Genomic DNA, 57323 nt, shown 5'->3' with positions numbered 1-57323 from the left:
TTCGCGCACGGAATGGGGCGCAGAGTGGGCCTCGTAACGTGGGGGTGTGTGTTGTGGGGCCTGCTTTGCGTGCTTCGCGCTCGAAATAGGTCGCAGAGTAGGCCTGGCAACGCGAACGCCCGACGGCGGTAGTCGCCGTCGGGCGTTCATCCCCCGTAAGGTGCGGCTACGTGAGCCGGGCCGCCAGGTCCTCTCCGACGGCGAAAGCCCGCGTGATCGCGGAGCCCAACGTGGCACCGCCGCCGGGGTAGTTGTTTCGGAAAACGCCGGCCGAGACGTTGCCTGCCGCGTAGAGTCCCGGGATTGGCGATTGGCGATGGTCAAGCACTCGCCCGTGGAAGTCCGTGGCCAAGCCACCTGACGTCCCCAGCACCCCCGCGTGGATGGGGACGGCGTAGAACGGAGCAGCGAGCAGGGGCGCCAAACAAGGGTTGGGTGTATTGCCGGCGTCGCCCAGGAAGCGGTCTTGCGGGGTGGCGCCGCGTCCGAACTCGGTGTCCACTCCAAGGGCAGCGTCTGCGTTGAACCGGGCAACCGTTGCCTCGAGCGCGGCGGGGTTGATGCCCAGATCCAGTGCCAACAATTCAAGGCTCGGCGCAGACACCATCCACTCGGATGCCGAGCCCGGAGTGGAGCCCGCCACGGGGTATTTGGCCTGGTAGGTCGAGTCGAGCACCAGCCATGCGGGGTTGTTCTGCTGCCGTCCGGTGTGCGGGTTGATGGACGCGAAAACCCGGCTGGCATCGTGATAGTTGAGGGCTTCGTTGACGAAACGCTTGCCGTCGCTGTTCACGGTGATGGACCCCGGGAGTGTCATCTCGACGTTCCCCATCCGGCCGGAACGCTGCCCATCGTACTGATGTGCCGACGTCGATATGACCGGAACGCCCCACACAGCGGACATGTCCTCCACAGCCGCTCCGGCCTTAAGCCCCAGCTCCAGACCGTCGCCCTCGTTGGATGGTGCACTGATAGGCGTCACCGGATACGGCAGGAAGGCGCTGCGGAGCCGAGGGTTCCATTCGAACCCTCCGGAGGCGAGTACGACGGCGGTCGCGGCCACGTGCGCTCCGGCGCCGCCGAGACGCACGTTCCATCCGGTGCCGGACGGCGACAGGTCCTCCACAGGACTGGAGGCAACGATGTGAACTCCACGATCCACAGCGCTCGCAAGCAGACTGCCCACCAGCGCACCGCCCATGGTCCGGATCCCTGTGGAGGCCCGGCGTTCCAACAGCAACGGATCGGCGGCGCGGCCATTGAGTTCGTCGCGCTCGGTCATGGTGAGGAGCGGGAAGTAGGACGAGGGCCGGATCAGTTCCGAAAGGCCTGGGTAATCCTGGGGATCGAACGCGTTGTTGTCCAGCCCGCGGCCGCCGTCCGCGGATCCTTTCCACTCCATGTGGTAGTCCGGGCGGGCGATGGGCACCATGGATACTTTGGTGGTGGCGTTGAGGAATTCGACGGCTCTGGGCGCCGTGGAGACGTACCATTCGATCTCCTCGGCCGTCATCACATGGCCGGCCGCCTCGGTAAGGTAAGCGACGCCGTCGGCATGGCTGTCCTGGTACCCGGCAGCCTTGGCGAGGTGGTTGTTTGGCGCCCACATCACACCACCCCCAGCCGCGGTGGTGCCTCCCAGCAGGGCAGCCTTTTCCACAACCAGGACGCTGAGACCGGCGTCGGCCGAGCGGACGGCAGCCACCAGCCCGGCTGCGCCACTGCCCATGATGACGACGTCGTAGCTCGCGTTGAGTTGCTCGGGTGCGGTGAGGATGGGGGTGCTCATGCGGTGGTTCCTGCCGGCATCTGGATGAGGATCTTGCCGATTTTCTCCGTGCGTCCCTGCATCAGGCGGTAGGCCTGGGGCAAGTCCGCGAAGGCGAAGCGGTGGGTCATGAGGGCCCTGGCTTGCTCCGGGTGTCTGGCCAGGAGGGCGAGGCCGTCCGGGATGAGGTTGAGGCTCATGCGGCTTCCCATGATGTCCAGTTCCTTGTAAGGGATGTCCTTCATGGAGACGTTGGCCTGCCTGGGCGAGATGCCTACTTGGACGATCCTCCCGGCGCTGGCCACAAGCCTGATGCCGTTCTCCAAAGACGAAGGGACGCCTGTGGCCTCGATGACCAGCTGGGGCCCGTAGCCATCGGTGAGTGCATCCAACCGAGGTCCTTGATGTGTGTCCGGGAAGTCTGTACCAGGGGTGACCAGCAGGGTCTCAGTGGCGCCGAACTCGACGGCGAGGTCCAAGCGGTGCTGCTCGGTATCAGCGCAGACCACGGTGACTCCCAGCTCTGTCAGATACAAGGTTGCCAACAAACCGATGGGACCGCTGCCCAGCACCAGCGCGGTTTCCCCGGCCTGGGGCCGGCCGCGGTTGACTGCCTGCATGGCGATGGACGCGGGTTCTCCCATGGCAGCGACATCCAACGGAAGCTCGTCCGGCACCGGGCAGAGCTTATCCAGTGGGACGCTGATCAGTTCAGTGAGCGCTCCGTCCGAGTAGCATCCCAGGCAGCCCACGTTTTGGCACACGTTATAGCGGCCCGTCAGGCACGGGCGGCACTGGCCGCAATTGATGATGGGATTGACGGCCACGCGATCTCCGATGTTGATGGCGGCGGTGTCGTTTGAGACCTCGCCGGGCGTTAGGGCCTCCACGATGCCGGAAAATTCATGCCCTTGGATGAGCGGCAAATCTGTGGGGTAGTCGTCCTCCCAGATGTGGAGGTCGGTGCCGCAGAGGGTGACATTGTGGACCCGGACCAGGGCGTGGCCTGGTTGAAGGGTGGGCTCCGTGGAGTCCCGGAACTCAATGGTTTCTTTGGTGACGGTGACAGCGGACAGCATTCCGGGACCTCAGACCTGGTCCGTAGCGAGGCCCGCGGGCTGAGCGTCCTGCACCACAGGGTCAGCACCGAAGAAGATGTTCCACTGGCGCACGGTGCGCTCCTGAATGAGCCCGGCGAGCTGGAATGGATCCTGGTCCATAAGGGCCTCGACGTCGGCCTTGGAATCGCCGGAAATGATCAGCAATGCGCCGGGAGTTTCCTCGGGACCGAAGGGTCCGCTCTTCAGGAGGCGACCGCCGTCGAACTGGGCTTTGAGGAACTCAACATGGGACGGACGGACCGTATCCCGGCTGGCGGATGTTGTGGGGGAGTAAGCGTAGGTGACAGCGAAAGTGGCCATGAGGGTGTCCTCTTCATTGAGTGAGTGGTGGCTTTCCTCAATGCTGGGCAAACTATTAGCTCTTGTCCAATACTTAGTTGCTCTCTCACTATGTGTGAGAACTACATAATGCTCAGGATGCCGGGGTGGGGAGCACTTCTTCGGCCAACCGCAGGGCTGCACGGATGGCCGGCGATGTTGCTGCCGGGTTCCACGCGAGACCTGAAGACAGCAGGACATCCTCCCCTGCCAAAGAGAGGAAGACGGTGCCCGCCGGCATGATTCCTTGGATGGACTCGGGCATCAGGCTGATTCCCACGCCGCCTGCTACCAAGGAAAGTGCTGTGTACGGATCGGCCACTTCCTGGCTGATACGGGGCCGGAATCCAGCGGCGGCGCAGGCTGCGAAAGTGACGTCCCGGAGTGTGGACCCTTGAGCGGCAGGCATGGTGATGAACGGGTCGCTTGCGAGTTCGGCCATCCCTACCGAGGTCTGCCCGGCCAACGGATGGTCCGCGGGAACTGTGACCCCCAGACGCTCCGTGGCAATCCGGCGGGTGGCTAACGACGGTGAGTCGATGGGGAGGCCGATGAAGGCCAGATCCAGCACGTTGTTGCCCAACTGATGGAGTGCTTCCTGGGTCAGCAGCCCGCCATGCAATGTCACCTCCAGCTGCGGGTAATGCTGGCGAAGAGCGCGCGCCAGAGGGGGAAGCGTGGTGTGGTTCAACGCCCCGGAAAAGCCAATGGCAAGCTTGCCGTAAACGGTCCCGGTTCCCGCGTTCACTGCCCGGCGGGCCAAGTCCACTTCGTCGAGAATTTTCCGGGCGTGCGGCAGCAGTGAATGCCCCGCTGCCGTTAGCGTGACAGACCTGGTGTTGCGTTCGAACAGCGCCGACCCTAAGTCCTTTTCGAGCTTTTTGATGGTTTGGCTCAGTGGTGACTGCGCCATCCGGAGCCGCTCCGCCGCGCGGCCGAAGTGAAGTTCTTCGGCCACGGCCAGGAAGGCCTCAATTTGCCGCAGTTCCACGTTGCCTCCCACATTTTCAAGGTCAAGTGCAAGGCTATATTGGGTTTCACGTCCGGGATGGCCGGGGTGGCCGGGATTCCCGGGAAGCTAACGGGAGGCATCATGGCTAACTCAGCGTCGGGGGAGTCCGTCATTGAGCGTGTTGTGAAAATCATGGATGCGTTCTCCAAAGGCCAGCCGTGGCTTCCGCTCAAGGAACTGGTCCGGATTACCGGGATGTCCAGCAGTACCGTGCATCGGCTGGCCATGGACTTGGCTTCCAGCGGACTCCTGGAACGTAATGCTTCGGGGGAGTTCGGCGTCGGCATGAAGATGTGGGAGCTGGCTTCCCGCAGCAACCCCTTAGAGGAGTTCCGTCGTCGAGGTTTGCCGTTTCTGGAAGGCGTTCATGCGGCCGTCCGCGAGCATGTGTCGTTGTCCATACCGGACGTCGAGAACAACAGCGTGCTGTACCTGGAGCGTCTGGACCGGCATGGAACGGTCATGAACCTGGCTGAGGTGGCAGGCCGACTGGACATCCACACCACATCCTCCGGGATGGCCATGATGGCGCACATGCCGGGCTGGGTGCAGGACCGATTCCTGGCCGGGAAGCTGGAGAAAACCACTCCGGCCACGGAAACAGATCCTGCAAGAGTCAGGGCCAACCTCGCGCTGATCCGGGAGCGCGGCTACGCCCGGTTGGTCGGCGTCCTTGTGGAGGAGAACACCGCCTACTCCGTTCCCGTATTCGGGCAGGGCCATGCGGTCATAGGTGCGATTTCCGTCGTCGTGCCTTCTGTTGACGAGGACGCCGGGCTGATTCTTCCGGTGCTGGTGGCCGCTGGCCGCGGCCTGTCACGGACCATGGGTGCCGAGCGTCGGCCCTACGGATCCCGCCCCTGGTTGTCTCCCACCGCCACTGACTAAGCCATGCCTGTCCCGTTCAACGGGAAGTTTCCCCTCGGCCTGTGACCTGGGTCCTACAGTCGATTCCAGAGGAACTATCGCCAGTGACCTGGACCACACATCCTGACTTCGTTATCAACGGCCACAGGATGGACTGCCCAACAAAGTGGCAGCCGGCGATTCGTGACTCATCTAATTCTTTGCCGGGCAAGGCACCATGGCGGTGCCACTTCCCGCGCACTCAATGAGGAGACAGTATGGGAAACGTGCAGCAGCACTCGCCCTCGGACGTCAACCCGGCAGCGCCGGTTGAGCACGTCAAAATGCCCAAGAAGGCGGCCCTCGCCTCCTTCCTGGGATCCACCCTGGAGTACTACGACTTCTTCATCTACGGCACCGCCGCCGCCCTGATCTTCCCCAAGATCTTCTTCCCGGGCGGCGACCCCGTAGTGGCACTCCTTGGAGCGATGGCCACGTTCGGCGTCGGGTATCTGGCCAGGCCGCTGGGTGGCCTGGTGATGAGCCACTACGGCGACAAGATCGGCCGCAAACAGGCACTGATGATCACGCTGGTGATCATGGGCGTCGCCTCGATCGGCATCGGGTTCCTGCCCACGTACGGGCAGATCGGCTACTGGGCAACGGCGCTGTTGCTGGTAGGCCGTCTGGCCCAAGGATTCTCCGCCGGCGCCGAAGCTGCAGGTGCATCAACACTCACCATGGAGCACTCACCGGAAGGCCGCCGCGCGTTCTTCACCAGCTTCGTGATGACCGGGTACGCCTCGGGAATGGTGCTGTCCACGGTGGTCTTCATTCCGCTGGCCGCGCTGCCCGAAGAGCAGCTCCTCAGTTGGGGTTGGCGTGTTCCGTTCTGGCTTTCGGTAGTGGTCCTCGCAGTCGCTTACTGGATCCGGACCCGCCTGGATGAGCCGCCCGTGTTCGAAGAGATCGTGGAGCACAACAAACCCAAGGCCATCCCCGCCGTCGCAGTTTTCAAAACGCAGTGGCGTGACGTCCTGCGCGTCGGCGTGGTGATGCTGTTCTCCGTCATGCAGACCACCTTCACCGTGTACGCCCTGGCCTATGCCACCGGACCGGCCGTGGGCATCGACCGAACCCTCATGCTCACCGTGAACGCCGTAACCATTGGCCTGTCCATGGTGACCATCCCCATCTCCGCCATGATCTCGGACCGGATCGGCCGCAAGAAGGTCCTGCTGGTGGGAGCCCTCGGCTGCGCACTGACCACCATTGGCTACTTCTGGGCCATCAGCGGGCAGAACATTCCCCTGATCTTCCTGTTCGGCTTCCTGAACATGACCGTTTTCTACTCCTGCTGGAACGGTGTGTGGACGGTCTTCTTCCCGGAGATGTTCCCGGCCGCAGTCCGATACTCGGGCATGGCGATCGGCAGCCAGATCGGCTTGATCCTGGCAGGATTCGCACCCGCCATCGCAACGCTCCTTGCACAGCCCGGCCCCAACGGTTGGTGGCCTGTAGCGGGCTTCACCATCCTTTGCCTGGCAGCCTCGGCCATCGCCATCATGACGGCCCGCGAGACCTACAACGTCCCACTCGAGGACCTCGGCAAGCCGCGCAGCGCGCAGGTCAACAGATAAAGCACGACGCCGGGCGGCGGCTCCCAGCCGCCCGGCACGCCGGCTTCGCCGCCGACCAACGCAGCATTCCCGATCCACGCACCGCGCCGCCGATCAACACAGCATTCCCGATCCACGCACCGCGCCCCTGACTCCGGCGCCCGCCATATCCGCACTCACTCCTACGACTCATGCCCTGAAAGTTGGATACCCATGACTTCGTCAGCAACCGCACCCCGTACCTTCCGCGTTGGAATCGTGGGTTGCGGTGCCATTTCCCGAAACCACCTCGAGGCTTTCCGTGCCCTCCACAACGTGCGGATCGTGGGTGTTTGCGATGTGGATGCGGACCGGGCAAGGGCCACAGCTGAAGCCTGGGGCGTACCGAATGCGTTAACAAGCGTGGAGGAACTCCTCACCCTGGGCTTGGACATTGTTTCTGTCTGCACGCCGCATCCCACGCATGAGGAAGTGGTGCTGAAAGCTGCGGCGGCGGGCGTGAACGTACTCTGCGAAAAGCCGATTGCCACCAAACTGGAGTCAGCCGAACGTATGGTGGCTGCCTGCGAGAACGCCGGGGTGCAGCTGGGGGTACTCTTCCAGCGCCGGTTCTGGCCGGCATCGCAGAAGATCCGCACCGCCATCGACGACGGCACACTGGGCCGCGCCATCATGGCCCAGTGTTCGGTCATGCTGCACCGTGCCCCGGAGTACTACAACCGCGATGCGTGGCGTGGCACGTGGGAGAGCGACGGCGGCGGGGTCCTGATGTCCCAGGCCGTCCACCAGATTGATCTTCTCCAGTGGTATTTGGGGGACGTCGCCGAGGTCTACGGCAAGGTCAACACCTACCGTCACGGCGATGACATAGAAGTAGAGGATTCCGCGACGGCGGTGATCACCTTCACCTCCGGGGCCATGGCCACGCTGCAGGCCTCCACAGCGGTGTCTCCCAACCTCGGTATCCAGCTCCGCATCACCGGCGAAACCGGGGCTTCGGCTTCCCTCACGGAGTTCCCGGAAGGCAGCGACGGCCGGATGGACCTGTGGGCCGTAGGCGAGCGAATCGTCGTCGAGCCTGTCCATCCGGAAGGCGTGGAACCGAACGTGGACTTGTCCATCATCAACGGCCAGCTGATCCCGTTCCACAAACTGCAGGTGCAGGACTTTGTCCAGGCACTGGAAAACGGGACGGAACCGGCCATTACCGGCAAGGATGCCCTCATATCCTTGCGAATACTGCTCGCCGTCTACGAGTCCTCACGCACCGGGGAGCCCGTGCGCTTCGCCCCCGCTCACCCCGCGCATGCAGCTATTCCCTCCGCCCGCGCAGCGATCAAACCGTTGCGAAGCCCCGAAAAGGTTGCAGGCTAATCATGGCTTTTTCACGCACAGCAGCATCACCCCTGACCCTGGGTCGCAATGGACGCACCCCCAAGACCCTCCGCAACCGCCTTGCTTCGGCCCCGATGGAACGCAACTACGGCACCACGGATGGCTTCATCACCGAGCAATACATCGAATACCTCGTCACCCGCGCCAAGGCCGGCCTCGGCATGGTCACCACGGAGGCCACCTACGTCCGCGCCGATGGTAAGGGGCGCACCCACCAACTCGGCCTGCACACCGATGACATGATCCCCGGTCTCCGCCGACTCACCGATGCCCTGCACGCAGAAGGTGCGCTCGCCGCCGTCGAACTCAATCACGGCGGACGCACCGCCCAAGCGGCAGTTTCGGGCTTCAAGAACCTCGCGCCGTCGCCGGTTCCATGCCCGACGGCGGGTGGTGAGGTTCCGCGGGAACTCACCGCCGCCGAGTGCTACGAACTCGTGGAGGCTTATGGGGCTGCGGCCCGCCGTGCGGTTGCCGCCGGATTCGACGTCATCAACCTGCACGGTGCCCACGGATACCTGATCCACCAGTTCATGTCGCCCATTTCGAACCACCGCACGGACGAGTTCGCGGCGCCGGAGTTCTTCATGAACCTGGTCATCGACGCCGTTCGGCAGGCCGTTCCGGACACGATCGTGGGCATGCGTGTCTCAGTAGTGGAAGGTCCGGCAGACGGCATCAGCGCTGAGCAGCAAGTGGCCATCATCGCCAAAGCCCACCTGGAGAAGCTCGACTTCCTGGACATTTCCGCGGGCAGCTACGACGCCGGCGAATGGATCGTCCAGTCAGGGGAGTGGAAGCCCGGGATCCTTGCAGACTACGCCAAGGCCTACCGCCAGTTCGGGCTCCCGCTGGGTATGGCCGGACGGCTCAACAGCCCGGAAATCATCGAGGAAGTCCTGTCCCAGGGCACCTGCGACTTCGTCAGCCTCGCGCGCGCCATCCACGCCGATCCCGCGTTCGTGGGCGGGGTGCTGCGCGGCGACCGCTACCGGCCGTGCATCGCGTGCAACGTGTGCATCGATAACCTTGGCCTCGGTCAGGTCACTTGCACCGTCAACCCGGCGGTTGGGCGGTCACGAGTCCCGGTTCCAACACCAGCCGTTCGTCCCGGAGCCAAAGTGCTGGTGGTGGGTGCAGGCCCGGCCGGCCTCACCGCCGCGCGTGAACTCGCCGAAGCCGGAGCCAACGTGACGCTGATGGACGACGGCGTCCGGCCCGGCGGGCAGTTCGCGCTCGCCGAGCGCATGAAATCGACGCCGGACTTCCACCGCTTTGCAGATTGGTCCGGCGCTGAAAACGAGCGTCTGGGCGTTGAGGTTCGCTTGGGAGTCCACGTGGACACGTCCGACGCCGGCTCGCTGGCCCGCGATTTCGGCGCGCAGGCAGTGGTCATTGCGACCGGTGGCCGCCGGCCCTCTCCAGGGTTTGCGGGCGGCGACTCTCCGCAGGTCTCCGACATCCGGGAGTGGCTCCCTGCCCACCCGGAAGTGCTCGATGTGCACCCGGAAAATCTCGACGCCGGCCTGGCCGGTCCCACGGGCAGCGCGCCGGAGGCTGTGGTCAGCGCGCCGGAGGCTGTGACAATTTGGGGTGCGGATTCCGTGGCCATGAGTGTGGCCGACACCCTTGCTGACCTTGGTACTGCTGTGCTGATCGTCGGGCCACAGGAAGCCCTGGCGCCGGAGTCCGGCCGCCGGGCCAAGATCCTCGCGGTACCCCGGCTTGAAGCCAACCCGAAGGTGCGGATCTTCCTGTCCAGCACCATCGAGGAGTTTGACGGTGCTGGGGAGTTTGGTGGCAACAGGGTCCGGATCAGTCAGGCGGGTGTTGAGGACCAATGGGTTGAAGCGCCGGGGGAGTTGCTGGTTTCCCGTTCGGTGCTGCCGCTGGATGGGCCGTTGACTGTTGAAGAACGGGAAGCAGAACTCAGCTTGGCTGCGTCCATTCCCGTCGCCGTCGCCGGGACAGTGGTGGACAAGACCCCGGCCATCGTTTCCAACGCGGTCAAGAGCGGTTACGACGCAGCCCAACGTATTGCCGCGGCTCTGGCCCGCACCCCCTCCGACACACTCCCCGCCGCCGAGATCGCGGGAACGGTGCCAGACCGCCGGAGAGTTCCGGCGAATTCGCAGCATTCCAGCGACCTCACCGACACCCAGCATGACTTCACCCTGAACGGAGCCCGAAAGTGACCACGCCAACGCGCCGGCTGGGAATTGCCCAGCTCTCCCTCGTCGGAACCGCACCGCCGGATTTGGTGAGCATCGCGGCACAGGCGGGCTTCGACTTCATCGGAGCACGCGTCCGTCCTGTCACCACCACAGAGCGGCCGTATGACCTCCAGCCTGGCTCTCCAATGCTCAAGGAGACGCTGGAACGGATGGCGGATACAGGGATCACGGTTGAAGACATCGAGTTCCTCCTGTTGGACGGCACTGGCCTGCAGAACGGTCAGGATCAGCGCGAAGCCTGGCTGCACATGATGGAGGCGGGTCAAGCGTTGGGGGCATCAAGCCTGACCGTGGCCTGCGCAGACCCGGACCTTGGCCGATTCGAAGAGCACCTCGCGCAGATGACCCAGGACGGAAAGGCATACGGAATCATGCCGACCTTGGAACCCATCGCCTACCAAACTGTCCGATCCATCCCACAAGCAGTGAAATTGGCTCAGCGGGCGGGCTGCAGGATTGTTGTTGACGCCCTCCACGTCAACCGATTCGGCGGCACTGCAGCTGAACTCGAAGCGGCTGCGGACCTGGTTCCCTTGATCCAACTCTGCGACGGTCCTGCCTCCGCGCCGGCCAACAGGGAAGCCCTGATCCTCGAGTCACGCTCGGAGCGAGGCGTCCCCGGGGAAGGCGAATTCAACCTCCAGAACTTACTGGCGGCCTTCCCGGCAGCGACCCCGGTGAGCATCGAAACGCCATCCGACCACAGGGTGGCCGAAATGGGTGAGCTCGCGTGGGCCAAACACCTCAAAGCGGCTGCCGATTCTGTCCTCAGCACCACAGCATCTAAAGACACAGCACTCACAGGGAGCAGCAAATGAACGGCAACCCCCTCCACACCGTGGACTGCGACGTCCTGGTTATCGGCTCAGGCGCCGGTGGGATGTCCGCGGCTGTCACGGCTGCATTCCACGGGATGAAAGTCATCGTGGTGGAGAAGACAGAGGTCTGCGGCGGAGCAACCTCCTGGTCCGGAGGCTGGGCTTGGGCGCCGGGCAACCCGTTGGCGAAGGCTGAAGGGGTCAATGAGGACAAGGAAACCTTCCGCACCTACCTCCGGGAGGTTCTCGGGGACGACTACCAGGCTGACAGGGTGGATGCCTTCCTTGAAGCTGCCCCGCATATGGTGGGTTTCTTCCAGAACAAGACTTCCCTGCAGTTCGTTCCCGGCAGCAAGATCAACGATATTTATGGCACGCTCCCCGGAGCAGGCACCGGCAACCGTTCCGTCGGGCCCAAGCCGCTGAACGCCCGCACCATCAAGCCAGGCCTCAGGGCAAAGATGCGACACCAGCTCTACGAAACCTCATTCCTGGGCATGGGCATTATGGCTGGCCCGGACCTCAGCAAGTTCCTGTCAGCATCGCAAGGAAACCCCAAGGGCCTGTTTCACGCGGGGTGGCGCTTCGGATTCCACCTCCTGGACCTGCTGACGCACCGCCGCAACATGCAACTGGTCAACGGCACGGCGCTGACGGCCAGGCTCATGAAATCCGCGGACGACCTCGGAGTGGACATCCGTGTCTCCACCCCGGCCACAGCGTTGCTCAAGGACGAAAATGGGAAGGTGACTGGCGCCGTCGTGCGTTCGCCTGAAGGCGAGGTGCAGATCAACGCGAGCCGCGGCGTCGTGCTGGCAACCGGCGGTTTCCCCAACGATGTGCAGCGGCGCAAGGAGCTGTTCCCCAAGACGCCCACCGGCCGGGAGCACTGGACGCTGTCCCCGGCCGAAACCACAGGTGATGGCATCAACCTGGCGCAGGCTGTGGGTGCACGCTTTACCACCGCAGTGAAGTCGCCGGCTGCCTGGTGCCCGGTGTCTTTGGTGCCGTACCGAAACGGCAGAACCGGGGTTTTCCCGCACATCATGGACCGCGCGAAACCCGGCAGCATCGGCGTCCGTGCGGATGGGAAGAGGTTCGTCAACGAAGCCAACGGCTACTACGACTATGTGGAGGCACTCCTGGCCGCCACACCCGAGGGTGAAACCGTGGAGTCGTGGCAGATTGCGGACAGTCGTTTCGTCCGCAAGTTCCCCTTGGGAATGGCCAAGCCGCTGCCCGTGCCGCTCTTTCCCTACCTGCGCTCCGGCTACCTCATCAAGGGGCGGACACTGGAGGAACTGGCGACGAAATGCGGGATCGACCCCACGGGGTTGCGGAGGACCGTGGCGCGGTTCAACGCCAATGCACGGGCCGGGGTCGACCCCGATTTCGGCCGCGGCGAAACCGCCTTCAATCGCTACGGCGGCGACGCCACCACCAAGCCGAACCCGTCACTGGGGCCCATCGAGAAGGGGCCGTTCTATGCCGTGCGAGTGGTTCCGGGGAGCTTCGGCACATTCGCTGGCGTGGACACCGACGGACGTGGGCGGGCGCTCAACAACGACGGCCATCCTGTAGAGGGACTCTATGTTGCCGGCAACGATCAAGCCAACGTCATGGGCGGGCACTACCCGGCGGGCGGCATCAACCTGGGACCGGCGCTGACGTTCGGGTACATCGCTGGAAGAGACCTCGCCGGCGTCGCTGAGTATGAGGACGACGGCGCGCATGCGGATGTGGAACTCGCCCGCTAGAGACCGTTGTGGGGCCTGCTTTGCGCGCTCTGGTCAAGAATTAGCGCGCAGAGCAGGCCCCACAACGCAGGGTGCAACGCGGGGTCAGCGCCGTGTGGGCTGCGGCGTCACGGGAACGGTGGGCGCTGGGGGTGGAGCCGGGGCCACGAAAGGCCCGCTGGGGTACAGGGACGTGGCTGTCATCATGTAGTTGGCCCACTGTGGGCCCGCAATCATGTAACCATCCAAGGACTTGTAGAACTTGCCGTTGATGGTGATGTTCTGCCCGGCCCGCTGCTGACCCGCTGACGTGTCCCCGAAGAACGACGCCGTTGCAAGACTGGTGGTGTAACCGGCCACCCAGGTGGCGCCGTTGTTGTTGGACGTGCCCGTCTTTGCCGCCACCGGAACCTGGCTCTGGACCTTGGGGCTGATGTATACGCCCGATCCCATCTTCAGCACATCCTGCAGGACAGCGTTCACGCCCCGCGCTACGGCCGGTTTCACGGCCTCCCTGCATTCGGGCGTTTGCGCTTGAAACTTGCGCCCCTGGGCATCGCTGATCCCGGTGACGGCGATCGGCTTGCAATAGGTGCCGTCGTTCGCAAAGGTGGCGTAGGCGCTCGCCAGCACCACAGGGGCCACTCCAATGGAGCCAAGAAGGTTGCCGATCTGGTGCATGTTGACCGGTGCGTTGTCCAGGCCGCTGTGCAGGCCCACGGTGTCCACCATTTTCTGGATCCCGCAGAAGTCCAACTGGGCTGCGGTGGCAAAAGTGGCCGTGTTGATGGAGTTGTACAGGCCGTAATTGATGGGCATAGGACGGTAGTAGCCGTCGTCGTTGTTTTGCAGGTCATCATCGGCACCCAGGTTCTGGGCCTTCTGGGCGGTGCTGTAACCGCCAAGGACCCTGCCGCAACTCGAGCGCCACGGGAAGCCTACGGGATAAACCCTGCGGGAAGCGTCAACAACGGCGGTGGGATTCTTGCCTTCGTTGAGCCACTCCGCGTAGATAAAGGGCTTCATGGTGGAACCAGGCTGGAAGCCGCCCGCACCATTGAGGTCATAGCCGTTCTCGTCCTTCGAATCCACATTGAAATTCAGTTGGGTATCGTACTTTCCGTCCTCGGGTACGAACACCGTGTTTTGGGCCATGGCAAGGATTTTCCCGGTGCCCGGCTGAACAGTGGTCATCGCAGCACCCCACTTATCCGGGTTGGGGCCAGCGGAAGCATCAACCTGTTCTTGCGCGGCGTTCTGAAGCCGGCTGTCCAACGTGGTGGTGATGGTCAGGCCGCCACGGTAGAGGAACCGTTCACGTTCCTCCACGGTGGAACCATAGGTCTCGTCGTTGAGGATGAGGTGGGAGACGTAATCGCAGAAATAGGTGGCAAACGAGGTACCGGCGCAGCCTTGCAGGGACGGGGTGATGTTGAGCTCAACGGGAGTGGCCACTGCCACGCCGTGATCCACCGCAGTGATCTTGCCCTGTTCCAGCATCCGGTCCAGCACCAGATTGCGCCGATTGAGTGCAGCCTGAGGGTCGACGATGGGGTCATAAATGCTGGGTCCGTTGACCAACCCAGCCAGGAGGGCCGCTTGAGGCAGGGTCAGGTCCATCGCGGAGGTGCTGAAGAAATAGCGGGATGCAGCTTCGATGCCGTAGGCGTTCCGGTTGAAGAACACGATGTTCAGATATCCCTCAAGGATCTGATCCTTGCTGAACCGCTTCTCCAGCTCCAGTGCGAGCTTAACTTCGCGCAATTTGTCACCCACGGTCTTCTGCCCGCTGAGCACCACATCCTCCGGACGCCCCTCGGACAGGCGGGACTCGTTGAGCACGTTGGTGACGTACTGCTGCGTCAGTGTGGAGGCGCCTTGCCGGGTGCCCTGGGTCAGGTTGGAACTCAGCGCCCGCATGATGCCTTGCGCGTCCACACCTGCGTGCTCGTAGAAGCGGTTATCTTCAATCGCGATGATCGCCTCACGGATGAACGGGGACATCTCCTCCAGCGGGACCTTCACGCGGTTCTCGGCATAGAAGGTGGCAATCAGCTGGCCGTCCGCAGACACCACGGTGCTGGAGAGGGAAGGGGAATCGACGTTGAGTTCGCTCGGCAGGCTTTGATAAAACCCGACCGAACCGCCCACGGTGGTGCTGGTGAAGGCAACTACGGGTGCCAGGAATCCTGTGATCAGCACCCCGCAGAGGGTGCTCACGAAGAAGAACCCGAAGACCCTCAAAAGGACCTTCCCCAGACCTGTCTTTGGACCCTTGTTCCGCGCCATTTCGTGCCAATCCGTAGGGATAACCCGGCTGAAAAGTAGCTACAGAATACGTCCGGCAAAGCCGCGCGGCTACGGGTGGGGCGCCTTAAAATGGTCCCAAATCGGACTCAATCCAGCGGCAGCGTTACCCTCACACTCGTGCCCCGCCCCACCGCGGAGTCGATGTCTACCGTTCCTCCGGCGTCGTGCACTGCAATGGACATCAGCAACAAACCGAAACCGTGCCGCCGGCCACTGGGTGCGGCGTGGATTTCAAACCCGCTGCCATCATCGGTGACGGTGAGCTGGATGCCGTGATAGACGGCGTTGAGGCGGACGGTGAGCTCGCTGGCATTCGCGTAGTTAAGGGTGTTGCTGAAGGTCTCTTGGGCCACGTGATAGAGGAGGGCGGCGGCTGTGGAGGAGATCTCGATGCCGTGATGCGGGGTGTGCCAATGGACCGTGACGCCCTCGCGCCGCAGCGGTGCTGCAAGCCGGTCGATGCATCCCGCGACACCCAGTGCGTAGAAATCCACGGGGTTCTGGTCCTGGATGATGCCCTTCACGGCCACCACCTCGGTTAGTGCTGATGCCTGTTCCATTGCTTCCCCCACGTCATGGTGTTTCATACTTGAAATTCGTTGCCAACACCCCGGTGTATGGGTGCTTCGTGCTTCCAGCGTGGCGCTGTTGTATCAAGGAAGCTTTGCGATTGGCTCAAGTTCGCATCAAGTTTGCGGGGGAAGCTTGCCAGGGGTGCACTGGGGGTGCGGGAGCGCCCGACGGCGGTCCTTGAGTACCGTCGTCGAGCGCTGTCCGCCGCCGGATCTACCGGCGGCCGCCACCACCGCCGGGGCCCTGAGCCTGGGTGTACTGGCCCGCAGTCACTGTGCCCTGTTCCTCGGCGCCGGTAATGGAGCCGGAAGTCACCCCGGACTCAGCGTCAGCACTGCCACCGGTGTACACGGTGTACGTGGCCCCGTCGGTGATGGCCGAGGACGAATACACCAAGGATGCGATGGTCTTGGTGGTCACGAACGTCGCAATCACTGCTCCGGCGGAATCAACAATATGTACCGGAGTGCCAGCTGAGACCGACGAGTCGAACGTCACCTGCACACCCGACTGCGTGGACGAGGTACCCGGAGTCACCGCCATTCCAGCACTTCCTGCCGCTGCTATGGTGCCGCCGGTCACGGTCAGTTCGCCGTTCACGTCCAGCGCTCCGTTGCCGTCGTTGGTGGGACCGTTCACCACCACGGTGCCCCCGGAGATGGTGGCGTTTCCGTTGGAGTCCAAGCCGTCACCCTCCGAGTTGATGGTGAGCGTTCCACCGGAGACCTCCACGGTGTAGTCGCCCACCGTTTCGCCGCCACCCATGCCCCCACCGCCGGGTCCGCCCATCCCGCCGGCGGCCGCACCGGCATCGGTGCTGGTGGAAGAACCGCCCGAGGCGTTCACGCCGTCGTCGTTCGCCGTGACGGAAACGTCGCCTCCGGTAATGGCGATGTGCTGCGCCTCCAACCCTTCCTCGGACTCAGTCACGTTGACTGTTCCGCCGGAAACGGTGAGGGTGTTGAAAGCCTTCACACCGTCGTCGCCCGCGTTGACCGTCAAGGAGCCGCCGCTGACCAAGAGCCAGCCGCGGCCTTCGTCGGTTTCGTTGTCAGCCTTCACTCCGTCCCCGCCGGCGGTCACTTGGTAGGCGCCGTCCAGCAGCACGGTGTAGTCCTTGCCCCGGATGCCGTCGTCCACGGCGTCCACGGTGACCTTGCCCGCGGCCATCACCAAGCCATCCTTGGACACGATGCCGTCGTTGGACTTGCCGTTGACGGTAAGGGAACCGGTCCCGGCAATGGTCAGATCTGCCATGGAATAGAGGGCCGCGTTGGGCGCGTCCTCGCCTTGGTCGGCGTAGCTGGCGGCGTCGGTCAACGTGTTGGTGCTGCCGTCTTGTAGATACACGATCGCTTCGTCCGCGCTCTGCACCACGAACGGTGAGCCGGTGGAGTTGCCCAGTTCCACGCCGTCCAGGATGATGCGCACCGTATCTTCTTCTCCCGCTGCCACCACGATCTGCCCGTCACTGAGGGAGCCGCTGAGGCGGTACGTTCCGGCGGCGCTGATGGTGACGGTGTTGCCGTCAACGGCCACCCCGATGGAGGACGACGACGTCACTTTGCTGCCGCCGTCGGCCAGGCTGATTGCCACTTCAGTTGCGGCGTCCCACGTGAGGTCGTCGCTGTCGTAGTGGGTGTCTTCCTCGATGGTGGCGGCGGTGACGGCCTGCTGGGTGGTGTTGGTGCTGTTGGACGTGGTGCCGGTGGACGTGGAACTCGTGGCGGCGGTGGAGCAGCCGGCCAAGGAGATGGCCAGGGCGATGGCGGCAACGGAAAGGGAAGTGCGGAAAGAGCGCATGGTGGATTCCTAGGTCTGTGGAGGGAAAGTCTGTGTGTGTGGGGGGGGCGGTCAGTGCAGGGGACGGTCAGTGGAGGGGACGCAGGGGCATCCTGCGCCGAAGGGTTTGGTTCCAACGGTTGGCCGGGAGCTCGGGATGGAGGGCGGCCATGCCGGTGGCGAATTTGGAGATGCGGCAGGGGCGGACACCGTGGGCCCACAAGTGCCTGTCCAGAGGACCGGGGGCGGAACCGGATTTTGTTTCCACCACCACCGCGTTGTCCAAAACCCAGGGCTTGCCATCGGGGGCTTGCCACGTGACATCGGAGTCGATGGTGGCGCGGCTGCCGGATCCGGGGAGGTACAGGGTGGTTCGGTCGTAGCGGGTGGACAGGACCGGCTCCAGCGGGCCGAACGTGACGTCGCCGATGGTGGCCGCGAGTGTCTCGTTGACGTACGCCAGCCCCTCTTGGGTCAACCGGTCGCGGTCGCACAGCTCATAGGGGATGCGCTCCTTGACGGTGGCCTCGCGGGCGCCTTCAGTCTTGACTTCCAGGAAGCTCACGGCACTGTCCACATAGGTTCGTGTGCGGACCTTGAACCTGCGGCGCCGGCCATGTGCGGCGAGCATGTAGCTGTCCAAACCGGGTGTATCGAAGTAGACGGAGTCGTAATCGAAGGTCCGCTTTCCGTCCATTTCCAAGACCCGGGCTTCGGTGCTGAACGAGCTGAGGACCTTGCGTGCCGTTGCCGATGGAACCAGATACTTCCGATCAACCCGGGTCAGCAGCGCGGCTTCCGTGGTGAGTTCTTCAAGCCCGACGGCGGGCAGCTCGCTCAGCTGCGGGATGATCGCTTGGGCGTCGATGCGGCTCATGCGACACCAGCCGAGGTGGGCACGGACTGCTGGGTTTGCTGTGGTGCAGGCTGCGACGCAGGCTGCTGGGACTGGGCCGGCAGTTCCTCCGGCGCCGGGGTCAGCGCGCCGGCCGGCTGGTTGAAGCCGAGCTGTGAGTGCCGCGGCTGGGACAGGTCCTGGTGGAGGGGGCGGACCGCATACCGGACATCCACAATGGTCTTGTCGTTGACCATGTCCAGTTCTTGGATGGTGGCCGAGTGAACAGTGCCGTTGAGGACTTCCTCCAGCCGGGCGTAGAGCTCGGGCTCGCTGTTGATGGCACGGTCCAGCACCACGATCTGGTGGCGGTAGGCCGGGAGGACCCGGGGGTTGTCGCCGACGAACATCACCAGCAGAACCAACGCCATCAGGGAAAGGGTCAGCCAGAGTGGCTCGACGCCGATGCCTGCGATCAGTCCCAGCGCCAACGCCGAGAAGTAGTAGGCAACTTCGTGCTGGGCGAGTTCCGTGGACCGGAGCCGGATGATGGAGAGAACACCGAACAAACCCAGTCCCAAGCCAACGCCTGCGGCCGAACCGGACAATGCTGTGGCGACTGCCAGGACGCCGACGTTCATGCCCAGGTAAGAAACAACCAGGTCACGGCGCCGGTGCCGGCGGAGGTAGAGGGCGAGCGTCAAAATGGTGATGGCGGCCAGGTCTGCCGCTATGAGGATGATGGTGTTCATCAGTTACTCCGGAATCTCTTGGGGGATTGATCTCCACTTTTCCCGGCGAGGCTGTGTTGAAACTGTGCCGGGACCAAGGCTGGGATATGTGTTTCGACGGCGGTGGCTTCCGTGGGCGTGGCCCGCGCCTTCCGGACGAACAAGAACCGTTGCTGCACCACGTAACTGATGCCCAGCAGGGTCAGTTCGGTGACGAGCTTGGCCGGGAGGTCCGGGACAGCCAGCGATGTGAGGGTCCACATCGCGGCGTAATTGGCGGACAACAAGACGAGCACCAATGCCGCATATCCGGTAGCGGCAGCACGGAACGAGGTGTCCCGCCCGTGGTCAAAAACCAACCGACGATTGATCATGAAATTCACCGTGGCGCTCACCAGCCGGGCCCCCACCACCGCCAGCAGAAGGGAGTCCGTCACGGCGCTCAGGAGCAGGAACATCACCAGATCCACCGCGAACGCGGACAGGGACGAGCCAAGGAACTTCAGCAGCGGTGCGTAGATCCTGATCGAGTCGGCCACGGGACGGAAGTGAGAGCCCGAGTTGTGGTCCAGATAGACGGTGGCTATTTCCACACTCTCGATGCCGTAGCCGGCCTGTTTCGCCTCCAGCAGCAGGTTGAGTTCGTACTCGTACCGCTGCCCACGGACGGTCAGCAGCCAAGGGATCATATCCGCCCGGTAACCGCGGAGGCCCGTTTGCGTGTCCGTGATCCGTTGACCGGTCGCGAGCCTGAACAGACCCCGCGTTACTGTGTTGCCGAACCTGCTCCGGGCGGGGACGTTTCCGGTGAAGTTCCGGCAGCCCAGGACCATTGCAGCCGTGACGTGACGGACGCGGTCGGCAACGGCAAGAATGTCGGCCACTCCGTGTTGGCCGTCGCTGTCAGCGCAGACCACGTCATGGCCCGGGAAGCGCTCGGTGATGAAGGCGAAACCGCTCTTCAGGGCGTGGCCCTTGCCGCCGTTCACGGCGTAACTGAGCACCTGGCACCCAAGCCGCGCGGCGTCGTCGAACGTGTCCTTATAGTCAGGCCCGGAACCGTCGTCCACCACAACTATGGTCAGCCACGGATCGGCTTCCTGAAGATTGCGGACAAGGGCCGTGAGCTGGTGGTCCGGCTCGTACGCCGGTATGAGGATGATCATGACTGGGCGATGTAGAGGATGTCCGAGGTGCCGCGCTCTTTGTTGTCGCCGAGCGGGTTGTTCACCAAAGAACCGTTGAAGTACATGGTGGAGGATCCGCCGCCGTCGATGTTGTACGCGGTGGTGGCACCCAGGTCCTTCATAATCTGGGCCAGACCGGTCATGGTGACACCGGCGCTGTAGCCGGGACTGCGGCCGTCCACCACCACGAACACCAAGTGGTTCTCATCGATCACGCCCACGGCCGTGCGGGGCTGCTCGCCCTGGACGGAGTGGTTGCCGAAGTTGGTATCAACCTCCACGTCCTCGATGCCCGAGGCGATCTGGCCGTTGTCCAGCAGCGAAGGCCCGAAGGAGAGCGTGTTCCACACGCCGTCCGCGATGAGCTGGTCGGCGGTGGTGGTGGTCTCGTCGTACACCTTGACGGTGCCGTCCTTATAGAAGGCGAGCCCTTGCCGCGCACCTTCATCCCGATACACCACACCGTTGCGGATCACGATGCCGGTGTCGCGGAAGCCGTAGTAGTCGCCGTTGATGGCGAAGATTGCGTTGTGGTCCTCGGCGATCGCGGACGTGGTCTCGGTGATGTTCTCGCCGTACGTGTCCTCGGCAAACGCCGACTTCAGCGTGGTGGCATCATCAAGCACGACGTCGGCAACGTAGTAGGTGACGGTGTCGTCACCGCTGCCGGTGGTCACGGTTGAGATGGTGACACCCGTGTCGCCCGAGGTGTACGAGGTATCGGTGACCACGGCGCTCGCCGACGTGTCAGTGGAAGTCTCGTCCGTCGTCGTGGTTGTGGTGGTTCCGGCCTGGCTTGCCTCGTACTCGGAGACGTTGGTGATCTCAGCGTGCGGGACCACGAACCGGTCGAGGGCCCAAGCTGCAGCACCACCGGCAGAAAGAGTGACCGCCAGAACGGCGGAGATCACGGCGCGCCGTGTCCGGCCGCCCTTACGGTGTTCAGTCTGTGGAGGAGTCATTCCTCATTTCTACGGAGCAAGGCTACGCCGGAGGTTTGCCCAACATATGCGGGGCCTGTGAAGGTTTAGATCTTGTTGCCAGCCGCCAACGCCGCCTGTTCAATGCGTGCCCGGTGGGCTGCCCATTCTTCCGTGGTCCGGCCGGGGATGTTCGGATCCCCGGACCTCTGTCCTATGGAGCCGTCAATGAGCTCCCTGATGATGTCTGCATGCCCTGCATGGCGGGCGGTCTCCACGCACATATGAACCAGGATTTGATGGAGCGTCACGTTCTTCTTTTCCTCGGACCACCACGGCACCACGCCCGGCGCATCCAGAGGGAGGGACTCGATGGTCTCATCGCTGTGTTTGGCGGAAAAGTGGTGAAGCTCCAGGATCTCCTCCCGGGTCTCGGAAGCAGGGACCCACATATCGGAATCCGGTTCGGCGTCGTCCGCCAGCCAAGGCAAGTCCCTGCCACTTGGCCGTCCGAAGGTCACCCCAAAATAGTCCAGCTCCACGCTTGCCACATGTTTCACCAAGCCCAGCAGACTGGTGCCCGTGGGCGTCATGGGCCGCCGGGCGTCGTACTCACTCAGCCCGTCCAGTTTCCCGAGCAGGTCCGCCCTCCGGAGCTGCAAATAGCGGTGCAACGTCGCTTTGTCATCCATGCTGAGCACTCTACCGAAGGGCCAGGGCGAAGGGACCGGGCGGCGGGGCCGCGCACCGGGCCCTGGGCACCGAGTTCGCTGGAAACGTGCCAATACCCCCGGATACCTCCAGCAAACTCGCAGCGTTCCCGCGACCTCGCACATTTTCCGCGACGTGGCACCTGTGACCACTACTGCTTTATTCCTCCCTTCCACCTGGCGTTGACTACAACGCAAGCCAGTGGAGGGCCCCGGCCAAAAGACGCCGGACCATGCCCATCCACGAGTGTTAGGAGCAACTCCTTGTCACTTCAATTTCCTCGCAGAACCTTGCTTCAGGGCGCCGGTGCCCTGTCCCTCGCAGCCGTGGTCAGCTCGATGTTTGCCCAGAACGCCTGGGCCGAAACCGCACCGGATGCCACGGAGTTCGCAGCGTTGCGCAACCGTTGGGTGGACCAACTCACCGGTCGGAATGTCATTCAATCAGGCGACGCCGACTTCGCGAAGGCGATCACCGCCCTGAACAACAAAGCCGCCGACTCCTTGGCAAAGCTCAACAGGGCACCTGGCCGCGCATCGGTGTTCACGGATCTGTCCTTCGCCAAGGACGCCGAGATGGTCACCACCTACACGCGCCTGTCCCAGCTTGCTACGGCCTGGGCCACACCCACGGCGGCTGTGTTTGGGGATGCCTCAGTACTGGCAGACATCAAAGCTGGCCTCGCTGATGCCAACACCCTCTGCTACAACCACACCAAGGAAGAAGTGGGCAATTGGTGGTCGTGGGAAATCGGTGTGCCCCGGGCTTTGGCCGATGCCATGGTCCTGCTTCACGGGGAGCTCTCCGCCGCTGAGATCCAGGCCTACTCCGCAGCCATCGACCACTTTGTCCCTGACCCGTGGCTGCAGTTCCCGCCCAAACGCGGCAAGATCACCTCGGTGGGGGCAAACCGCGTGGACCTGTGCCAGGGAATCATCATCCGGTCCTTGGCCGGCGAGGACACACCCAAGCTCCAGCACGCCATCGCCGGCCTCAGCCAAGTGTGGCAGTACGTCACCAGCGGCGACGGAATTTTCCGGGACGGCTCATTCATCCAACACAGCACCACGCCGTACACCGGCTCCTATGGGGTTGTGCTGCTGAACGGCCTGTCCAAGCTGTTTGCACTGCTGGGCGGCACAGGCTTCGAGGTCTCCGACCCATCCCGCAGCATCTTCTTCGACGCCGTAGAAGGATCGTTTGCGCCGCTCATCATCAACGGAGCCATGGCCGATTCGGTGCGCGGCCGGAGTATCAGCCGCGAGGCCAACACCGGATATGACCTCGCCGCAACAAGCATCGAAGCCATTCTGCTCCTGGCCCGAGCCATGGACAGCGCCACGGCAACCCGCTGGCGGGGCCTCTGCGCGGGCTGGATCACGCGCAACACTTACCGCCCCATCCTGACAGGGGCGAGCGTTCCCCGGACAGCTTTGGTCAAAGAACTGCTGGCGGCCGGCGTTGCGCCTGTGCCGGAGTCCCCGGGCCACCGCCTCTTCCCGGCCATGGACCGCACCATTCACCGGGGGAGCGGCTGGGCTTTGTCCTTGTCCATGGCCAGCAACCGCATCGCCTGGTACGAATGCGGCAACGGCGAGAACAACCGCGGGTATCACACAGGTTCAGGCATGACCTACTTCCACACCGCGGACCTCGGCCAGTACGACGACGCCTTTTGGGCCACCGTCAACTACAACCGACTCCCCGGCACCACGGTGGACACCACGCCTTTGCCGGACAAGGTGGAAGGTGAATGGGGCGCTGCCGTCCCGGCCAACGAGTGGACCGGCTCTGCCGCGCTCGGTGAGGTTGCCGCCGTCGGGCAGCACCTGGTGGGTCCCGGCCGAACCGGCCTGTCGGTTCGGAAGTCCTGGTTCGTCAGCGGCCACGTCACCGTCTGCCTCGGTGCGGACATCACCACTGCTTCCGGAGCCAGGGTGGAAACAATCGTTGACCACCGCAATCTCCACCAAGGCACCAATGCACTCACGACGGCGTCGGGCACCATCGCGGAAACGGCCGGTAACGCTGTTGTGCTGAGCGAGGATCGCTGGGTCCATCTGGAAGGATTTGGTGGCTACGCCGTACTGGATTCCTCCCCATTGACGGTGCTCCGGGAGAGCCGTTCCGGAAGCTGGTCGGGAGTGAACATCAACGGCAGTACCACCGTGCAGCAACGGAACTTCGCCACCATCTACGTGGATCACGGTGCGGGTGGAGCGCCACAAAGCTACGCGTACCTGGTGGCCCCAGGTGTGTCGGCCAAGGAGTGCAGCAAGCTAGCGAAGGGCAACAAGCACGTGGTGATCCGCAACGATGCCACGGCGCAATCGGTGGAGTTCACGGCGGAGAAGACCACGGCGGCAACGTTCTGGAAGCCCGGAACGGCAGGAGACCTTGGTGCATCAGGCCCCGCGTGCGTGGTGTTCTCCCGGCACGGCAACGTCCTCACCCTGGCTGTCAGTGAGCCAACGCAAAAGGCTGCCAGCCTCACGTTGACGCTGCCTGAGGGCACTTGGTCCAGCGTGCTGGAAGGTGCGGGCACGCTGGGAACGGACGCCGCGGGCAAAACTACCCTGACGTTGGATACGGCCGGGCTTAGTGGGCAGGCCAGTGTGGTGAAACTCCGCCGCTAGTCTCCGGTTGTGGGGCCCGCTCTGCGCGTTATCCCGGGTGTTGGGAGCGAAGAGCGGGCCTCACAACGCGCTAGATAGGGCTAACCACCTTGGCCCCGCAGGAATCACGGACCACAATCCTTGGCCGCAAACGGATCTGATACAACGGGCAAGCATCGCCTTCGGTCAATCGGCGCAGCAGGACATCGGCAGCCATGACACCCAGCCGATGCTTGGCAGGGGATACCGCAGTCAAGGGAATCTGCGCGAGGTCGGCCATCTCGTCGTCGTAGGAAACCAAAGCAAGGTCCTCCGGCACCCGGATGCCTCGCCTCGCAGCGGCCCCTTCCAACAACGCCGCTTCCCGGTCGCCGAAGACCAAAGCCGCTGTCGCGCCGCTGCCCGCCAGGAGTTGGAACATGTGCTCGGCCTGATCCGCCTCCCACTCCGGCTTGGTGGCGCTGAAGGCCATGCGGTGATGCCTCTCGGTGTCCAGTTCCAAAGAATTGTCCAGCCCCAAAGCCTCGACGGCGGCCGCATAGCCGGCGATCACCGCGGCCTGAGTGGGGTTGCTGCTGCGCGCGGCCTCGTTCGCCCGCGTGAGCAGCCCAATCTTTCGGTGGCCCAAGCGGTGAAGGTGCATCACGGCGTCGTACGCTCCGCCTTGGTGATCCGAGCAGACGTGTTCGGTCCTGTCTCCGGGCCCCAGATCATCCAGGCTACGTTCCAGCAGCACCACAGGAACAGGGAGGGCCATGAGCTCGGCCACCCGCTGCTGGGGATTGTCCAAACCGGTCAGCGTCGGCACCAGGATGAGTCCGTCCACACCTGCATCCAGGAGGAACTCGATGCTGGCGTTTTCCCGGGTGAAGTCATAGTGGTACGTGGAAAGCTGCAGGCTCGCACCGCGGGAGGACAGGTGTTCCTCGATGCCTTGCAGTACCTGAGGGTAGTAAAGCTGGGTATCCGGCAGCAGAACACCTATGACGTATCGGGAGCGCTTTTGCGAGCGCTGCGGCGCGGCGACGAAGCTCCCGGCACCCTGCCGCCGGACCACGAGACCCTTGTCCACCAGGTCCTCGAACGCCCGCCGCACCGTGGTGAGTGACAGTCCGGTGTCCAGGGACAGTTGCTGCTCGGTGGGCAGCTTGGTTCCCACAGCCCACGTCCCTGCCAAAATGCCCCTGCGCAGGTTGTCGCTGAGGTTCTGGAATTTTAGGTTCTGCTTGGCGGTGTCGCGGACGGTCGCCGAGGCAGGCTCAGCATGGACGGTCTGCGGGTTCTTCCTTGGCATGATCAAACTCCACCTGTGAACGGACGATTACTTCCATCCTGCCCCAAAGTTTAGAGAGTATTTAGATACTAATTTCCTGCGTACGCAAAGTACTGGGGGAATGCTCATTGATTCCTCGTGCGCAGGCTGCGTAGCAATGAGGGGTGTCCAATGAAAAACCAAACATCATCTTCATCCTGAGCGACGACCAAGGTGCCTGGGCGCTGGGATGCGCCGGAAACACTGAGATCCAGACTCCCAACCTCGACGCCCTCGCGTCACGTGGAACGCGTTTGGAGAACTTCTTCTGCGTGTCTCCCGTCTGCTCGCCGGCCCGCGCCAGTCTCATGACAGGGGATATCCCTTCGCGCCACGGCGTCCACGACTACCTGGCCGGCATTGAAACGGGACCGGAAGCCGTGGACTACCTGCAGGGCCAACCCCTGTTCACGGATGCCTTGGCCGATGCCGGCTACCGCTTGGGACTTTCCGGCAAATGGCACCTGGGCGCCAACGATGTTCCCCGGAAAGGCTTCAGCCACTGGTTTGCGCTGCAGGGTGGCGGCAGCCCCTATGACCGGTCCGTGATGTACAGGTTCGACGGCGGCACCAGCCACCGGGAACTGGTCACCGAATACTTGACGGACGCGATCACCCACGACGCCCTGGACTTCCTTAACGAAGCCTCGCAAGAACCCGAGCCCTTCTTCCTTGCCCTCAACTACACCGCACCCCACAAACCGTGGAAGGGCCAGCACCCGCCTGAATTCGAGGATCTCTACAGGGACTGCATCTTCAGCAGCTGTCCCCAGGAGCCACTCCACCCATGGACGCCCACCGTGGATGGTGTGCCGATCGGCGGCGAGGCTGACGTGCGCGCGGCCCTGTTGGGGTACTTCGCATCGGTGAGCGCCATGGATGCAGGGATTGGTGACGTCCTGCGGCGGCTGGAAGAACTGGGCATCGAAGACCACACACTGGTGATCTTCAGCAGCGACAACGGCTTCAACTGCGGCCACCACGGAATCTGGGGCAAAGGTAATGGGACTTTCCCGCAGAACGTCTACGACTCCTCCGTCAAAGTCCCCGCGATCTTCGCGCTCCCGGGACGCATCCAGCAGGGGACAGTCCTCACGGAATTGCTGTCCGCCTACGATGTGGCCGCCACGGTCCTGGAACTCGCGGGCCTGGACGGGCAACCCTTCGAACGCGGCCCCGGGCGCTCTTTCGCGGAGCTGCTAAGCGTGCTTCCGGGCAATGCGCGTCATGGTTCCGCTAATAACCCCGACGACGGCGGGCGTCCCGCCGCTGCCGGGGGACGCGCCGTCGTGGTCTTTGACGAATACGGCCCGGTCCGCATGATCCGCAGCGCAGAGTGGAAGTACGTGCACCGCTACCCGCACGGTCCCCACGAACTGTACGACCTTGCGGCGGACCCGGATGAACGCATCAACCTCGTCAATGTGCCCGGCCACGCAGTCCGTGTGTCCGGCATGAGGGCCCAGCTTCAGGAGTGGTTCCAACGCCATGCGGTCTCCGGGCTGGAGGGAAGCTGGCTCCCCGTGGCCGGGGCAGGCCAGACTGCGTCCGTGCTGGATGATCCGTTGGGGGCCTTCACTCCACCCAACTGGGACGGCACGGCCGCAGCCGGCCCCGCCGCAGCCGACCCCGCTTCCTAGGGGACTTCGCTCAGGACCCGTTCGGCGCGGGTGGCATCGCCGGACGGGTGGAGGGCCACAGGATTGCCGCGCTTGGCTGCCTCGTAGGACGCCAGGACTACTTCCACGATGTGGCGGGCGTGTTCCACGCTGACTTTCGGTGTTCCGCCGTCCAACACTTTGATGAAGTCCCGCAGTTGCAGGTAGAAGCCTTCTTGGATGTCCTCCGGCAGTGGCTCCCAGACCGTGCGGGTGGTGCCATTGCTGCGCACCAGCGTTCCGTTATGGGGGCTGCAGGAAATGGTGCCGTGTTCGCAGACGATCAGGACCTCGTCCATGCGCTGGGTGGCGTCGGATACCACCACGACGCTGACGTGGACGCCGTTGCGGAGCGTCAGCGATATGGTGCCGTCCGTTTCCACTGGAACGCCGAACCGTTTCAGGGTCGAGGCAGTGAGGGATTCCACCGGTGCGCCGCCAAACCAGAGGGAACGGTCCAGGCAATGGCCACCGATGTTCATCAGCGCCCCGCCGCCGGCCATGGCTTCGCTGAAGAACCACTCCGGACGGGTGCCGGGACGGTAATCGGTGGTCCTGTAGTCACGGATCATCAAGACCTGGCCAAGTTCACCGCCGGCCAGCACGTCCTCGGCCGCCAGCTTCTCCGGCAGGAAATGCTGGATCTGACCGATCACCAAGGCCACCCCGGCGTCGCGGCAGGCTTGGATCATGCGATCGCAGTCAGCCACGGTGGTGGCCATGGGCTTTTCAACCAGCACGTGCAATCCGTGTTCTGCTGCGGCGAGCACCATCTCCAAATGCAGCGCGTGCGGGGTATTGATGATCACTGCGTCCAGTCCGGCCTCGCGGAACATCGCCGCATAGTCGGTATAGACCTGGGCAGCCCAGTGCGAGGCAACACCCTCGGCCGCTTCCTGTCGCAGGTCGCAGACGGCGGCCAGTTGGACGTTGCTGATCCGTCCGGCGGATTCAGCATGGAAGTGTGCCACGGCACCGGCGCCAATGATTCCCAGTCGTATCAATTTCCCTCTTTAGCTCGGAGCCGAAGCGCGGACACAGCCTGCCCACGCAGATCACCTTGATTGTTGGGGAACGTTAAGGGAGGAATAAATGCCTAATCGGGGTGAACTGCGGGCTCGGCCTTCGGCACCCGGGCAGGGGATGGGAAACCGGTGGCGACTCATTCGGAAGTACTCATTGAATCCTGCTTTCACGGGCTGTGAGAGTCGTCTCACTGAACCGCATCCGGCCGGTTCCCCCTCACTTGAAAGGTGATTCCCATGGGCAAAACAGCCCGTCATCTTCGCCCGCTGGCCGCCCTGTTGGGTGCAGCACTTGCCCTGTCCACCACTGCCTGCGGTGGAGCCACAGACGCCTCCACCGCTGCTGAGGCCGTGGACATTTCCGGCTCCATTTCGGGGCAAACCATCAACTACTGGTCCATGTGGAAAGACGGTGAGCCTCAGCAGAAGGTCATTGCCGCAGCCATTGCCGATTTCGAAAAGGAAACCGGAGCCACCGTCAGCGTTCAATGGCAGGGCCGCAGCAACACGGAGAAACTCGTTCCCGCGCTGAACACCAACAACGTCCCGGACTTGGTGGACGGTACGTTCGCAAAGCTCGCCCCTGTGATCGGAGAAACCGGCCAGGCCAGCCCGCTGACCTCCGTGTACTCCTACGAGGTTGACGGCAAAGCGGTCAGCTCGGTGATCCCGGAGAAGTTCACCAGCAATGGTGTTTTCAAGGGCGAAGATGGGCAGCCGTGGATGGTTCCCTACAGCGTCAGCTCGGATGGCATCTGGTTTGATGCTGCAAAGCACCCTGAACTCAAAGCCAATCCGCCCGCCACCTGGGATGAATTCATTGAGGTCCTGGACAAGCTGAAGGCCGGAGGGTCGGCTCCCATCGCCGCGGACGGTGACATTGCCGGCTACAACTCCACCTGGTTTGTGACGGCGCTGCTTCGGCTCAAGGGGGCCGGCAGTTTCAAGGCCCTTGTTGAGGACAAGTCCGGTGAAGGATGGGACGATCCCGCGGTGCTCGAGGCAGCCCGGAAAGTGGAAACACTGGTCAAGGGTGGCTACCTCAACAGCGGCTACAACGCGAGCAAGTTCCCTGCCCAGCAGCAGCTCTGGGCGAACGGAGACGCTGCCCTCATCCTCAACGGATCATGGACGCCAACCGAAACCGGCTCATATGCGGCCCCCGGATTCGAGTACTCGTCCTTCCAATTCCCGGCAATGGGAGACAAGCCAGCCAGCGCCCGCGTGGACTTCATCGGCTTTGCAGTACCGGCAAAGTCCAAGAGCCAGGTCCCCGCACAGCGCCTCGCAGCATTCATGCTGAGTTCCAAGTATCAGAATGCCCTGGGAACTGAAGCCAAAGTGCTGCCGGTACGGCCAGACGCACCTGTTGCTCCCGCCGTCGAGTCCGTCAAAGCCGCCATTGACGCGGCCCCGGCAACGCACCTCCAAAACGACGGGGTGACCTTCCCCGGCTTCATGGAGAAGGTGTTCTTCCCCAAGGATGACGAGCTGTTCCTCGGGAAGACCTCTGCCGAGGAGTTCATCGGGAAGATGAAGGCTGCCCAAATCCAGTACTGGAAGGACAACAGCTGATGACCCTCCACCTGACGGAGCCACGGACGGACGGTGCGCCCGTCAACAGTCCGGAGTTCCGGAAGCCGGTGCTCCGTAAGTCGCGGCGCGGCAGCCGTCCTGGAGGGAGCTCCATCGACGTGCAGCGCAAGAAGCTGCTGATTCCGTTCGTTGGTCCGGCTTTCGTCCTCTACACGGTTCTCTTCATCGTGCCCGCACTGGGAGCCGTATGGATCAGCCTGCACAAATGGGCGGGCTCGGGCCCCATGAAGTTCGTTGGGCTGGACAACTACGGCAGGATCTTCCGGGACCAGCTGTTCCTTTCCTCATTTGGCAACACGCTGCTTCTGCTCTTCGTGGTGGGGACCGCGATCTTCGTCCTGGCGTTTGCCTTGACGCTGGTACTCAGGGATATGGCCGGGAAGAAGATTGCCCGCAACGTCATCTTCTTCCCGCACCTCATCAACGCGCTGGTGTTCGGTGTCCTCGCCGGGTTCATCTTCAACCCCGGAGGCATGGTCAACAGCCTCCTGGCACCCCTTGGAGTGACCGACCCGCCCAAGTGGCTGGCTCAGGACAACATCTTCCCGCTCATCATGGTCACCCTCGTGTGCACCACCACCGGTTACTTCACCACCATCCTGATGGCCGGCGTCGACCGTATTCCGCCCTACTACTACGAAGACTGCGCCTTGGCCGGGGCGTCCGCATTTCAACGGTTGCGATACGTGATCCTGCCGCTGACGTGGGACGTTTTTGGCACCTGTGCCGTGTTGTGGACCATTTCGTCGGTGAAGATCTTCGAGATCGTCTGGGTCTTCGGTGGCAGTTCAGGGGCCGGCGTGCCGCCGACGCAGAGCTGGACGGCAGCCGTGTACACCTACGTCAACGCCTTCTCCGGACAATCAACGCCGGCCTACGGGGCCGCCACAGCCTCTGCCGTGTTGTCACTGGCGCTGATCTCCGTCCTGGTTGTCCTGCTGCGCCGCGCCATGCGCCGCGACGCCGTCGAGTTCTAGCCGTCGAGTTCTAAAGGAAAAGTCATGAGCCAAGACAAACTGCTTGCACCTTTGACCCCTGTCCGCCGCCGGCCAGGACGCGGCGTCAGCCCTGCACTGCGCGGAGAGCGCAGCATTCTCCGGGGGATTGGGGTGACGCTGCTGTGGATGGTGGTGGCGATCAGCATCGCAGCCCTCGTGTGGATGGTGGCCCAGGCTTTCAGGGATACCCGGGCAATTCTCGATGACCCTTGGGGCGTCCCAACGTCGCTGGACTTTGGGAACTTTGTCCGTGCCTGGACTGTTGGGGACTTCGCCGTCGCAACATGGAACAGCCTGCTGACCACGGTGGTTTCCTCGGTCCTGACGGTAGCCATCGCCGCGCCATGCTCCTACTACTTGAGCCGCGTGGACAACAAGCTGACCCAAGGACTGAGCCTGTACTTCATCCTGGGCCTGGGAATTCCGGCGCAGGTCATCCTGATCCCGCTGTTCGTGATGCTCAACAAGGTGTACCTGACGGACAGCATCATCGGGCTGAACCTGGTGTACATCGGCGTCTCCATGCCCTTCACGGTCTTCCTGCTGACCGCGTTCTTCCGTTCCCTTCCCCTGGAAATGGAAGAAGCCGCGGCGCTGGATGGAACCACGGCGTTCGGGACGTTCTGGCGTATCACGTTGCCGCTGGCCAAGGGCGGAATCCTCACCGCTTTCATCCTCCAGGTCATCTCGCACTGGAACGAGACACTACTGGCCCTGACGCTCCTTCAATCCACCGAGAAATACACCTTGCCCGTGGCCCTGATTTCCTTCGTGCAGCAGCAGACCTACTCGGGAGCCGATTGGGGCGGCCTCTTCGCCGGGCTGGTGATCGTGGTCCTGCCGATGCTCATCATCTACGTATGGCTGGGCCGTCGGCTGACTGAGGGGCTGACGCTCGGGATGGGCAAATAGCCCCCGACGGCGCTGCTACCGCGGACTCTTGTCGATCACGCAGAAGCGGTTGCCTTGCATGTCTTGTCCTCGGCGGAGCACCAATGCCAGAGTGAAGCCATGGCCACAGAAGACGATGTCAGGCGCATCTGCTTGGGTATGCCCGGAGTGACTGAGCGGCCGAGCTGGGGGCAGCCCGCGTGGTTCGCGAAGTCCCTCATGGCACGTATGTGGGAAGAGGGCGTGGGCACCGTGAAAACGGATGAACGCGAAGCGCTCGCAGCCATGCAACCGGATACGTTCTTCTGGACTCCGCATCACGATCAGTCCCCGAAGTTGATGCTGATCCGGCTGGAGAGGGTGGAAGTGGAAGAGCTCGACGAGCTGTTGCAGGAGTCGTACAGAATCGCCGGCGGCCCCGGCAAACCCAAGTAGGTAGCAGATCAGGTCGTTCTCAGCGCTGGGAACGACCTGATCTGCTACTCAGTTGGGTGCGGACGCGGGTTAGACTCGGCCGCATGGGGGAACACAACGCATTTGGGAATCAGAACGCATCCGGGGAACACAGCACACCGCAGCCAGCACGGAAACCGGCAGCCGTCGTCGTGCCTTTGCTGGGCCTGATCGCGGTGATTGTGGGCGTGATCGTGGCATGGACCAACCAAAGCACGGACTTCGGTTGGTTCGCCTATGCACCGTTGAGCGACACGGTCTTCATGGGGAACGGTGCGGCCATGGTCAGCCAAGGAACACAGATTGGGCTCGCCGTGACGGTGGTTGGCCTGCTGGTCCTCGCGTTCTGGGCGGGACTCGCTGTGGGCCGCCGCCGCTGAGTTCGCCGGAAAACGACGAAATCGCCGGATAGCTCCAGCGAACTGGCAGCTATCCGGCGATCTCGGCGCACATTAGGTCAGTTTCACCTGGCGGTTCATGTCCTTGTACAGCAGGTAACGGAACTCGCCCGGACCACCGGCGTAGCAAGCCTGCGGGCAGAACGCGCGCAGCCACATGAAGTCGCCGGCTTCCACCTCAACCCAGTCGTTGTTGAGCAAGTACATGGCCTTGCCTTCCAGGACGTACAGGCCGTGCTCCATGACGTGGGTCTCCGGGAAGGGGATCACGCCGCCGGGCTGGAAGGTGACGATGTTGACCTGCATGTCGTGGGCGAGGTCGCTGGAGTCCGTGAAGCGCGTGGTCTTCCAGACGTCGTCGGTGTCCGGCATGGAGGTGGGCTCCACGTCCTTCTCGTTGGTGACGAAGGACTTTGCTTCGAACCCTTCGAGGCGCTCGTAGGCCTTGCGGATCCAGTGGAAGGAGACGATGTCGTCGGAGACGTTCTCCAAGCCCCATTCTGCTCCGGCGGCGAGGTAGGCGTAACCGCCCTCCTCGAGATGGTGCAGCTCGCCGTCGAGGGTCAGGTTGACCTGGCCCTTGGTGACGAAGATGACGCCTTCAACGCCGGACTCGAACTCAGCCTTGGGTGCCCCGCCGCCCGGTGCGATCTCCACGATCAGCTGGGAGAACGTGGTGGCGAAGCCGGAGATCGGCCGCGCGATGATCCACGAGCGCGTGTTGGAGAAGCCCGGCAGGTTGCTGGTGACGATGTCCGTCATAACGCCCTTGGGGATCACCGTGTAAGCCTCGGTGACGATGGCCCGCTCTGTGGTCAGCTGGGTCTGCGGCGGCAGGCCGCCCTGTGGGTAGTAGTACTTGCCCATGCGAAATGCTCCTATCAGTGGGAAGTCGGTTGCGCGAGCCGCGGGTGAGCCAGTGCGGTCAGCTGTGAAAGTTCGACGCCGGCAAGCGCCTTGACCTCGTCGGTCCCCACTGCGCCGCACTGGACGCCGCGGAGGACGAAGCCAGCGAGGGCACGGGCGGTGGCGGGCTCGTCCATGACGCCACCTTCGGTGCGCTCAACATAGTTGCGGAGGCGCAGGGCCGCGGCGGGCAGGCCCTCGCGGTAGAAAGCGTACGACGCCGAGAAGCGGCTGGGCAGTTGGGCGGCGTGAAGATCCCAGCCCTGGTAGTAGCCGTTTTCCAGGGAGCGACGAACCAGGCGGCCGTGCAGCTTCCATGCGTCTTCCACAGCATCGCCCACGGGGATGATGTTGGTGGAACCGTCGGAGAGGCGGATGCCCGTTCCGGCGACAGCGAGCTGCATGACTTCCTTGGCGAAGTCGGCCACCGGGTGCTCCATGGACTGGTATTCCGCGGCGATTCCGAGCGAGGCGCTGTAATCATAGGTCCCGTAGTGCAGGGCGCTGATGCGGCCTGGGACGACGTGGGGGAGTTGCGCCACTGGCGAGGTTCCGTCAGCACCGATGATGAGCTGCGGGGTTTCCACCTGCACCTCAAAACGAAGCCGGCCGGCGGGAAGACCGTGGACTTCCTCAAGCCGGGACACCGCGAAGTCCATGGCCTGTACCTGGGCCACCGTGGTGACCTTGGGCAGGGTGAGGATCAGTCCAGCGGGGAGCTCGCCGGCTTCAGCCAACGTGGAGACGAACAGATCCAACGTTTTCAGGCCGCGGGCCCGGGTAGGGGCTTCGAAGCACTTGAAGCGGATGCCGATGAACGGCGGAGCTGTTCCGGCCGCAACGGCGGTGGCAACAGCCTGGGCGGCAGCAACGGCGTCGGCGTCTTCTGCCTCATCGCCGCGGTCTCCGTAGCCGTCTTCGAAGTCCAAACGCAGGTCCTCGATCGGTTCTGCGGAGAGCTTCGCGGCCACACGCTCGGCAACGGCGGCAGCCAGGTGAGACTCCTGGCCCAGCAGTTGACCGAGCTTTTCCAGGCCACCGTGGGCCTCCGCCGTCGCGAGTGCCTGCGCGCCCCAATCTGCCACAAAGGTGGGTGTGAAGCGGTCGGCCGGGATGTAGACGGTGTGGATCGGCTGGCGTGAGCCGTCGTCTCCGGGGTAGTTGCGGTCCAGCAATTGGTCCGTCGCCGCAAGCTGGGACTCGATGTGAGCCAGATCCGATGAAGAGAATGAACCCATCTCAGCCCACCAGCTCATACGCGGGAGTGGTGAGGAAGTCCGTGTAATCGTCGGACAAACAGATGTCCTCGATCAGCTTGGATGCCGGCTCGTAGTACGCCTTGAAGTTTTCGTCGCCGAACTCGATGCGCAGGCGCTCGGTTTCTTCGCCGAGGATGCGGCTGACGAGTTCGCGGGTCACGGTGTTGCCCGTGTCCGCGAGGACGGACTTGTTGCGGATCTGCTGCCACACCTGCGAGCGGGAGATTTCCGCGGTTGCGGCGTCTTCCATGAGGTTGTGGATGGCAACTGCACCGCTGCCGGAGATCCAGACGCCGGTGTAGGCGACCGCGACGTACAGGTTCAGGCGCAGGCCGGCTTCGGTGACGTGGCCTTCGGCGGAGGCGACGTCGATGAGCTGCTCGGCGGTGACGTTCACCTCGGGGCGCTGCTTGTCCAGCTGGTTCTTCTTACCGCCGTTGGCAGGGTCGCCCAGCACGGAGTCGAACACTTCGCGGCAGGTGGAGACCAGGTCCGGGTGGGCAACCCAGGAGCCGTCGAAGCCATCGTTTGCTTCGCGGGTCTTGTCGGCGCGGACCTTGTCGAAGGCTGCGGCCGTGACGTCGGGCTGCTTACGGTTGGGGATGACGGCGGCCATGCCACCCATGGCGAAGGCGCCGCGCTTGTGGCAGGTCTTGACCAGGAGTTCGGTGTAGGCGCGCATGAACGGAGCCGTCATGGCCACGGTGGCGCGGTCCGGGAGGACGAACTCTTCGCCGGCATCACGGAAGTACTTGATGATGCTGAAGAGGTAGTCCCAACGTCCGGCGTTCAGGCCTGAGGCGTGATCGCGCAGTTCGTAGAGGATCTCGTCCATTTCGAACGCTGCCGGGATGGTCTCGATGAGAACCGTGGCGCGGACGCTGCCCTGCGGAATGCCCAGGAAGTCCTGCGCGAACACGAAGACGTCGTTCCAGAGGCGGGCCTCCAGGTGGCTCTCCATCTTGGGCAGGTAGTAGTACGGACCCTGGCCGTTGAGGAGGAGCTGCTTGGCGATGTGGAAGAAGTGCAGGCCGAAGTCCACCAGCGCACCCACGGCGGGTTCGCCGTCGATCAGCAGGTGCCGTTCCTCCATGTGCCAGCCACGGGGGCGGGCCACCACAACGGCCAGGGGAGCGTCGGTGCGGAGACGGTATTCCTTGCCTTCGGGCGAGGTGTAGCTTAGGGTTCCCTGGGCTGCGTCGCGAAGGTTCAGGATGGCGTCGATGACGTTGGGCCAGGTGGGCGTGCTGGCGTCCTCAAGGTCTGCAAGCCATACCTTGGCGCCGGAGTTGAGGGCATTGATGGCCATCTTGGCCGGGGTTGCCGGGCCGGTCATCTCAACGCGGCGGTCCTGCAAAGCTGCCGGTGCCTCAGCGACCTTCCAGTCGCCGTCGCGGATTTCCTGGGTCTCCGGGAGGAAGTCCAAGCGGCTGGTATCAGCAACCTTCTGGCGCTTGACGCCGCGCGCCTCCAGAAGCTCGTTGCGGGTGCCGGCGAAGCGCTTGTGCAGTTCCTCGATGAAGCCCAGTGCCTTGGGGGTGAGGATTTCCTCGGCTCGATCGATCGGCCGGGGATCAGTGACTGTGATAGCCATGTGAGCGGATTCCTTTGTTCTAGAGTGCGCTGGCGGCGTTGGCGTGCGCAGCGTTGGCTACGGCGGTCGCTACATCGGCGGCAACATGGGGATCGAAGACGCTGGGGATAATGTAACTCGCGTTGAGCTCATCGTCAGCTACCCGGTTGGCAATTGCCTCGGCTGCGGCCACCAGCATGTTCGGCGTGATGTCCGATGCTCCGGCGTCCAGCAGGCCCCGGAAGAAGCCGGGGAAGGCCAGCACGTTGTTGATCTGGTTCGGGAAGTCGCTGCGACCGGTAGCAACCACGGCTGCGTGCTTGGACGCGATGACTGGGTCGATCTCCGGGGTGGGGTTGGCCATGGCGAACACAATGGCGTCCTCTGCCATGGAAGCAACCTGCTCTTCGCCGATCACGTGCGGGGCGGAGACGCCGATGAAGACGTCGGCTCCCTTGAGGGCGTCGTGAAGGGTTCCGGAGAAGCCTTCCTCGTTGGTGTTCGCGGCGATCCAGCTGCGGTGCTCGTCGCCGTATTCTTCGCCGGAGTGGATGGCGCCGGAGCGGCCGGCGGCGATGATGTGCTGCGCACCCTGGGCCTTGAGGAGCTGGATGATGGCCGAGCCGGCAGCGCCGACGCCCGAGACAACAATCTTGACCTCGGAGAGCTTCTTGTCCACAACACGCAGGGCGTTCACCAAGGCAGCGAGCGTGACGATCGCGGTGCCGTGCTGGTCATCGTGGAAGACGGGGATGTCCAGTTCTTCGCGGAGGCGGTTTTCGATCTCGAAGCAGCGCGGTGCAGCGATGTCTTCCAGGTTGATGCCGCCGTAGACGGGGGCCATGGCCTTGGCGATCATGATGATCTCTTCGGTGTCCTGGGTGTCCAGGCAGACCGGCCAGGCGTCAACGTTGGCGAACTGCTTGAACAGCGCAGCCTTGCCTTCCATCACGGGAAGGGCAGCGGCGGGGCCGATGTTGCCCAGGCCCAAGACGGCCGAACCGTCGGTGAGGACGGCGATGGTGTTGCGCTTGACCGTCAGGTTGCGTGCTGCCGCCGGGTCCTCGGCGATGGCCATGCAGACGCGGGCGACGCCGGGAGTGTAGGCACGCGAGAGATCGTCGCGGTTGCGCAGGGCTACTTTGGGGACAACTTCGAGCTTGCCACCGAGGTGCATGAGGAAGGTGCGGTCCGAGACGTGCTGGACGGTGACGCCGTCGAGGGCGTTCAGGGCGTCCTTCACGCGGCCTGCGTGGTCGTCGTCCGTGGTGTTGCAGGTGACGTCAACAACGATCGTCTCGTGGTGGGATTCCGTGACGTCCAGTGCGGTGATCGCTGCACCGGCTGCGCCGACGGCTGCTGCCAGTTCACTGGTAGCTGTGAAGCTCGACGGTGCGGCGACGCGCAGGGTGATCGAGTTTCCGGGGCTCGGATTCGCCATTGAAATTCCTCCTGTAAGGCCCGTTCCCGGGCCGCCGTTCCAAACTGAATGTTTTCGTATTATGGATATTATTATCTACAAAGTGGAAACACAACCCCTTGCTTGGTCATGTTTGGCGTCATCGCGTAGGTGCGGGTTGTGCTGTATGTTGGGTGTTCTAAGCAATTCTTTTCACGATGCGGATAAGAGTTGTCGGAATCTGAGTCATTGGAGACAAGGGAATGGCTGAAAAAGCCTCCGGAGGCGTGCAGTCCGTTGAGCGCGTCTTTGAACTGCTGGAACTGATCACGGACGCGGGCGGCGACGTCACGCTGAGCGAGCTCTCGTCGTCCACTGACCTGCCCTTGCCCACTATTCACCGCCTTTTGAGGACTTTGGTGTCCCTGGGCTACATCCGTCAGCTGCCCAACCGCCGCTACGCCCTGGGGCCGCGCCTCATCCGCCTCGGAGAAGGTGCCAGCAAGCAACTCGGCGCTGTGGCCCGCCCGCAGCTGAAGACCCTGGTGGAACGCCTCGGCGAAACCTCCAACATGGCCGTGCTGGACTCGGACATGGTCATCTACGTTGCCCAGGTCCCCTCCATGCACTCCATGCGCATGTTTACTGAGGTGGGCCGCCGCGCCCACACGCACGATACCGGCGTGGGCAAAGCCATCCTGGCCCAGTTGGACGACGAGGTTGTCCGGGGCATCGTGGCCCGCACCGGCATGCCCACCCCCACGGCCAAGAGCATCGGCGACATCGACTCCCTGCTCGCAGACCTCAAGCTCATCCGCGAACGCGGCTACTCCATTGACGAGGAAGAGCAGGAGCTCGGCGTCCGCTGCTTCGCCATGGCCGTCCCCAACGCGCCCACGCCCACGGCAATCTCCGTGTCCGGGCCGATCACCCGCGTTGACCAGAGCTTCGCTGACCGCGCCGTGCCCATGCTGCGTGATGCAGCCATGGCCATCTCCGCGGAGCTCAACCAGAACTAACTTCCCACCCGCGCTTCCAGTGCGCGAGGTGACAAAAGATGGCAATGTTCCCCAGGAACATTGCCATCTTTTGTCATCTGGGCGAGGGCTCTGAGCGGATTGCTGGCGCCGCAAAGGCGAGTGCCGTCGTCGTACATTCCACCCAGGCGACAAAAGGCGGCAGTGTCCCCCAAGGAAACACTGCCGCCTGTCATCTGCGCGGGTAAATGAGTTAGTGCTCGGACGCGCTGGATGTCTTGAGCGGGACTTCCTTGCCATCGGCGTCGATCAGCTTGCCGTTTTCGAAGCGGTCGCCTTCGCTGAGGCACTTGATGTCCTCTTCGCTGACGATCCGGTCGGTACCGGCGACGAATACGGACTGGTTGTCCGAGTTTCCGGCCTTGAAGTGGTTGAAGAGGATGTTCAGCAGGATGGCCATGACGGCAGCCGAGCTGATGCCGGAGTGGAAGATGGTAGCGAACCAGGAGGGGAACTGGTCGTAGAACTTCGGGGCGGCGATGGGGATCATGCCGAAGCCGATCGAAGCCGCCACGATGATCAGGTTCATGTTGTTCTTGTACTCAACCTTGGCCAGGGTACGGATACCGCTGGCTGCCACCGTACCGAAGAGCACCACGCCGGCGCCGCCCAGGACGGGCGTTGGAACCGCTGCCACAACGCGGCCCAGGATCGGCAGGAGGCCGAGGATTACCAGGATCAGGCCGCCGGCGCTGACCACGAAGCGGCTCTTGATGCCCGTGATGGCCACGAGGCCCACGTTCTGGGCGAAGGCGCTCTGCGTGAAGGAGTTGAACAGCGGGGAGATGGCGCTGGAGAGCATATCTGCACGGAGGCCATCGCCGATGCGGCGGGAGTCAACCTTGGTGTCCACGATCTCGCCCACGGCAATGATGTCGGCCGAGGTCTCCGTGAGGGTCACCAGGATCACGATGAGCATGGAGATGATGGCTGCGATTTCAAACGTGGGAGCACCGAAAGCGAACGGCGTGGGGAAGGCAACGATGTCGCCCTGGCCAACCTTGGAGAAGTCAGCCATGCCCGCGACCAACGCGATGATGGTGCCGATGACCATGGCCAGCAGGATGGAGAGCCGGGAAATGGCGGCGTTGCCAACCTTGCTCAGGAGGAGGACAACACCCATGGTTGCCGCGGCGAGTCCGATGTTGGCCATGCTGCCGTAGTTGTCGGCCTTGGCGTTGCCACCCATGGCCCAGTTAGCTGCCACCGGCATCAGCGTTAGGCCGATGGTGGTGATCACGGTGCCGGTAACAACGGGCGGGAAGAACTTGATGATCTTGGAGAACAGGGGAGTGATCGCCAGGCCAATCAGCGAGGCCACGATCACCGAGCCGAACACCGCCTGGATGCCTCCGCCACCTTGGACGATCGCCACCATGGTGGAAACGCCGGCGAAGGAAACACCCTGCACCAGCGGCAACTGCGAACCGAAGAACGGGATGCCAACGGTCTGCAGGATGGTGGCCAGGCCGCCAACGAACAAACAAGCGGCGATGAGGAGCCCGATGTCCTGCGAGGACATGCCGGCCGCTGCGCCAATGATCAGCGGCGGGGCAATGATTCCGCCGTACATGGTGAGGACGTGCTGGAAGCCGTAGGCGAACGTGCTTCCGATGGAAAGTCGTTTGTCCTCGGGCCGTTCCGACTGATGCTTCTGGGGCGCGGTGGTATTCGCAGGACGGGATTTCTTCTTGATGTTCATGGCAGACTTTCTGGGTTCATGGCAGACGTCTTCGTCTGGCTAACTGTGTCTGGCTAACAAAATCTTTGGTTTTTGGGGTTGGTTTTGTGTGCAGGTCCCGCTTTTACGGGGCGCCGTTGGCGGGACCTGCACACAAACCCTTGAGGTGACGCGGGTTTAGTGCGGTTAGTGCGGTTTAGCAGAAGCCGGCGATGCCGCTCCAGGCAACCGGTGCAGCCTCGATGTTCTCGCGCTGGACTGTTGCTTCAATGAGGCCGTACGGGCGGTCCGCGGCGAAGAAGACCTCGTTGGGGTTGTCCAGGCCAAACGGGCTCAGGTCAACCAGGAAGTGGTGCTTGTTGGGCATGGAGAACTTGATCTCATCCACTTCGCTGTGTGCTTCCAGGACCTTCTTGCCCATGTCGAACAGCGTCTGCTGCAGGGCGTGGGAGTAGTTTTCCGTGAAGCCTTCAAGCAGGAGGGCTTTGATGTCCTCGTAGCTCTTGTTGAAGTCCGTGCCGGCGAAGTCCAGGTTGGTGTTGTAGCGCCAGCGGGCGGAGACGTCGGTGGCCAGGATGCGGTCGGTGGTTTCCGGCAGGGTGGTGTACTTATCGCGCGGGTAGCCAACAAATCCGGACTGCGTGGTCTTCAGGACGGTCAGGTCCTTGAGGCCGCTGATCAGGTGCGTGGTTGCGCCATCACGGACGACGACGGCGGTACGCACCTCTTGTCCGTTGCGGACGAAGCTGTGGTCGTGTCCCTCGCCGTGGGCCTGGATGCGGTCCCAGCTGTAGGCCTCGGCTTCCCAGCGGCCGCCGGTGACCCAGTCGAATCCGCCGGTGAAGTGATCCGCAAGGCGGAGGAGGAAGGACTCGGGCGAGCCGATGCCTTCACGAGCGAACGCGTAGACGGTGTTCTTCTGGGTGTCGGTGGCAACGACGTGGCCGTTGTCGCCTTCGAGGTGTGCGGCCTGGAAGTCGCCGCGCAGCTGCGAGGTGACGTTCAGGTCTTCAATGTGGTGGCGGTCCGTATCCCGAGTGACCTTGACGACGCGGACTTCTGCTTTGCCGTACTGGTTTTCGCCGAGGACGATGTTGTTGCTCATGGTCATATCCCAACTTCTGTGAGGTGGAACCTACGTTCCATCAATGAAATTAAGCGCGTGTTTCCACTGCGTTTCTGGTGGAGCTGACCCAACAAAAAAGAGCCAGCATCCATGGATGCCAGCTCATTACGACCCTGCCTGCTGCTCTCAGGTTACGTGACCTACGCCACGAACTCATTCGAGAGTAGCGCACTATTTCGTCCTGTGTATACGGGTTCCCAAGGATCGTTATGAACCATCCAAATGTGACCGGGGCAACTCGCTTTGCTCTCATGGGGGTCTTGACGCCTGCTTTCGGCGCTGCCTACACTTTCCACATAACAATAAAAGTTTTCCGAAGTGCGGAAACTGTTTGTATGAGAAAGAGGAGGAACAGATGGACTCGAAGGATACGAACAACGTCGTGGAATTCCCGGCGCCCGGTCAGGAGCTGTACCTGCCCTTCGGTGCAACAGATCCCGACTTCTACATTCCGGCCGACTGTGACCGCAAAGCCGGCGGGTTCTCCCGTTGGCTGCGCGCGCTCCCGGTGTTCGGCCGGCAGCGCCCCTAAGACCCTGCATCAAAGGGGCGCGGACTCTGCGCAACAGAGCCAATGAGGCGGGCGATACCTGGGGAGGTGTCGCCCGCCTTTCCGCTGCCACGCGGCGTTTCGGTTTGCCCATTCCCGTGCGCCCGGCTCGTGGTTTGCCCATTCCCGGGGTTCCCTGCACAAAGTGCCGTGCGCACGGCACTATTGGCAGCGAACCCCCGTATCTGGTCCTAGCTTGCTTCCCGCAGCACCCTCAGCACGCTCGTTTTGAACTCTTGTTCCCTGAACAACTGCGGCCACCTGATCCGGATGAACCTCCAGCCGAGCTCGCTCAAAGCCTTTTCGCGCAGCCGTTCCTGGTAAATCACCTCGTCAGTTGGGGCGTAGTCGAAGTACTTCACTCTTCCGTCGAACTCCAGGGCCACCTTTTTCTTCCTCCAGGCAAAGTCCAGTCGATGTCGACCTTCCGCTGACGTGACGTCAACCTGCAGTTCGGGTAGGTCTATCCGCAGCCGCTGGAGCAACTCGCGGGTGAGGGTTTCCCCGGGCGACTCTGATCTGGCATCCGCATTTTCCAAGGCCCGGCGGAGGGTCAGGACGCCGTTGGATCCGGCCAGCGAGGCACACATCTGCTGCAGCTTCGCCACGTCGGCACCCTTTCTGAGTGCGTGGTCCATGAGCACCAGCGCTTGTTTGTAGCTCAGTATCCGGCAGCAGTCCACCACGGTCTGCTCCAACGTGGTGTAGGGCATGCCCTGAATGAAAGCAAGGCTGCCCTTCAGTGCCAGCGGGCGGGTGTGTGGAACGACGTCCCCGCCGTGAGACGTGGATGATGTTGTTGTCTCCGTTGTGATGTGGACTTTGTCATCCACATTCCACAGGAATAAGCCGTGGAGTCGCGCTGCCGAGGTGTGACTGTAAACGGAGCCGCCGGCCGACGTCGTAAGCGTTCCATGTGCGTGCGCGGCAACGAGCTGCAGACTGCGGACCCGCGGCTTTTGGGCTGTCCATGTGCTGCCCCGGATATAGCAGCCGCGGCGTAGCCGCACCAGGTCTCCGGAGCGGACCAGCAAGGAAATTCGGCGGTCGTTGATCCCCAGTTCGTGCAGCTCGTTGGTCCGCCACAGGTTCATTTCCGAGGGGAGCTGGTCCTTGATGCTCTTTGTCATGAGTCAAGACTTGAATGAACCAGACGGCCGGCACAGGGGCGAGTTGGCCTATGTGGAGAAACCGGCTTCGAGGGTTCCCTGCGGGAGATGCCGGGCGAACGGCATCCTGCGCAGGGAATCATCGAAGTGCCGTGATGTGATCCACGTAACAATCGGCAGGGTGCTTAGGGCTTCACGTAAGCTGGGTTGACGGTCGCCCTCATGGGTTTGATGGCCGTGGCGGCCCTGACTGACGGGTTGCGCTTGCTCGCTCGATGGCGCCGGGCAATATGTCCGCACGCGTCGCACCGCAGCATGTCGAGTAAAAACTGATGCTCGTCATCGAGCTGTGCCGGGACCTTTGCCCCGGCTGATATCCCTGCCTTCGCAGGTGTGAAAGAGCCGGGAGTGGGAGTCCGGCGCCGCAGCAGCGTAAATCTGGCTGCTATCCCAAAAGGAACACACGTCATGAAACTCAAGGTCTCAATGCTTGGGGCGGTGATCGCGTTGACCCTCGCAGGGTGCACGACGCCGACGCCGACACCGTCGACAACCGCCACGGCGCCATCGCCGAGCGCGACAACCGCCAATCCGTCTCCAACGCGCACTGCCACGGCTACACCTACAGTGACGCCGACGCCGACGCGCACCGCCACAGCTACTCCAACGGTCACGCCGACAGTCACGCCGACGGTGACGCCGACGCCGACGCGTACTGCGACGGCTACACCTACTGTGACGCCTACGGTCACGCCGACGCCGACGCGCACTGCGACGGCTACACCTACTGTGACGCCTACGGTCACGCCGACGCCGACGCGCACTGCCACAGCTACTCCAACGGCAACCCCAACTCCGACCCCAACGGTTACCCCAACCCCCTCACCCACCTCGCCTCCGCCCGCTGGCAGTCTCGCCAACTTGGCCCGGGTTCCTTGGGATGGTGGGCCCGCGTATTGGTCGAAGTTCCCGGGTGCGGCGAAGCTGAACAACCCCAACCTCTTCCCTGTGAGTGTTTTCTTCGGGAAGCCGGAGCATGCTGCACAGTTGAAGGACATCGGCGTGAATGTCTATCAGGAGGCTGAGCACGATGGCTCCACGCTGACGTCCATCACCAACACCGGCATGCTCGTCATTGCGGGCCAGGAGTGGACCCGTGCCGAAGTGGGCACCAACACCGGGGTTGTCGGCTGGGCAACCTATGACGAATGCGACATGGGCCTTAGCTGCTCCGGGAGCAATACCCAGGAGCACCTGCAGCAGATGAAGAACCTTGTGGCGAAGATACGCGCCTACGGTGACGGCCGGCCTATCAACGCCAACTACGGCAAGGGCATCCTCGGGACGTGGTGGGCCAGCGGAACCATGGACGACTTCCTGGCCGCGGTGGACTTCTCCTCTGCTGACAACTACGCCTACACCAGCCCGCCCGTGGGGGATGCGATCAAGGCTTCCCCGGCCTGGCCGGCGGGAGCGAACCCGGCCGCGAGTGCAGCGTACGGTTGGCAGATTGACCGGATGCGTTCTTTCCAGGCAACTCCTGGCGTGAAGCCGAACTGGGTGTTCGTCGAGTCGGCGCGACCATATTTGACTGAGTCGAACGCCAGGACCATAACCCCTGAGCAGATGGAAGGTGCAATGTGGTCGGGCATCATTCATGAGGCCCGCGGAATCAGCATCTTCCAGCACAACAATGATCCGGCGTACGGTAACTACTCGCTGGTGAACATCCCGGCTGATCGCAAGGCGAAGATCAAGGCCGCTCTGACCGGCATCCAGTCGCTGGCACCTGTCCTCAACACCCAAAGTTATGTGTGGAACGCGGGGGCCGCAGGTGTGGACACCATGCTCAAGGCCAAGGACGGCAGCGCTTACCTCTTCGCGGGAATCGGGCTGAACGGCGCCACCGGTTCAAAGACGTTCACGCTTCCAGCAGGGATCACTGGGACCCAGGTGGAGGTGGTGGGCGAGGGGCGCACCCTCCAGATATCCGGCGGGAAGTTCACGGATTCGTTCGCGAATGAGTACACGCACCACGTTTACAAGATCACGATCTAACGAGGCCGGCCCACTTCGGGGGTTCCCTGCGAACAGTGCCGTGCGCACGGCATCCTGCGCAGGGAACCCCCGAACCGGGCCCAGCCAAAAACCCCAGACCTACCCGGCCACCAACTTCCGCGCTGCCGCAGAGTGCTCGGCGATGAGCCCGGCAACGTCCAGCCCCGGAATCGCACCGTCAACAACCCGCCAGACACCGCCCACCATGACCCGGTCCGCACGGTCCGCACCGCAGAGCAAGAGTGCGGCTACGGAGTCGTGGCTGCCGGAGAACCGCAGCTCGTCGGGCTTGAACAGTGCCAGGTCCGCCTGGAGTCCCGGGGCCAGCTGACCAATATCGGCGCGCCCCAGAACGGCGGCGGATCCACGGGTGGCCCATCCCAGCGCCCGCTCCACGGGAACTGAAGCTCCGTAACGGAGTCGCTGCAGATACAGGGCCTGCCGTGCTTCGAGGATCATGTTGGAGGCATCGTTCGACGCCGATCCATCCACTCCCAGCCCCACGGGAACGCCCGCTGCCTCAAGTTCCAGGACGCGTGCAGTGCCGGATGCGAGGCGCATGTTGGAAGTGGGGCAATGTGCGACGGCGGTGCCGGCGGCTCCCAGCCTGGCGATCTCCTCGTCGTTGAAGTGGATGCCGTGTCCGAGCCACGTCCGGTTGCCCAGCCAGCCCACGGAATCCAAATAGTCCACGGTCCGCAGCCCAAACATGGATTTGCAGAAGTCTTCCTCGTCGATCGTTTCGGCAAGGTGAGTGTGGAGCCGGACGTCGAACCGTTCGGCCATTGCAGCGCTTTCGGCCATGATTTCCTTGGTCACCGAGAACGGTGAACATGGGGCAAGCGCGATCTGCACAACAGCGCCATCACCGGTCTCGTGATACTGGCGAATGAGCCGTTCGCTGTCCGCAAGAATCGCCTCGGGGGACTGGACTGTGGTTCTGGGCGGCAGCCCGCCGTCGTCCTCTCCGAGCGTCATGGACCCGCGGGTCAATGTGGCCCGCATCCCCATGGCGCGCACGGCCGCCACCTCAATGTCGATTGCCTCTTCCATGCCGTCCGGGAAGAGGTAGTGGTGGTCGGCGGCGGTGGTGCATCCTGACAGCAGTAGTTCGGCCAGTGCCACCTGCACCGCAAGCTCGAGGCTCCGTGGGGTGAGTCGCGCCCACACCGGGTACAGGTTCTGCAGCCAGGGGAACAGCGGCGCGTTGGCCACGGGCCCCCACGCGCGGGTGAGGGTTTGGTAGAAGTGGTGGTGCGTGTTGATGAGCCCGGGGAGAACCACGTGCCCGGACGCGTCAAAAACGGTTGCGGGGGAGGAAGGCTGCCCGCCCGAAGGCACCAGCTCCAGAATTTTCCCGTCGGCAACAACCAGGCCGCCGCCAGCGTCGAGGTCGTTTGCGGTGAAGATACCCAGCGGGTTCTTGATCCAAAGTGGGGTCATGACAGGTTCCTTGTCTGGTCGGCGTGTACGCGTTCCAGCTCAGTTAGGCCCTGTCTGCTGATCCAGGTTGCCGGACCGTCAGAACGCGGCCCAGTCCGAAAAGCGTAGAATGCTCGACGGCGGCCGTCAACGCCCGCGGGCGGGTTCCGGTCACATTCGGGCACCAGAATCTCAGTGCAAGTAATTTCGCATGACGAAATTAAGTTTTCAAAAAACTATGGCGCGGCTCACAAACCTGGTGTTACGCTCTAACTGCCAAAGGCGGGCACCCGGACCTCGGGAAGCTATCTACCAGGCGCAACTTAACCTTCATCGCACATGCTGAAGCCTGGTAACCAAGCTAACTGGAGCTCATCTCTGTAGCGCCCCCAAACAGGTCACCTGGCTTCCTCAGCACTAAGGAAGTCGCAACATGAGTACAACCGTCACGGCCGAGCAATTCCTGGCCACATCCATTGAGCTGGCAACAGCCAATGTCCTTAACAGTGGGGGCCCCTTCGGCGCCGTCATTGTCACCGCGGACGGACGAGCCTTCGAAGGCGTCAACCGCGTCACCGCAACGAACGATCCCACCGCACACGCAGAAGTCACGGCCATCCGTAACGCCTGCCGCGAACTGGGAACCTTCGATCTCAGCGGAGCAACCCTCTACACCAGCTGCGAGCCATGCCCCATGTGCCTGGCTTCCGCTCTCTGGGCACGCGTGGACCGCGTGTTCTTTGCCGCAGACCGTCACGACGCCGCATCCGTCGGCTTCGACGACGCCGTCTTCTACGAATACTTCGAGAACGACAACCGGGACGCGCTGATGCCGGTAGCCAAGCTGGAACTGGGCGACCCCCAGGCTCCGGAGGCCCTCCAGCCGTTCAACACCTGGAACACGCTTGATTCCAGGATTGACTACTAGGGCCCGGTGGCTGACATGACAATCCTGGACAATTCGGCTGAGAAGCAGGCTGCACTCTTTCCCCAGGGAGAGGGCGCAGAGCCCACAGCTGCAAAGCACACGGCAACCGGCAACAGCAAGCCGCCGGTGTCGAACTCCTTTCTGGACAAGTTCTTCCAGATCTCCAAACGTGGCTCAACGTTGGCCCGTGAATTCCGCGGCGGCTTGGTCACCTTCTTCACCATGGCGTACATCGTCATCCTCAACCCGCTCATCCTGGGTGGTTTCTCGGCAGATAACGCCCCTGTTGACGTGGCTGGGGGTTGGCTCTCGGCTGCGCAGGTTGGCGCCGTTACCGGTCTGACCGCCGGCGTCATGACCATCATTTTCGGTCTCGTCGCCAACCTCCCGTTCGGCCTGGCCGCCGGCTTGGGCATCAACTCCTTCCTCGCCGTCGCGGTCATTCAGGAAGTCACATGGCCCGAAGCCATGGGCCTTGTGGTCATCAACGGCATCCTGATTGTCCTCTTCGGTGCCACCGGCGCCCGGACGGCGATCTTCAAAGCAGTTCCCAAGGAGCTCAAGGCCGCCATCACCGTTGGCATCGGCCTGTTCATCGCCTTCATCGGCTTCGTGGATTCCGGATTCGTTCGCGCAACAACGGGCGGCCCTCCGGTCCAGCTGGGGGACAACGGCTCCATCACGTCCATCCCCACCCTTGTCTTCATCATCGGGCTGCTGACCATGGGCATCCTCGTGGCACGCAAGATCCAGGGCGGCTTGCTGATCGGCATCGTCGCCACCACTGTCCTCGCCGCTGTTGCCGAGGCCGTGTTCCACATCGGTCCCGGTACCGCCGACAACCCTGGCGGCTGGCACCTCAACGTACCCATCCTGTCCAGCCAGCTCGTTTCGGTTCCGGACCTGAGCCTGGTGGGCCAGTTCGATCTCTTCGGCTCATTCGCCAGGATCGGCGGATTGGCTGCCACCATGTTGGTCTTCACCTTGGTGTTCACCAACTTCTTCGACGCCATGGGCACCATGACCGGCCTGGCCAAGAGCGCAGGCGTGGCACACAAGGACGGTACGTTCCCCAAGCTGAAGTCGGCCTTCATTGTTGAAGGCATGGGCGCAGTGGTGGGCGGCGCAACGTCCGGTTCGTCCAACACCGTGTACATCGACTCGGCGGCGGGCATCGGCGAAGGCGCACGCACCGGCCTGGCCTCGGTGGTCACCGGCCTGCTGTTCCTGGGCTCCATGTTCTTCACTCCGCTCACCTCGGTGGTGCCGTTGGAAGTAGCAGCAGCAGCCCTGGTGGTAGTGGGTGCCATGATGATGGCGCAGATCCGCGAGATCAAGTTCACCAAGTTCTCGATTGCCCTCCCGGCCTTCCTGACCATCGTGACCATGCCGCTGACCTACTCCATCGCCAACGGCATCGGCGTCGGGTTCATCTCCTTCGCCGTGATCAGCGCGGCGTCGGGCAAAGCCAAGAAAGTCCACCCGCTCATGTGGGTGGTCACGGCAGGCTTCATCATCTACTTTGCCCGCGGCCCGATCAACACCCTGATGGGCGTCTAGCCCGGAGCCGCACCCCGCGCCGGCGGGCACCCTTCCGGCACTTCGATCGGCGGTCCGCCGGTACCCACCGCACGAATAGGCGTCCGCCGTCGCTGTCCTTCCCGAACTTTACGGACTGGAAAAGGCACGACGGCGGGCGGCGGCAGGGCCGGACGCTCCGTCAGGGAACGGGGGCAGGGAGATGAAGCCCTTGCCCCCGTTCCTATGAACTCTTACTGACTGAACTTTTACTGATTAACCGCGACTACCCCTCAACATCCTCTGGAAATGAGAATATGGGGCAAGATCGCGCACTGCTCCGGCCGGGCCACCTGGCCGGGACACCTGGAATAAGGATGTGTTGCCATGCTGGATCTGATGCCTTCACTGGGCAGCTGGCGGCCTGCGGTCTCCGGCCAATTGTGTGCTGTGGCCACGATCGTAGGGACCGGCGGCTCCGTGCCGCGGCCCCTGGGGACCTCCATGATGGTCTCCGAAGATGGCGAAATCCTGGGCAGCTTGTCCGGAGGCTGCGTGGAAGGCGCCGTGGTGGAGGCGGCTCTGGAAGCAATGCGCGACGGCGGCTCTCGCCTTGAGTCGTTCGGCTACAGCTCCGAGGACGCGTTCGCCGTCGGGCTCACCTGTGGAGGGGAACTGGAAGTCCACATCCAACCCCTCAGCGCTGGTTCTGCCGAACTTTCCGTGCTTGCTGAAACTCAGCACCCTGCGGCCCTGATCCGCCGGCTCGATTCCCAGGGCGGAGTCATGGTGGTCCATGATCCTGTCCGGTTCCGGGCCATGGAATCCGAGGAACTCGCCATATTGCTAGGCGACCACCCCTCCACACTTTTCGCTGCCGCTGCCCAGTTGGAGCCGCTGCTCCAAGGCGGTCGCGCCGGCCTGGTTCGCCTGGCGCCGCCGGAGGGATGCATCGACGGATGGATGACCACCGAAAGGCTGGCCATGCCTCCACGGGAAGAAGCCCAGCCGGAGCCCATCACGCTGTTTGTCGAAAGCCGTTTGCCGGCAGCCCGGATGCTGATCTTCGGTGCCAACGACTTTAGTGCAGCCCTTCTGCCTGCCGGGCAGCTTCTCGGTTACAACGTGACCCTCTGCGACGCCCGGCCTGCCTTCTCGACGCAGAGCCGCTTTGCAGGAGCAGACCAAGTGGTAACGGACTGGCCGGACCGTTACCTCGAAGCGGAGGCAGCGGCAGGACGCATCGACGCCCGCACGGTGGTGTGCATCCTGACCCACGACCCCAAATTCGACGTCCCTCTGCTCGAAAGCGCCCTCCGCTTGAGGCTGGCTTACGTGGGGGCCATGGGCTCGCGGCGCAGCCACCGCCAACGGATCGATGCGTTGCTGGATGCAGGCACACCGTTGGAGTCCCTGGAACGGCTGCACTCGCCCATCGGCCTGAACCTTGGCGCGGTGACTCCCGCCGAAGTCGCCGTGTCCATCACGGCAGAAATCATCGCCCACCGCGGTGCCGCCGGACAAGCCAGCACACCCGGGTTCCCTTCCCTCAGGGACAGCACCGGCCCGATTCACCCAGCCCCGGTTAATCCATCCCCGATCCCGGCGGCTACCCAACACCTCACTCAGGAGGACCCATGGACATGAACACCATCGAGGCCGTGGTCCCCACCACGGACCCGGCACAGTGGCGCGACGGAGATGCCTGGCTCGCCGGAGGCACTGTCCTTTTCTCCTACGGCAGCACCGTCCTGAAACGGCTCCTTGACCTTGGACAAGCGGACTGGCCTGCCATCAGTGTCACGGATGCGGGCATCGAACTGGCCGCAACCTGCACCGTCGCTGAGCTCTACGCCCTGCCGGTATCCACGGAAACAGCCAACCGCGAATGGCCTGGACTGGCTCTGATCCGCCCGTGCTGCGACTCGTTCGTGGCCTCGTTCAAGATCTGGAACATGTCCACGGTAGGTGGCAACATTTGCACCGGCCTCCCGGCAGGACCCATGACCTCACTGTGCGCAGGACTCGACGGCGTGGCCACCATCTTCAGCCCGGACGGCACCAGCCGGACAGTCCCGGTGGCGGACGTCGTCACGGGGGATATGCAGACTGTCCTGGCACCAGGGGAGTTGCTCCGCAGCATCCAGCTGCCGGCCACCGCGCTCTCCGCAAGAGTGGCTTTCCGGCGTTTGTCGCTCAGCAACCTCGGCCGTTCCGGTGTGCTCCTGATCGGGCGGCTCGACCCCGACGGCAGCATGGTCATCACTGTCACCGCCTCCACTAAACGGCCCGTGCAACTGAGGTTCCCCGCCGGGCAGGTTCCCGACGCCGGGACGCTGGCGGACGCCGTCGGCGATTCCATTCCTTGGCCGCTGTACCACGACGACATCCATGGGCTCCCTGCTTGGCGGCGGGACATGACGTTCAAGCTTGCCGAGGAGATCAGGGCGGAACTGCTGGGCGAGTCCATGAGCGTGTCCGGTGATTTTTGGCCGCCGCATGCCACCTCGCCCCAGCCGTCCACCCAGCCAGCCACGCAAGCGAAAACACCAAGCGCCCAGAAGGAGGCCCGCAATGGCAATTGAGATCAATGGTTCTGCCTCGCAGGCCACACCCCGCCCCGGACAATGCCTCCGCACCTTCCTCCGCGAGGAGGGCAACTTCGGCGTCAAGAAGGGCTGCGACGGCGGCGACTGCGGTGCCTGCACCGTGCACGTTGACGGCACCCCCGTTCACAGCTGCATCTACCCGGCAGTCCGCGCCGAGGGCAAAGCCGTCACCACCATCGAAGGCCTTGCTTCCGCGGATGGTCTTCACCCTGTGCAGGAACAGTTCCTGGAGGCCCAGGGGTTCCAGTGCGGATTCTGCACGGCCGGCATGATGATGACCGCTGCAACGTTCGACGACGAGCAACGCGCCAACCTGCCCCGCAACCTCAAGGGCAACCTGTGCCGCTGCACCGGCTACCGCTCCATTGCGGACGCGGTCTGCGGTCACGGCGGCGATCACGCGGACGGCCACGGCGGGCACCAGCACGACGCCGGAGCTGACGTTTCGGGGGCACAAGTAGTTTCGGCGGCGCAGCCGCCAGCCGCTGTTCCCGCCACGCCCGGACAGCTCGGCGACGACGTTCCCGCACCTGCCGGCCACGCCGTGGTCACCGGAACCGCCCGCTACACCCTTGATGTACCGGCCGAGCAGCTTCCGGGCCTGCTGCATATGAAGCTCCTGCGTTCGCCGCATCCCCATGCCCGGATCGTGTCCATCGACAAGGCCCCGGCACTGGCGGTTCCCGGGGTCGTGGCGGTCTTCACCCATGAGGATGCTCCGCAGCTGCTGTTCTCCTCGGCCCAACACGAGAATTACACTGACGACCCCGATGACACCCGTGTGTTGGATGACGTGGTGCGGTTCATCGGGCAGCGGGTTGCCGCCGTGGTGGCCGAGTCCGTGGGTGCAGCCGAGGCTGGTGCCCGGGCGTTGGACGTGCAGTACCAACTCCTTGAGCCGGTGTTCACTCCGCAGGAAGCCATCCTCCCCGGAGCCCCGGCGATTCATGGGGAAAAGGACGGCGATTTTTCCCGTATTTCCCGCCCGCTCCAGAACGTGGTGGCCGAGGTCCATGCCGAACTCGGCAGCGTGGCCGACGGTTTCGCTGCATCGGATTTCATTCACGAGCACACGTACCAAACCCAGCGCGTGCAGCACGTAGCCATGGAAACCCATGCCTCCATCGCCTGGGTGGATGAGGATGGTCGCTTGATGATTCGTTCCTCCACACAGGTTCCCTTCCTGGTGAAGAGGACGCTCAGCCGTGTGTTCAACCTGGCACCGGAGACCATCCGTGTGGTGGCTGGCCGGGTGGGCGGCGGATTCGGTGGCAAGCAGGAAGTTCTCACTGAAGACTTGGTGGCCCTTGCGGCGCTGGCTCTCCGCAGGCCCGTGCAGCTGGAGTTCACCCGCACGGAACAGTTCACGGCAACCACCACCCGTCACCCGTTCACCATCAAGCTCAAGGCCGGCGCCAACAGGGTCGGGTACCTGACTGCCCTCCAGCTGGACGTCCTCACCAACACCGGAGCCTACGGAAACCATGCCCCGGGCGTGATGTTCCACGGTTGCGGCGAGTCCCTGGCTGTCTACAAGTGCGTCAACAAGAAGGTGGACGCACACGCCGTCTACACCAACACTGTCCCCGCCGGTGCCTTCCGTGGCTACGGGCTGAGCCAGATGATCTTCGCGATCGAGTCGGCCATTGACGAACTCGCTATCGGTATCGGCATGGATCCCCTTGAGTTCCGGCTCAAGAACATGGTCCGCCCCGGCGATCACATGCTCTCCACCACGCCCGAGCCCGAAGAAGACGTGCACTACGGAAGCTACGGACTGGACCAGTGTGTTTCCTTGGTCCGGGACGCTCTGGATCGGGGCAAGGAGCGTTACCGGGCTGCCGGGCTGGATGATCTTGGGCCGGACTGGGTGGTGGGGGAGGGCTCGGCCTTGTCCATGATCGACACCGTCCCGCCCCGCGGCCACTTCGCCCACACCCGGGTGAGCCTGGAAGCGGACGGAAGGTTCGCCGTCGACGTCGGTACTGCCGAATTCGGGAACGGCACCACCACCGTCCACGCGCAGCTGGCCGCCACGGCATTGGCCACCACCGCGTCCAAAGTGGCGGTCCGGCAATCCGATACCGACCTCTTGGAGCACGACACCGGCGCGTTCGGTTCGGCCGGAACCGTGGTGGCCGGCAAGGCGACCCTCGGAGCGGCGTTGGAACTTGCCACCCGGATCCAGACGGTTGCCGCTTCGCTGACCGGAGCGGCCCTGACGGATTGCCGGTTGGTGGATGGTGGCGTTGAATGCGGCGATCGGGTGTTTTCCCTGACGGAAATCGTCGACGCCGCCCGGTTGCAAGGCGTTCGACTCGCCACGGACGGCAACTGGGGAGGGACGCCGCGATCAGTCGCCTTTAACGTCCACGGCTTCAGGGTTGCTGTTAATACGGGAACCGGTGAACTGCGGATTCTGCAAAGTGTCCAGGCCGCCGACGCCGGTGTTGTGGTGAATCCGCGGCAGTGCCGTGGCCAGATCGAGGGCGGCATTGCGCAGGCGCTCGGCGCGGTGCTGTACGAGGAAGTGAAAGTGGACGACGGCGGACGCGTCACCACGGACATCCTGCGGCAGTACCACATACCGTCGTTCGCGGACGTGCCCAGGAGCGAGGTGTACTTCGCTACCACCAACGACTCCACTGGCCCTCTGGGGGCAAAGTCGATGAGTGAGAGCCCGTTCAACCCTGTGGCTCCCGCCCTGGCCAACGCCATCCGTAATGCAACCGGGATCCGTTTCGGCGAGCTGCCCATCGCGAGGGACAAGATCTACCTTGCCCTCCGCGACCGCACCCTCATCCCCAACTGACCCACCCGCCCGTACCGAACCCAACTGAGTAGCAGATCAGGTCGTTCCCAGCCCTGGGAACGACCTGATCTGCTACCTACTTGGGTGAGACGGTGAGCTCCATGAACACGCTGTTCGGGTCCAGGGTGTAATCCCCGAACGGCGGGCACTCCGTGAACCCGTGCCGGGCATACAGCCGGCGGGCCGGAGCGAAGTAATCCTCGGTTCCCGTTTCCAAGCTCACGCGCTCGTAGCCCAACCGGGCAGCTTCGGCCACAATGTGTTCAAGCATCAGTGTGGCCACGCCACGTCCGCGGGCACTGGCGGTGGTGCGCATGGATTTGATCTCGGCACGAGCGGCGGACAGCATCTTCAACGCCCCACAACCCAGCAGAACCCCGTCCTCGCGGGCCGTCCAGAACGTGATCGACTCGTGTGACAACGCAGAGTGGTCCAGCGCATGGACGCTCTCTGCCGGGGACGTGGCAAACATGTCGGCCAGGTGCTCGCTGAGGAGCTGGTGGACATCAGGGCGCGCGGGATCGTCAGTTGCAATGCGGATCATGTCCCCAAATTTACCCTTCAAGCAGATGCAGCTGATCCTTCGTGTCCAGGTCCTGCCCGGAGCAGAGATCGCTGCAGTCCACCAGGTCCACTAAGCCGGGATGCGCTTTGAGGAAGGATCGCGCGCCCGTGTCGCCATGAGCGGCTGCGGCCGCTTCGGCGCGGAGTCCGACGTCGAAAATCACCGGGTGCCTGCGTTTCAGGTGGCCGGACTCATCAGGGTAGGCGGCTGCGGTGACCCGGCCGGGACGGTGGCTGCCCAGCAGCCTGCTCACCGCCGTCGGGGTTAACCCGGGCTGGTCCACCAGCGCAACCATGATGCTGTTGCCTGCCGTGGCCGCGTCAATGCCGGCGCGGAAGGAACCGGCCATTCCTTTGGCCCAGTTCTCGTTTTCCACCACCACATGAGGGGCTAGATCGGTGCTTCGCCTGACGTGGTCGGCCTCAGCACCGAGAACCACCACAACCTCGCGGCAACCGCCGTCGAACAGCGTGTCGGCGAGAACTTCCACCAAGGTCCTGCCTCGGAAGGGCAGCAGCGCCTTGGGGCCACGACCCAGGCGCGTTCCGGCGCCCGCAGCGAGCAGCACGCCCGTGGTGGGGGCCGTGCCGGTGTCAGTCATATCCTCACGATACGCGCGGCGGTCCATACGGTCTCTAGCTCCGAAGGTTCTTTCCAAGAGATCTACCAATATCGGTTGTAGATTACCGATCAGTAGGCCTTTTGGTGGTCTGAAATGGCCGATATTGTCTTTGAAGGAGTTATGAAGTCAGCTCGGATACGCAATGTCGCGTGAAAGAACAGGGGAAAATGGCTGGCAGTTTTGAAATTCTCAAGGCAGGAACCAACTCATTCCGGTTCAGGCTGACCGCGGAGGATGGAACGGTTGTGGCAGTGTCGCCACAGTTTCCCAACCTGAAAGCCGTAGTGGCGGGCATCAACGCGGTCCGCGAGAACGCGGCAACCGGCTTCGTCGTTGATCGAAGGAATCTGGGCACCTGAATCCGGCTCAACAAAACCCTCTGAACCACAAATTGGCGGCAGTGTTCTTCACGAACACTGCCGCCAATTGGGTAATGCGGGCTGTTTAGGCGTCGCCGCCTGCTCCGCCGGTGGTGCCGGCGTTGACGTCCAGCAACTTGTAGCGGTCAATGGCGTACGACGGCGCGCCCTCCTCTACCTCGCCCCTCGCCGCCAGCAACTGCAGGGTTTTGGCGACGATGGAGTGGGTGTCGTTTTTGAAGTAGCGGCGTGCGGCTTGGCGGGTGTCGGAGAAGCCGAAGCCGTCTGCTCCGAGGGAGGCGAAGTCGTTGGGGATGAATTGGCGGATTTGGTCGGGGACGGCTTTCATGTAGTCGGACACGGCGATGACTGGTCCGGTGGTGTCTTTGAGTTGTTCGGTGATGAACGGGGTGCGGGCGGGTTGGCCGGGGTTGAGGAAGGCGTGTTCTTCGGCGGCGAGTCCGTCGCGTCGCAGTTCATTCCAGGAGGTCACTGACCAGACTTCGGCGGCAACGTTCCAGTCTTCGTTGAGGATCCGGGCGGCTTCGAGGGCCCAGGGCACGGACACGCCGGAGGCGAGGATGTTCGCGGTAGGCCGGTTGGCCTCTCCTGCGGGGGCGTCTGCGAGTTTGTAGATGCCTTTGAGGAGCCCGTTGATGTCGAGGTTTTCCGGTTCCGCGGGTTGGGTGATGGGCTCGTTGTAGACGGTGAGGTAGTACATGACATTCCGGTCTTCACCGGTGCTGTCTGTGCTGTTGTCGCCGTACATTTGTTCGAGGCCGTGGCGGATGATGTGGCCGATTTCGTAGCCGTAGGCGGGGTCGTAGGTGCGTACGGCGGGGTTGGTGGAGGCCAGGATGGGGGAGTGCCCGTCGGCGTGTTGGAGTCCTTCGCCGGTGAGGGTGGTCCGTCCTGCGGTGGCGCCGAT

At 63.3% G+C, this 57323-nt stretch carries 48 protein-coding genes; 23 read left to right on the top strand and 25 right to left on the bottom strand.

Features of this window, described 5'->3' with window-relative positions; genetic code table 11:
• Nucleotides 1-166: 166 nt before the first annotated feature.
• The 4 genes from ACIQH5_RS20660 to ACIQH5_RS20645 form a co-directional block, all read right to left on the bottom strand.
• Complete coding sequence (locus ACIQH5_RS20660; protein WP_400407190.1) at nucleotides 167-1789, bottom strand: FAD-dependent oxidoreductase; 1623 nt, start codon at nucleotides 1787-1789, stop codon at nucleotides 167-169.
• Complete coding sequence (locus ACIQH5_RS20655) at nucleotides 1786-2847, bottom strand: alcohol dehydrogenase catalytic domain-containing protein (RefSeq protein WP_400407187.1); 1062 nt, start codon at nucleotides 2845-2847, stop codon at nucleotides 1786-1788. Before ACIQH5_RS20655 ends, ACIQH5_RS20660 begins: the two co-directional genes overlap by 4 nt.
• A gap of 9 nt (nucleotides 2848-2856) precedes the next feature.
• Nucleotides 2857-3189 (bottom strand): YciI family protein, encoded by a 333-nt coding sequence (locus ACIQH5_RS20650; protein ID WP_400407185.1) that lies wholly within the window; start codon nucleotides 3187-3189, stop codon nucleotides 2857-2859.
• 112 nt (nucleotides 3190-3301) lie between these two features.
• Nucleotides 3302-4198 (bottom strand): LysR family transcriptional regulator, encoded by an 897-nt coding sequence (locus ACIQH5_RS20645; protein WP_400407182.1) that lies wholly within the window; start codon nucleotides 4196-4198, stop codon nucleotides 3302-3304.
• A 102-nt stretch (nucleotides 4199-4300) separates the two neighbouring features.
• Between ACIQH5_RS20645 and ACIQH5_RS20640 the strand changes: the two genes are divergently transcribed.
• The 6 genes from ACIQH5_RS20640 (at nucleotide 4301) to ACIQH5_RS20615 (ending at nucleotide 12888) form a co-directional block, all read left to right on the top strand.
• On the top strand, nucleotides 4301-5107 hold the full coding sequence (locus ACIQH5_RS20640) for an IclR family transcriptional regulator (protein WP_400407179.1): 807 nt from the start codon (nucleotides 4301-4303) through the stop codon (nucleotides 5105-5107).
• A 236-nt stretch (nucleotides 5108-5343) separates the two neighbouring features.
• Entirely contained in the window at nucleotides 5344-6705 is a 1362-nt protein-coding gene (locus ACIQH5_RS20635) for an MFS transporter (protein ID WP_400407176.1), read from the top strand.
• A gap of 192 nt (nucleotides 6706-6897) precedes the next feature.
• Nucleotides 6898-8058: a Gfo/Idh/MocA family protein gene (locus ACIQH5_RS20630; protein WP_400407174.1), complete on the top strand. Its 1161-nt coding sequence runs from the start codon at nucleotides 6898-6900 to the stop codon at nucleotides 8056-8058.
• Between the two features lie 2 nt (nucleotides 8059-8060).
• Nucleotides 8061-10274 carry an FAD-dependent oxidoreductase gene (locus ACIQH5_RS20625; protein ID WP_400407172.1) on the top strand — a complete coding sequence of 738 codons (2214 nt, stop codon included), beginning with the start codon at nucleotides 8061-8063 and terminating at the stop codon, nucleotides 10272-10274.
• Entirely contained in the window at nucleotides 10271-11131 is an 861-nt protein-coding gene (locus tag ACIQH5_RS20620; RefSeq protein ID WP_400407169.1) for a sugar phosphate isomerase/epimerase family protein, read from the top strand. Before ACIQH5_RS20625 ends, ACIQH5_RS20620 begins: the two co-directional genes overlap by 4 nt.
• Nucleotides 11128-12888 carry an FAD-dependent oxidoreductase gene (locus ACIQH5_RS20615; protein ID WP_400407166.1) on the top strand — a complete coding sequence of 587 codons (1761 nt, stop codon included), beginning with the start codon at nucleotides 11128-11130 and terminating at the stop codon, nucleotides 12886-12888. The genes ACIQH5_RS20620 and ACIQH5_RS20615 overlap by 4 nt, the downstream gene beginning before the upstream one ends.
• Before the next feature lie 84 nt (nucleotides 12889-12972).
• Here the strand turns inward: ACIQH5_RS20615 and ACIQH5_RS20610 are convergent, their stop codons facing one another.
• The 8 genes from ACIQH5_RS20610 to ACIQH5_RS20575 all read right to left on the bottom strand — a co-directional run bounded on the left by ACIQH5_RS20610 (nucleotide 12973) and on the right by ACIQH5_RS20575 (nucleotide 21897).
• Nucleotides 12973-15156 (bottom strand): transglycosylase domain-containing protein, encoded by a 2184-nt coding sequence (locus ACIQH5_RS20610; protein WP_400407163.1) that lies wholly within the window; start codon nucleotides 15154-15156, stop codon nucleotides 12973-12975.
• Between the two features lie 107 nt (nucleotides 15157-15263).
• A complete protein-coding gene (locus tag ACIQH5_RS20605) occupies nucleotides 15264-15764 on the bottom strand; it encodes a sensor histidine kinase (protein ID WP_400407160.1) in 501 nt (166 codons plus the stop codon).
• A gap of 199 nt (nucleotides 15765-15963) precedes the next feature.
• Nucleotides 15964-17553, bottom strand: a complete 1590-nt coding sequence (locus ACIQH5_RS20600; protein ID WP_400407157.1) for a carbohydrate-binding domain-containing protein — start codon at nucleotides 17551-17553, stop codon at nucleotides 15964-15966.
• Nucleotides 17554-17620: 67 nt separating this feature from the next.
• Nucleotides 17621-18409 carry a polyphosphate polymerase domain-containing protein gene (locus tag ACIQH5_RS20595; protein WP_400407154.1) on the bottom strand — a complete coding sequence of 263 codons (789 nt, stop codon included), beginning with the start codon at nucleotides 18407-18409 and terminating at the stop codon, nucleotides 17621-17623.
• Entirely contained in the window at nucleotides 18406-19119 is a 714-nt protein-coding gene (locus tag ACIQH5_RS20590) for a DUF4956 domain-containing protein (protein WP_400407152.1), read from the bottom strand. The genes ACIQH5_RS20595 and ACIQH5_RS20590 overlap by 4 nt, the downstream gene beginning before the upstream one ends.
• A complete protein-coding gene (locus tag ACIQH5_RS20585; RefSeq protein WP_400407149.1) occupies nucleotides 19119-20264 on the bottom strand; it encodes a GtrA family protein in 1146 nt (381 codons plus the stop codon). The genes ACIQH5_RS20590 and ACIQH5_RS20585 overlap by 1 nt, the downstream gene beginning before the upstream one ends.
• A complete protein-coding gene (locus tag ACIQH5_RS20580) occupies nucleotides 20261-21247 on the bottom strand; it encodes a phosphodiester glycosidase family protein (protein ID WP_400407146.1) in 987 nt (328 codons plus the stop codon). The genes ACIQH5_RS20585 and ACIQH5_RS20580 overlap by 4 nt, the downstream gene beginning before the upstream one ends.
• Before the next feature lie 65 nt (nucleotides 21248-21312).
• Nucleotides 21313-21897, bottom strand: a complete 585-nt coding sequence (locus ACIQH5_RS20575; protein ID WP_400407143.1) for a DinB family protein — start codon at nucleotides 21895-21897, stop codon at nucleotides 21313-21315.
• Nucleotides 21898-22179: 282 nt separating this feature from the next.
• Here ACIQH5_RS20575 and ACIQH5_RS20570 point away from each other — a divergent pair, with 282 nt between their 5' ends.
• The gene (locus ACIQH5_RS20570; protein ID WP_400407140.1) at nucleotides 22180-24552 is read left to right on the top strand and encodes a polysaccharide lyase 8 family protein; all 2373 of its coding nucleotides are present in this window, start codon (nucleotides 22180-22182) and stop codon (nucleotides 24550-24552) included.
• 70 nt (nucleotides 24553-24622) lie between these two features.
• On the opposite strand, the gene ACIQH5_RS20565 is transcribed toward ACIQH5_RS20570, so the two are convergent.
• Nucleotides 24623-25825, bottom strand: coding sequence for a substrate-binding domain-containing protein (locus ACIQH5_RS20565; protein WP_400407138.1), 1203 nt, complete (start codon nucleotides 25823-25825; stop codon nucleotides 24623-24625).
• A 143-nt stretch (nucleotides 25826-25968) separates the two neighbouring features.
• Here ACIQH5_RS20565 and ACIQH5_RS20560 point away from each other — a divergent pair, with 143 nt between their 5' ends.
• The gene (locus ACIQH5_RS20560; RefSeq protein ID WP_400407135.1) at nucleotides 25969-27483 is read left to right on the top strand and encodes a sulfatase-like hydrolase/transferase; all 1515 of its coding nucleotides are present in this window, start codon (nucleotides 25969-25971) and stop codon (nucleotides 27481-27483) included.
• Here ACIQH5_RS20560 and ACIQH5_RS20555 read toward each other — a convergent pair.
• Nucleotides 27480-28505 (bottom strand): Gfo/Idh/MocA family protein, encoded by a 1026-nt coding sequence (locus tag ACIQH5_RS20555; protein ID WP_400407133.1) that lies wholly within the window; start codon nucleotides 28503-28505, stop codon nucleotides 27480-27482. The genes ACIQH5_RS20560 and ACIQH5_RS20555 overlap by 4 nt on opposite strands.
• A gap of 258 nt (nucleotides 28506-28763) precedes the next feature.
• On the opposite strand from ACIQH5_RS20555, the gene ACIQH5_RS20550 reads away from it, so the two are divergent.
• The 5 genes from ACIQH5_RS20550 (at nucleotide 28764) to ACIQH5_RS20530 (ending at nucleotide 32844) form a co-directional block, all read left to right on the top strand.
• Nucleotides 28764-30101, top strand: coding sequence for an ABC transporter substrate-binding protein (locus tag ACIQH5_RS20550; RefSeq protein WP_400407130.1), 1338 nt, complete (start codon nucleotides 28764-28766; stop codon nucleotides 30099-30101).
• Nucleotides 30101-31099: a carbohydrate ABC transporter permease gene (locus ACIQH5_RS20545; RefSeq protein ID WP_400407126.1), complete on the top strand. Its 999-nt coding sequence runs from the start codon at nucleotides 30101-30103 to the stop codon at nucleotides 31097-31099. The genes ACIQH5_RS20550 and ACIQH5_RS20545 overlap by 1 nt, the downstream gene beginning before the upstream one ends.
• A 24-nt stretch (nucleotides 31100-31123) precedes the next feature.
• On the top strand, nucleotides 31124-32032 hold the full coding sequence (locus ACIQH5_RS20540) for a carbohydrate ABC transporter permease (protein ID WP_400407123.1): 909 nt from the start codon (nucleotides 31124-31126) through the stop codon (nucleotides 32030-32032).
• Between the two features lie 99 nt (nucleotides 32033-32131).
• Nucleotides 32132-32446 carry an MmcQ/YjbR family DNA-binding protein gene (locus ACIQH5_RS20535; RefSeq protein ID WP_400407120.1) on the top strand — a complete coding sequence of 105 codons (315 nt, stop codon included), beginning with the start codon at nucleotides 32132-32134 and terminating at the stop codon, nucleotides 32444-32446.
• An 83-nt stretch (nucleotides 32447-32529) separates the two neighbouring features.
• The gene (locus ACIQH5_RS20530; RefSeq protein WP_400407117.1) at nucleotides 32530-32844 is read left to right on the top strand and encodes a hypothetical protein; all 315 of its coding nucleotides are present in this window, start codon (nucleotides 32530-32532) and stop codon (nucleotides 32842-32844) included.
• A 72-nt stretch (nucleotides 32845-32916) separates the two neighbouring features.
• Here the strand turns inward: ACIQH5_RS20530 and ACIQH5_RS20525 are convergent, their stop codons facing one another.
• The 4 genes from ACIQH5_RS20525 to ACIQH5_RS20510 are packed head-to-tail and all read right to left on the bottom strand — an operon-like array spanning nucleotide 32917 to nucleotide 38041.
• Entirely contained in the window at nucleotides 32917-33729 is an 813-nt protein-coding gene (locus ACIQH5_RS20525; RefSeq protein WP_062071654.1) for a bifunctional allantoicase/(S)-ureidoglycine aminohydrolase, read from the bottom strand.
• Between the two features lie 14 nt (nucleotides 33730-33743).
• Entirely contained in the window at nucleotides 33744-35006 is a 1263-nt protein-coding gene (locus ACIQH5_RS20520; RefSeq protein WP_400407199.1) for a DUF6986 family protein, read from the bottom strand.
• 1 nt (nucleotide 35007) lies between these two features.
• Nucleotides 35008-36621: a malate synthase A gene (gene aceB, locus ACIQH5_RS20515; protein WP_400407114.1), complete on the bottom strand. Its 1614-nt coding sequence runs from the start codon at nucleotides 36619-36621 to the stop codon at nucleotides 35008-35010.
• 19 nt (nucleotides 36622-36640) lie between these two features.
• Nucleotides 36641-38041 (bottom strand): NAD-dependent malic enzyme, encoded by a 1401-nt coding sequence (locus tag ACIQH5_RS20510; protein WP_141281003.1) that lies wholly within the window; start codon nucleotides 38039-38041, stop codon nucleotides 36641-36643.
• A 221-nt stretch (nucleotides 38042-38262) separates the two neighbouring features.
• Between ACIQH5_RS20510 and ACIQH5_RS20505 the strand changes: the two genes are divergently transcribed.
• Nucleotides 38263-39018: an IclR family transcriptional regulator gene (locus ACIQH5_RS20505; RefSeq protein ID WP_024818028.1), complete on the top strand. Its 756-nt coding sequence runs from the start codon at nucleotides 38263-38265 to the stop codon at nucleotides 39016-39018.
• Between the two features lie 211 nt (nucleotides 39019-39229).
• Here the strand turns inward: ACIQH5_RS20505 and ACIQH5_RS20500 are convergent, their stop codons facing one another.
• Both ACIQH5_RS20500 and pucL read right to left on the bottom strand, forming a co-directional pair.
• Complete coding sequence (locus ACIQH5_RS20500) at nucleotides 39230-40738, bottom strand: nucleobase:cation symporter-2 family protein (protein WP_400407109.1); 1509 nt, start codon at nucleotides 40736-40738, stop codon at nucleotides 39230-39232.
• Nucleotides 40739-40913: 175 nt separating this feature from the next.
• The gene (pucL, locus tag ACIQH5_RS20495) at nucleotides 40914-41828 is read right to left on the bottom strand and encodes a factor-independent urate hydroxylase (protein ID WP_011776023.1); all 915 of its coding nucleotides are present in this window, start codon (nucleotides 41826-41828) and stop codon (nucleotides 40914-40916) included.
• A 370-nt stretch (nucleotides 41829-42198) separates the two neighbouring features.
• On the opposite strand from pucL, the gene ACIQH5_RS20490 reads away from it, so the two are divergent.
• The gene (locus ACIQH5_RS20490; protein ID WP_014922716.1) at nucleotides 42199-42375 is read left to right on the top strand and encodes a hypothetical protein; all 177 of its coding nucleotides are present in this window, start codon (nucleotides 42199-42201) and stop codon (nucleotides 42373-42375) included.
• 209 nt (nucleotides 42376-42584) lie between these two features.
• Here the strand turns inward: ACIQH5_RS20490 and ACIQH5_RS20485 are convergent, their stop codons facing one another.
• The gene (locus ACIQH5_RS20485) at nucleotides 42585-43523 is read right to left on the bottom strand and encodes a type IV toxin-antitoxin system AbiEi family antitoxin domain-containing protein (protein WP_400407105.1); all 939 of its coding nucleotides are present in this window, start codon (nucleotides 43521-43523) and stop codon (nucleotides 42585-42587) included.
• A gap of 500 nt (nucleotides 43524-44023) precedes the next feature.
• On the opposite strand from ACIQH5_RS20485, the gene ACIQH5_RS20480 reads away from it, so the two are divergent.
• Nucleotides 44024-44587, top strand: a complete 564-nt coding sequence (locus ACIQH5_RS20480; protein ID WP_400407103.1) for a hypothetical protein — start codon at nucleotides 44024-44026, stop codon at nucleotides 44585-44587.
• Nucleotides 44511-45560, top strand: coding sequence for a hypothetical protein (locus ACIQH5_RS20475; protein WP_400407101.1), 1050 nt, complete (start codon nucleotides 44511-44513; stop codon nucleotides 45558-45560). The genes ACIQH5_RS20480 and ACIQH5_RS20475 overlap by 77 nt, the downstream gene beginning before the upstream one ends.
• A 99-nt stretch (nucleotides 45561-45659) precedes the next feature.
• Here the strand turns inward: ACIQH5_RS20475 and ACIQH5_RS20470 are convergent, their stop codons facing one another.
• The gene (locus ACIQH5_RS20470) at nucleotides 45660-47003 is read right to left on the bottom strand and encodes an 8-oxoguanine deaminase (protein WP_400407099.1); all 1344 of its coding nucleotides are present in this window, start codon (nucleotides 47001-47003) and stop codon (nucleotides 45660-45662) included.
• A gap of 412 nt (nucleotides 47004-47415) precedes the next feature.
• Between ACIQH5_RS20470 and ACIQH5_RS20465 the strand changes: the two genes are divergently transcribed.
• The 5 genes from ACIQH5_RS20465 to ACIQH5_RS20445 all read left to right on the top strand — a co-directional run bounded on the left by ACIQH5_RS20465 (nucleotide 47416) and on the right by ACIQH5_RS20445 (nucleotide 54849).
• On the top strand, nucleotides 47416-47910 hold the full coding sequence (locus ACIQH5_RS20465; protein WP_011776019.1) for a nucleoside deaminase: 495 nt from the start codon (nucleotides 47416-47418) through the stop codon (nucleotides 47908-47910).
• A gap of 6 nt (nucleotides 47911-47916) precedes the next feature.
• Entirely contained in the window at nucleotides 47917-49470 is a 1554-nt protein-coding gene (locus ACIQH5_RS20460) for an NCS2 family permease (protein WP_400407096.1), read from the top strand.
• 345 nt (nucleotides 49471-49815) lie between these two features.
• Complete coding sequence (locus ACIQH5_RS20455; RefSeq protein ID WP_400407094.1) at nucleotides 49816-51075, top strand: XdhC family protein; 1260 nt, start codon at nucleotides 49816-49818, stop codon at nucleotides 51073-51075.
• Nucleotides 51066-52013: an FAD binding domain-containing protein gene (locus ACIQH5_RS20450; RefSeq protein ID WP_400407092.1), complete on the top strand. Its 948-nt coding sequence runs from the start codon at nucleotides 51066-51068 to the stop codon at nucleotides 52011-52013. The genes ACIQH5_RS20455 and ACIQH5_RS20450 overlap by 10 nt, the downstream gene beginning before the upstream one ends.
• Nucleotides 52003-54849, top strand: a complete 2847-nt coding sequence (locus ACIQH5_RS20445; protein ID WP_400407090.1) for a molybdopterin-dependent oxidoreductase — start codon at nucleotides 52003-52005, stop codon at nucleotides 54847-54849. Before ACIQH5_RS20450 ends, ACIQH5_RS20445 begins: the two co-directional genes overlap by 11 nt.
• A gap of 76 nt (nucleotides 54850-54925) precedes the next feature.
• On the opposite strand, the gene ACIQH5_RS20440 is transcribed toward ACIQH5_RS20445, so the two are convergent.
• Both ACIQH5_RS20440 and nboR read right to left on the bottom strand, forming a co-directional pair.
• The gene (locus tag ACIQH5_RS20440; RefSeq protein WP_400407086.1) at nucleotides 54926-55393 is read right to left on the bottom strand and encodes a GNAT family N-acetyltransferase; all 468 of its coding nucleotides are present in this window, start codon (nucleotides 55391-55393) and stop codon (nucleotides 54926-54928) included.
• A gap of 10 nt (nucleotides 55394-55403) precedes the next feature.
• The gene (gene nboR, locus ACIQH5_RS20435) at nucleotides 55404-56042 is read right to left on the bottom strand and encodes a nicotine blue oxidoreductase (protein WP_400407083.1); all 639 of its coding nucleotides are present in this window, start codon (nucleotides 56040-56042) and stop codon (nucleotides 55404-55406) included.
• 161 nt (nucleotides 56043-56203) lie between these two features.
• On the opposite strand from nboR, the gene ACIQH5_RS20430 reads away from it, so the two are divergent.
• Nucleotides 56204-56395 (top strand): DUF1508 domain-containing protein, encoded by a 192-nt coding sequence (locus ACIQH5_RS20430; RefSeq protein ID WP_044569301.1) that lies wholly within the window; start codon nucleotides 56204-56206, stop codon nucleotides 56393-56395.
• A gap of 85 nt (nucleotides 56396-56480) precedes the next feature.
• Here ACIQH5_RS20430 and ACIQH5_RS20425 read toward each other — a convergent pair.
• Nucleotides 56481-57323, bottom strand: an 843-nt coding sequence (locus ACIQH5_RS20425) for a transketolase-like TK C-terminal-containing protein (protein ID WP_400407079.1), incomplete at its 5' end; no start/stop codon positions are given.

The sequence above is a fragment of the Paenarthrobacter sp. NPDC091711 genome (genome assembly GCF_044756605.1).
GTDB lineage: Bacteria > Actinomycetota > Actinomycetes > Actinomycetales > Micrococcaceae > Arthrobacter.
The sequence above is the reverse complement of the archived record's forward strand: the minus strand, read 5'-3'. Positions and strand labels throughout refer to the sequence as shown.

Bases quoted from the DNA above. Each gene is read 5' to 3' on its own strand.
- ACIQH5_RS20600 (WP_400407157.1), bottom strand. From the start codon at position 17,553: ATGCGCTCTTTCCGCACTTCCCTTTCCGTTGCCGCCATCGCCCTGGCC.
- ACIQH5_RS20655 (WP_400407187.1), bottom strand. From the start codon at position 2,847: ATGCTGTCCGCTGTCACCGTCACCAAAGAAACCATTGAGTTCCGGGAC.
- ACIQH5_RS20445 (WP_400407090.1), top strand. From the start codon at position 52,003: ATGGCAATTGAGATCAATGGTTCTGCCTCGCAGGCCACACCCCGCCCC.
- ACIQH5_RS20470 (WP_400407099.1), bottom strand. From the start codon at position 47,003: ATGACCCCACTTTGGATCAAGAACCCGCTGGGTATCTTCACCGCAAAC.
- ACIQH5_RS20575 (WP_400407143.1), bottom strand. From the start codon at position 21,897: ATGGATGACAAAGCGACGTTGCACCGCTATTTGCAGCTCCGGAGGGCG.
- ACIQH5_RS20500 (WP_400407109.1), bottom strand. From the start codon at position 40,738: ATGAACATCAAGAAGAAATCCCGTCCTGCGAATACCACCGCGCCCCAG.
- ACIQH5_RS20590 (WP_400407152.1), bottom strand. From the start codon at position 19,119: ATGAACACCATCATCCTCATAGCGGCAGACCTGGCCGCCATCACCATT.
- ACIQH5_RS20565 (WP_400407138.1), bottom strand. From the start codon at position 25,825: ATGCCAAGGAAGAACCCGCAGACCGTCCATGCTGAGCCTGCCTCGGCG.
- ACIQH5_RS20615 (WP_400407166.1), top strand. From the start codon at position 11,128: ATGAACGGCAACCCCCTCCACACCGTGGACTGCGACGTCCTGGTTATC.
- ACIQH5_RS20660 (WP_400407190.1), bottom strand. From the start codon at position 1,789: ATGAGCACCCCCATCCTCACCGCACCCGAGCAACTCAACGCGAGCTAC.
- ACIQH5_RS20510 (WP_141281003.1), bottom strand. From the start codon at position 38,041: ATGGCGAATCCGAGCCCCGGAAACTCGATCACCCTGCGCGTCGCCGCA.
- aceB (WP_400407114.1), bottom strand. From the start codon at position 36,621: ATGGCTATCACAGTCACTGATCCCCGGCCGATCGATCGAGCCGAGGAA.
- ACIQH5_RS20490 (WP_014922716.1), top strand. From the start codon at position 42,199: ATGGACTCGAAGGATACGAACAACGTCGTGGAATTCCCGGCGCCCGGT.
- ACIQH5_RS20640 (WP_400407179.1), top strand. From the start codon at position 4,301: ATGGCTAACTCAGCGTCGGGGGAGTCCGTCATTGAGCGTGTTGTGAAA.
- ACIQH5_RS20440 (WP_400407086.1), bottom strand. From the start codon at position 55,393: ATGATCCGCATTGCAACTGACGATCCCGCGCGCCCTGATGTCCACCAG.
- ACIQH5_RS20650 (WP_400407185.1), bottom strand. From the start codon at position 3,189: ATGGCCACTTTCGCTGTCACCTACGCTTACTCCCCCACAACATCCGCC.
- ACIQH5_RS20635 (WP_400407176.1), top strand. From the start codon at position 5,344: ATGGGAAACGTGCAGCAGCACTCGCCCTCGGACGTCAACCCGGCAGCG.
- ACIQH5_RS20545 (WP_400407126.1), top strand. From the start codon at position 30,101: ATGACCCTCCACCTGACGGAGCCACGGACGGACGGTGCGCCCGTCAAC.
- nboR (WP_400407083.1), bottom strand. From the start codon at position 56,042: ATGGACCGCCGCGCGTATCGTGAGGATATGACTGACACCGGCACGGCC.
- ACIQH5_RS20505 (WP_024818028.1), top strand. From the start codon at position 38,263: ATGGCTGAAAAAGCCTCCGGAGGCGTGCAGTCCGTTGAGCGCGTCTTT.
- ACIQH5_RS20485 (WP_400407105.1), bottom strand. From the start codon at position 43,523: ATGACAAAGAGCATCAAGGACCAGCTCCCCTCGGAAATGAACCTGTGG.
- ACIQH5_RS20540 (WP_400407123.1), top strand. From the start codon at position 31,124: ATGAGCCAAGACAAACTGCTTGCACCTTTGACCCCTGTCCGCCGCCGG.
- ACIQH5_RS20535 (WP_400407120.1), top strand. From the start codon at position 32,132: ATGGCCACAGAAGACGATGTCAGGCGCATCTGCTTGGGTATGCCCGGA.
- ACIQH5_RS20605 (WP_400407160.1), bottom strand. From the start codon at position 15,764: ATGAAACACCATGACGTGGGGGAAGCAATGGAACAGGCATCAGCACTA.
- pucL (WP_011776023.1), bottom strand. From the start codon at position 41,828: ATGACCATGAGCAACAACATCGTCCTCGGCGAAAACCAGTACGGCAAA.
- ACIQH5_RS20430 (WP_044569301.1), top strand. From the start codon at position 56,204: ATGGCTGGCAGTTTTGAAATTCTCAAGGCAGGAACCAACTCATTCCGG.
- ACIQH5_RS20580 (WP_400407146.1), bottom strand. From the start codon at position 21,247: ATGACTCCTCCACAGACTGAACACCGTAAGGGCGGCCGGACACGGCGC.
- ACIQH5_RS20525 (WP_062071654.1), bottom strand. From the start codon at position 33,729: ATGGGCAAGTACTACTACCCACAGGGCGGCCTGCCGCCGCAGACCCAG.
- ACIQH5_RS20630 (WP_400407174.1), top strand. From the start codon at position 6,898: ATGACTTCGTCAGCAACCGCACCCCGTACCTTCCGCGTTGGAATCGTG.
- ACIQH5_RS20530 (WP_400407117.1), top strand. From the start codon at position 32,530: ATGGGGGAACACAACGCATTTGGGAATCAGAACGCATCCGGGGAACAC.
- ACIQH5_RS20455 (WP_400407094.1), top strand. From the start codon at position 49,816: ATGCTGGATCTGATGCCTTCACTGGGCAGCTGGCGGCCTGCGGTCTCC.
- ACIQH5_RS20450 (WP_400407092.1), top strand. From the start codon at position 51,066: ATGGACATGAACACCATCGAGGCCGTGGTCCCCACCACGGACCCGGCA.
- ACIQH5_RS20465 (WP_011776019.1), top strand. From the start codon at position 47,416: ATGAGTACAACCGTCACGGCCGAGCAATTCCTGGCCACATCCATTGAG.
- ACIQH5_RS20595 (WP_400407154.1), bottom strand. From the start codon at position 18,409: ATGAGCCGCATCGACGCCCAAGCGATCATCCCGCAGCTGAGCGAGCTG.
- ACIQH5_RS20550 (WP_400407130.1), top strand. From the start codon at position 28,764: ATGGGCAAAACAGCCCGTCATCTTCGCCCGCTGGCCGCCCTGTTGGGT.
- ACIQH5_RS20585 (WP_400407149.1), bottom strand. From the start codon at position 20,264: ATGATCATCCTCATACCGGCGTACGAGCCGGACCACCAGCTCACGGCC.
- ACIQH5_RS20520 (WP_400407199.1), bottom strand. From the start codon at position 35,006: ATGGGTTCATTCTCTTCATCGGATCTGGCTCACATCGAGTCCCAGCTT.
- ACIQH5_RS20610 (WP_400407163.1), bottom strand. From the start codon at position 15,156: ATGGCGCGGAACAAGGGTCCAAAGACAGGTCTGGGGAAGGTCCTTTTG.
- ACIQH5_RS20625 (WP_400407172.1), top strand. From the start codon at position 8,061: ATGGCTTTTTCACGCACAGCAGCATCACCCCTGACCCTGGGTCGCAAT.